Here is a 56,946-nt window from a genome sequence, read left to right as displayed (position 1 = left end):
ATCGCCGCCCTGGACGCCGTGCGCGTCGAATTTCTGGGTAAGAAAGGGCATCTGACGCTGCAAATGACCACCCTGCGTGAACTGCCAGCGGAAGACCGTCCGGCAGCAGGTGCGGTGATTAACGAAGCGAAGCAGCAGGTGCAGGATCGTCTTAACGCACGTAAAGACACCCTGGAAAGCGCTGAGCTGAATGCGCGCCTCGCGGCAGAGACCATTGATGTCTCGCTGCCTGGTCGTCGCGTTGAGAACGGTGGTTTGCACCCGGTGACCCGCACCATCGACCGTATCGAAAACTTCTTCGGCGAGTTGGGCTTTGCGGTGGTCACTGGCCCGGAAATCGAAGATGACTATCATAACTTCGACGCACTCAACATTCCTGGCCACCATCCGGCGCGTGCTGACCACGATACCTTCTGGTTCGATGCCACCCGTCTGCTGCGCACCCAGACGTCTGGCGTGCAGATCCGCACCATGAAAAACCAGCAGCCGCCGATCCGCATCATCGCGCCAGGTCGTGTGTATCGTAACGACTACGATCAAACGCACACCCCAATGTTCCATCAGATGGAAGGCCTGATTGTTGATAAAGACATCAGCTTCACCAACCTGAAAGGCACGCTGCACGATTTCCTGAACAACTTCTTTGAAGAAGACCTGCAGATTCGCTTCCGTCCTTCTTACTTCCCGTTCACCGAACCGTCTGCGGAAGTGGATGTGATGGGTAAAAATGGCAAGTGGCTGGAAGTGCTGGGCTGCGGCATGGTGCATCCAAATGTGTTGCGCAATGTGGGCATCGACCCGGAAGTCTACTCTGGCTTCGCTTTCGGCATGGGAATGGAGCGTCTGACCATGCTGCGTTACGGCGTGAACGATCTGCGCGCCTTCTTCGAAAATGATTTACGTTTCCTCAAACAATTTAAATAAGGGCAGGTTATCCAATGAAATTCAGTGAACTCTGGTTACGCGAATGGGTAAATCCAGCCCTGGACAGCGCTGCGCTGTCTGAGCAAATCACCATGGCCGGCCTGGAAGTGGACGGCGTGGATCCGGTCGCCGGTGCGTTCCATGGCGTGGTCGTGGGTGAAGTGGTGGAGTGCGGCCAGCATCCGAATGCAGACAAACTGCGCGTGACCAAAATCAACGTGGGCGGCGAGCGCCTGCTGGATATCGTCTGTGGCGCGCCAAACTGCCGCCAGGGCTTGAAAGTCGCCGTGGCGACCGTCGGCGCTGTACTGCCAGGCGACTTCAAAATCAAAGCCGCGAAACTGCGCGGTGAGCCTTCAGAAGGCATGCTGTGCTCGTTCTCTGAGCTGGGTATTTCCGACGATCACAGTGGCATTATTGAATTGCCTGCTGATGCGCCTATTGGCACTGACATCCGCAGCTACCTGCAGCTGGATGACAACACCATCGAAATCAGCGTGACGCCAAACCGTGCCGATTGCCTCGGTATTATCGGTATCGCGCGCGATGTGGCGGTAGTCAACGGTTTGCCGCTCACCGAGCCAACGATTGAGCCGGTTAAAGCGACCATTACTGATACATTCCCGATTCGCGTAGATGCCACCGATGCTTGCCCACGTTATCTGGGCCGCGTAGTAAAAGGCATCAATGTGAAAGCGGCAACGCCACTGTGGATGCGTGAAAAACTGCGTCGCTGCGGCATCCGTTCTATCGACCCGGTGGTGGATATCACCAACTACGTTCTGCTGGAACTCGGTCAGCCGATGCACGCCTTTGACCTCGATCGCATTGACGGCGGCATCGTGGTGCGCATGGCGGAAGAGGGTGAAGTCCTGACCTTACTGGATGGCACAGAAGCGAAACTCAGCAGCGACACGCTGGTGATTGCTGACCATCAGAAAGCGCTGGCGATGGGCGGCATTTTTGGTGGTGAGCACTCTGGTGTGAACGAAGAAACCCAAAATGTGCTGTTCGAGTGTGCTTTCTTTGAACCGCTGGCGATCACCGGCCGTGCTCGTCGTCAGGGCCTGCATACCGACGCGTCGCATCGTTACGAGCGTGGTGTTGATCCGGCCCTGCAATTTAAAGCCATTGAACGCGCCACCCAGCTGCTGCTGGACATTTGTGGCGGCGAAGCGGGTCCGGTTATCGATCAAACTGACGCCAGCAAGCTGCCTGAGCGCGCCACCATTACTCTGCGTCGCGAAAAGCTGGACCGCCTGATTGGCCACGTGATCGGCGATGAGCAGGTCACCGATATCCTGACGCGTCTCGGTTGCGAAGTGACCGTGGGCAATGGCGAGTGGACAGCCGTTGCACCAAGCTGGCGTTTCGATATGGCGATTGAAGAAGATCTGGTTGAAGAAGTGGCCCGCGTATACGGCTACAACAACATTCCAGACGTGCCGGTGAAAGCCAACCTGATTATGACGAAGCATCGCGAAGCGGATCTGTCGCTGAAGCGTGCGCGTAACCTGCTCGTCGATAAAGGCTATCAGGAAGCGATTACCTACAGCTTCGTTGATCCGAAAGTGCAGCAGCTGCTGCATCCGGGTGAAGAAGCGCTGATCCTGCCAAGCCCGATTTCCAGCGATATGTCAGCAATGCGCTTGTCACTGTGGACCGGTCTGCTTGGTGCGGTGGTGTATAACCAGAACCGTCAGCAAGGCCGTGTGCGCCTGTTTGAGAGCGGTTTGCGCTTTGTTCCTGATACGCAGGCCGATCTCGGTATCCGCCAGGATCTTATGCTGGCGGGCGTTCTGAGCGGTAATCGCTATGAAGAGCATTGGGATCTGGCGCGTCAGACAGTTGACTTCTATGATTTAAAAGGCGATTTAGAATCGTTACTGGATTTGACCGGTAAACTCGATGAGATTTCTTTCCGTGCAGAAGCCAATCCGGCGCTGCATACGGGACAGAGCGCGGCAATTTATTTACGCGGCGAACGAATCGGATTTATCGGAGTGGTTCATCCGGAGTTGGAACGTAAGCTGGATCTCAACGGCCGCACCTTAGTGTTTGAACTGCTTTGGAATAAGGTCGCAGACCGCGTCCTGCCTGACGCGCGCGAGATTTCACGCTTCCCGGCGAACCGTCGTGATATCGCTGTGGTAGTGGCTGAAAACGTGCCCGCAGCAGATATCATCGCGGAGTGTAAGAAAGTTGGCGTAAATCAGGTAGTTGGCGTAAACTTGTTTGACGTGTACCGTGGTAAGGGCGTGAACGAGGGCGAAAAGAGCCTCGCGATTAGCCTGATTTTGCAGGATACCAGCCGGACACTCGAAGAAGAGGAGATTGCCGCGACCGTTGCCAAATGCGTTGCGGCATTAAAAGAGCGATTCCAGGCAACCTTGAGGGATTGAACCTATGGCGCTTACAAAAGCTGAAATGTCAGAGTACCTGTTTGAAAAACTCGGGTTGAGCAAACGCGATGCCAAAGAGTTGGTTGAGCTCTTCTTTGAAGAAGTTCGCCGCGCGTTAGAAAACGGAGAACAGGTTAAACTGTCCGGATTTGGTAATTTTGATCTGCGTGACAAAAACCAACGTCCGGGCCGTAACCCGAAGACGGGGGAAGATATTCCTATCACTGCCCGCCGAGTGGTGACCTTCCGTCCGGGACAGAAGTTGAAAAGTCGCGTTGAGAACGCGACACCGAAGGACGCTGACTAATTTCAGTATGACAAAAAGGCCGCTTAGCGGCCTTTTTTATTGGCTGTAAAATAGGCGTTCTGCGCAATCTTTCCATAATGTCAGGATTTCGTAAGTATCCGGAAAATAGGATGAAAATCGGCACTGGCTGATAGTGACTGCGGCAATCCATTTGTTATAACAGCGCCATCACATAACAAGGGATATTGCTGATGAAAAAGACAGCACTTTTACTGGGCATCCTGTTAGGCATGCCGCTGCTGGCTAGCGCCAATGTTTCCGTTAACATCAACACACCGGGTGTTTCTATTCATATCGGTGATCAAGATAAACGTGGCTACTACTGGGATGGCTACGACTGGCGTGCGCCAACCTGGTGGAAACAGCACCACAATCAACGCATCGGCACCAAAGGCCCGCACGGTTACTGGAACGGTAACGGCTGGCAGCCACAGCACCCGGGCAATGCGCCGCACCACGATAACAAACCGCAGCCGCGCGACCAGCATCATGACTCGCGTGATAGCCACGACAAGCGTGATAATCACGGTCAACCGATCCCGCCTCATCAGTAAGCGTTGCTCAGCGGCACCCACTCGGTGCCGCTTTCTTTTTGCCACAATCCCACTACAATCAAATCTCTGTTTTCTCTGCCAATCTTATCTATGACTCTGTTGGACCAGCTTGCCCGTCAGGCCGATCGTCGTAGCCAGCGCTGGCTGATGCTGCTCGGTGCCATTCTGCTGCTGCTGTTTATTCTCAGCCTGTGCGCCGGAGACATCTGGATATCGCCAACCCAATGGTTTTCCTCTAACGGTGAACTCTTCGTCTGGCAGTTGCGCTTACCGCGGACGCTGGCGGTGCTGCTGGTGGGCGCTGCGCTGGCGGTGTGTGGTGTGGTGATGCAGGCGCTGTTCAACAATCCGCTGGCAGAACCCGGCCTGCTTGGCGTATCCAATGGCGCGGGCATTGGGTTAGTGTTGGGTGTCATGCTGGGCAATGGCTCATTATGGAGCCTGACGCTGGCGGCGATGGCGGGCGCATTATTGATCACGCTGATCCTGCTGCACTTTGCCCATCGTCAGCTTTCAGTCAGCCGCTTATTGCTCACGGGGGTCGCGCTCGGCATTATCTGTAGCGCAGTGATGACATGGGCCGTGTACTTTAGCACCAGCCTCGATCTACGGCAGTTAATGTACTGGATGATGGGCGGCTTTGGCGGTATTGACTGGCGCTATGGCTGGATGATGCTGGCGCTGTTGCCGGTCACTCTGCTGCTGACAGCCACCGCTCGGACGCTGAATTTACTTTCACTGGGGGAAACCTCGGCGCGTCAGCTAGGCCTGCCGTTATTGTTGTGGCGTAACCTGTTAGTGTTGGCGATGGGCTGGCTGGTTGGCGCCAGCGTGGCGATGGCCGGTGCCATCGGGTTTGTCGGATTGGTCATCCCTCATCTGTTACGCTTAAGCGGTTTTAGCGATCACCGATACCTGCTGCCCGCCTCGGCGCTGGCAGGGGCTGCGGTGCTCCTCGGGGCAGATATTATCGCCCGACTGGTGCTGACGTCGGCAGAGTTGCCGATTGGCGTGGTCACCGCCACCCTCGGCGCACCGCTGTTTATCGTGCTATTAGTGAAATCTTCGCGCTAGCAATGGCTGGCATCTTGGTCTCAACAACAGGAATCGACAATGAGCATTTATCAGACAGAACTGGTTACCCTGGACGGCGAAAAAACGACGCTGGCACAGTATCAGGACAACGTACTGCTGGTGGTCAACGTGGCGTCAAAATGTGGGCTGACGGCGCAGTATGAGCAGCTTGAGTCACTGCAGAAAGCCTGGCAGGACAAAAACTTTAGCGTGCTGGGTTTCCCCTGCAACCAGTTTCTGGAGCAGGAGCCGGGCAGCAACGAAGAGATCAAAACCTTCTGCAGCACCACTTATGGTGTGACTTTCCCGATGTTCGATAAAACCGATGTGAACGGTGCCAATCGTCATCCGCTGTATGCGCAGTTAACGGCGGCACAGCCTGAAGCCGAACGTCCTGAAGGCAGCGGTTTCCTCGAGCGTATGGTGAGCAAAGGACGTGCACCAAAAGCCGAGGGCGACATTTTGTGGAACTTCGAAAAATTCCTCATCAACAAACAGGGTAAGGTGATTGCGCGTTTCTCTCCGGATATGACGCCTGATGATCCGATCATCCTGAAACGCGTTGAGCAGGCGCTGGCAGAGTAAATGTTGTTGCAGTGTCAGGGAGTCAGCGTCGCGGGACGTCTGGCTCCGGTTGATCTCAGCGTCAATGCAGGTGAATGGATACATTTGGTGGGCCCGAATGGCGCGGGAAAAAGTACTTTACTCTGTGCGCTGTCGGGATTATTGCCGGCTCAAGGCGTGATTCAGCTTGCAGGAAAGTCGTTGAGCCGCTTAAGCGGGGCCGCGCTGGCTCAATGGCGTGCCTGGTTACCGCAGCAACAGACCGCATTAGGGACCATGCCCGTCTGGCACTATCTGCGTCTGCATTTCTCTTCGGCGTCGCCGCAGGTAGATGTCACACTCAATGATGTGCTGACGCAACTCAGCATACACGACAAATTAACCCGTCAACTGACGCAGCTCTCTGGTGGCGAATGGCAGCGTGTGCGGCTGGCGGCAGTAGTGATGCAAATCCATCCGGCGATCAATCCTCACGGCAAGCTTTTAATTCTGGATGAGCCGATGACGGCATTGGATGTCGCGCAGCAGCGAGCCGTGGATAAATTGCTGCTCCAGCTGTGCCACGCCGGTATTGCGGTGATTGCCAGCGGCCATGATCTTAACCACAGTCTGCGCCATGCCGACCGCGTAGGATTGATGCATCAGGGGGAAGTGGTGATGCAGGGGAGTGCGCGGGACGTCTTAACCGCCGCCAATCTCTCTCCGTTGTACCAAACCGAGTTTCAACAATTAGATACACCGCAAGGCCCTCTGCTGTTTATTCCCTGAATAACATTGCCTGTTAAGCAGATTTGCCGCTAAAGTGTCATCCGGGCGACGGATTTAGGGACATTCTGATGCGAATAACGGTATTTCTTCTGATGCTGCTGCTGGTTGGGTGTAGTAGCCATCACGCGCCGCCGCCGAATGGCCGCCTTTCTGATTCCATCACCGTGATTGCTCAACTCAACGATCAGTTAGGTCGCTGGCGTGGCACGCCTTATCGCTACGGCGGGTTAAGTCGAGGCGGTGTGGATTGCTCTGGTTTTGTTTATCTGACCTTCCGCGATAAATTCGATATGCAACTGCCGCGTTCTACCGTTGACCAGACGGATATTGGCACTCGCATTGATAAACGAGATTTACTGCCCGGTGATCTGGTCTTCTTCAAAACGGGCAGCGGAGAGAATGGCCTGCATGTGGGTATTTATGATACCGATAACACCTTTATCCACGCTTCGACCAGCCAGGGCGTGATTCGCTCTTCACTGGATAATGTCTATTGGCGCAAGGTATTTTGGCAGGCACGTCGTATCTGAATGATTACCATACCAGTGCTGAATGACCTATTCTCTTCATGGTTTTTCAGCCGGTTTATTATTGAATTCCCCTCAAATTTAACTCTCATTTAAAATGGCACTTTACCTGTGCTCGCATAAATACTAAAAATAAGACTGAATTTATTTAATGAGTATGGACAACCACCTCGGCTATTTGGCTTAAGTTTTATTTATGGCTTAAAACGGTTTAATCAGGCACAAAATTGCGTCTCTTCTAACGTTTGGTCCTATTGCCTGACCGTTTTCATTGATATACGATGCGCCAATTGCCACTGCTTCTGGCTGCTAAAATGAAAGTCCATTTATCTGCCGACTATCAGTCGGAAACCTGGTTCTATCCAGTTTATACACTGGCGGGCCAGCTGACTGCGGTCGAGCTGGTGACGCAATTCGTCCACGACAGCGCACCTATTACGCTGCCGCAGGATTTGCTGTTGCCGCAATTAGACGATGCGCAGCAATTACGGTTAATGCAGAGCCAGCTTTCTTTACTGGAAAAGTACCGTGACTTTTTTGAGCTACATCAAATTACCGCTTTGGTTCGTATTGATGATTCGATGGCGTTAACGCTGCTTGAAAGTGAATTTCTGTTAAGGAAATTTAAACAACTTCCTTTTATTATTCTCGATATTAGCGAAACGTTTCCGCAATTAGCGCGCGGAAAAGCGCAGCCACTTCTGGCAACATTACAGCAGGAATTCCGTTTATCACTTTCCCAATTTGGTGCGGGTAAAGCACCTGCAACCGCAGTTTACGATAATCTCTTTAGTGTACTGAAACTGGATAAAACCTTTATACAAGGCCTGGCTAAACGTGCATCTTTTACACCATTTATCCAAACGGTCATCGATAATTTCTCAGATTATGCCGATCAGCTCATAATATGTGGTGTTGACGATAACCTCATGCTGGAGAAAGTCAGCACGCTGAGCGGAGCTCAACTGCAAGGCAATTTGTTCCCGGTTGTCAAAGCGGAACGGTTAGGTGATCTTATTTATCCTGATGTGACTTCGCACACCCCTTCACAGCAGTAGTCCTTTCAACTGTCATCCGCTGACGCCCAGCGTTACACTGAACCCTATTCTTTAAACTCACTGTTGGTGCTTTTTGTGTGCACCTTCTGGAGTGGTGATGCAATTTATTAATAGCTGGCAGCAAGAGCTGCCGGGATGCTATACGGCGCTGATGCCAACGCCGTTGGAAGGCGGGCGCCTGTTCTATCATAACGCGCCGCTGGCGGCAGAAATGGAACTGGATGCCGGGCTCTTCACTGGGCAGGGGCACGGCGTCTGGAGTGGTCGTGAGCTATTGCCAGGTATGGCCCCGCTGGCGCAGGTTTACAGCGGACATCAATTTGGTGTGTGGGCCGGCCAACTGGGCGATGGGCGGGGCATTCTGCTGGGTGAACAGCAACTGACGAACGGACGTAAACTCGACTGGCATTTGAAAGGGGCGGGATTGACACCCTATTCGCGTATGGGTGATGGCCGGGCGGTGATTCGTTCCAGCGTGCGTGAGTTCCTGGCTTCGGAAGCGTTGCACCATTTGGGGATTCCCACCACTCGCGCGCTGGCTCTGGCGATTGGCGATGAGCCAGTGCTGCGTGAAACGCAGGAACGCGGGGCAATGCTGATGCGCATCGCTGAGAGTCATCTGCGTTTTGGTCACTTTGAACATTTTTACTATGGCGGCGAGCAGGATAAGGTCCGGCAACTGGCAGATTACGCCATTCATCATCACTGGCCAGAATTAAGCGATGACGCTGACCGCTATGTGCTGTGGTTTACCGATATCGTGAAACGCACTGCCAGCCTGATCGCCCACTGGCAGAGCGTAGGCTTTGCGCATGGCGTGATGAACACCGACAACATGTCGATCCTCGGACTGACGCTGGATTATGGTCCCTATGGCTTCCTTGATGATTACCAACCCGGATTCATCTGCAATCACAGCGATTATCAGGGGCGTTATTCCTTTGAGAATCAGCCGATGATTGGTTTGTGGAACCTCAATCGTCTGGCGCATGCATTGTCAGGGTTGATGAGCACGGATCAGTTAAAACAGGCGCTCAGCCATTATGAAACGGAACTTATGCGGGTCTGGGGTGAGAAGATGCGCGCTAAACTGGGCCTTCTGACCGCTGATGCCAATGACAACGCGATTCTGACGCAACTGCTGTCGCTGATGACACAAGAGCGAAGCGATTACACGTTGACCTTTCGCTTACTGAGTGAGACGCAGCAGCATCAACAGCGTTCGCCGCTGCGTGATGAATTTATCGACCGCGAGGCGTTTGACCACTGGTACGACGGCTATCGTCAACGTCTGCTGCAGGATGAGGCATCAGATGAACAACGCCAGCAGGTCATGAAGGCGGCCAACCCAGCGCTGGTGTTGCGCAATTATCTGGCACAGCAGGTGATTGAAGAAGTCGAGCAGGGTGAGAAGGCGGCGCTGGAGCGGCTCCATCTGGCTTTACAACAGCCATTTGATGATGCGGCCGTCAGCGCAGAGTTACGCCAACGGCCGCCAGAGTGGGGCAAAACGCTGGAGGTGAGTTGCTCCAGCTAAGGTGATTAAAAACGGCTGTCGACCGCGGCAGCCAGTTTCTCCAGCACTTCGGCGCTATCTTCCCAGCTCAGGCAGGGATCGGTAATGGACTGACCGTAGTTTAACGGCTCGCCGCTCACCACTTTCTGATTACCTTCCTGCAGGAAACTCTCAATCATCACACCCGCCACCGCACGTGATCCCGCACGAATTTGTGCTGCCACATCATCCGCAACATCGCGCTGGCGACGATGCTGTTTCAGGCAGTTACCATGACTGAAGTCGATGATCAGCTGTTCCGGCAAATTGAAATCACGCAGATTTGCGGCCGCGGCCGCGACATCTTCGGCGTGGTAGTTAGGTTGACGACCACCGCGCAGAATCACATGACCATGCGGATTGCCGCTGGTCTGGTAAATCGTCATCTGACCGTGTTTATCCGGAGACAGGAACATATGGCTGACGCGTGACGCGCGAATGGCATCCACCGCGATTTGTACATTGCCGTCCGTACCATTTTTAAAACCAACGGGGCACGACAGTGCCGAAGCCATTTCACGGTGGATCTGACTCTCCGTGGTGCGTGCACCAATCGCGCCCCAGCTGATCAGGTCGGCAATAAACTGGCCGATCACCATATCAAGGAACTCGGTGGCGGTCGGCATACCAGTGGCGTTGATATCCAGCAACAGTTTACGAGCAATGGCGATGCCGCGATTGACGTCGAAACTGCCATCCAGATCCGGATCTGAGATCAATCCTTTCCAGCCGACCACCGTGCGCGGTTTTTCGAAGTAAGCGCGCATCACGATTTCCAGACGATCCTGGTAACGTTCGCGTAACACGTTGAGGCGTTCGGCATAGTCCAGCGCGGCTTTAGGGTCGTGTAGCGAGCACGGGCCGATAATCACCAACAGGCGTGGATCTTCACCGGTCAAAATGCGTGCAATACGCTGGCGCGCAGCGGTGACGGTGGCCGCCACCTCCGGTGAAATGGGGTGTTCTAGCGCAAGCACAGCGGGCGTTAGCAGGCTGCCGATGCGCGCGGTACGCAGTTCATCAGTCTTGTTCATTGAGATTCTCAAAATCTGTTCTTCGCAACGGTGAAATACCGGGAAGTGATGGTGGTCACAATAAACCAATAGGCCGCGAATTCAACCCGCTAAAAAGAAAGGTGAGCGAAACAAGACGGAAGCCAGGCTTTACGGCCTGGCGTACAGATCAATACATGCTGCGGCGCAGACCCATAATGTCGAGGATTTTGGTGGCAATCTCCTCTACCGAATAGTTGGTACTGTTAAGGTAACGAATCTGATGCGTGCGGAAGAGCGCTTCCACTTCCCCCACTTCCAGGCGGCACTGGCGCATCGAGGCATAACGGGTATTCTCTGCACGCTCCTGCCGAATCGCCGCCAGACGTTCAGGATCGATGGTTAATCCAAATAGCTTATGTTGATGGGCGCGTAACGCCGGCGGCAATTTCAGGTTATCCATGTCATCGGCGATAAAGGGATAGTTTGCCGCACGGACACCAAACTGCATCGCCAGATAGAGGCTGGTGGGTGTTTTGCCACAGCGAGAGACGCCGAGCAAAATGACCTGTGCATCCTCCAGACCACGCAGTGAGATACCATCATCGTGCGCAAGCGTGTAATCAATCGCGGCAATACGCGCATCATATTTGCCGAGATTGCTCGCCGTCAGACCATGGGTTCGGTGCGCCACTGGCATTGAAGATACGCCAAGCTCACTTTGCAGCGGACCCACCAATGCCTGCACGATGTCCTGGCAAAAGCCTTCGCTTTCCAGAATGATTTCGCGCACATCCGGGGTGACGATGGAAAAGAACACAATCGGACGTACGCCGCTTTGCTGATACAGCGCGTTAATCTGCGCCTTCACCGCCTGAGCTCGCTGAACATTCTCAACAAAGGGCAGGGTCACGCTATTGATGTTCACAGGGAATTGCGACAGCACGGCATGCCCCAATACCTCCGCGGTAATGGCGGTACCGTCTGAAATGTAGAACACACTGCGCTCAGTGCTCATAGGCGAAATCCCCTCTTATTTACTTTTGCGTAACAATGTCATTGCCGATGTTTCATTTTAATTAAAAATAAAATGAAATATCCATATCCTGAGTGCTTTCTGCTGGAATTTGATTTGTGTGATGAACAATATTAGATGAAATGCTGTTTTGAAAACGGCTATTTCCCCGCAATTTTTATCACAAGGTAAAAATAAAGTCTGAATCTGTTGCGCAACAAAAAGCAATGGCTAACCCTCTGAAAAGGGGAAAAATATCGTTGCGGCCATGTTTCAGCATTAAATAAGCCCGTTGCGCAACTTTGATGCCAGCGGGAACTAGTCCGAATTTGCGTTTCTTTTTCTGCTTTAACGATTCAACACTTAGTCTTTATTTATTGATTGTGCCAGGCTGTTTTGGCGAATAGCAAAATGTTCCATGTGCTCCAATCATTTAAATGAAGGATAATCTCAATGTCCAATCAAGACCAACAGTCGCTAGTGCTCTGGTACAACCAGCTTGGCATGCATGATGTTGATCGGGTGGGGGGCAAGAATGCTTCCCTGGGAGAAATGATTACTAACTTGTCGTCACTGGGCGTCTCCGTGCCCAACGGTTATGCCACGACATCTTACGCCTTTAATCTGTTTCTCGATCAAAGCGGACTGAACCAGCGCATTTATGATTTGCTGGACAAAACGGATATTGATGATGTTGAAGAGCTGGCTAAGGCCGGTAAACAAATTCGTCAATGGGTCGTGGACACGCCATTCCTGCCTGAGCTGGAAGAAGCGATTCGTACTGCCTATGAGCAACTCTCTTCTGATGATGCCGACGCTTCCTTTGCGGTGCGCTCATCCGCCACCGCTGAGGACATGCCCGATGCCTCGTTCGCGGGGCAACAGGAGACCTTCCTTAACGTGCAGGGCTTTGATGCGGTGCTGGTGGCCGTGAAGCACGTGTACGCTTCTTTATTTAACGATCGTGCGATCTCTTACCGCGTGCACCAGGGCTACGACCATCGTGGCGTTGCCCTGTCAGCGGGTATTCAGCGCATGGTGCGATCCGATCTCGCGTCTTCTGGCGTGATGTTTACCATTGATACCGAATCCGGTTTCGACCAGGTGGTCTTTATCACCTCGGCGTTCGGTCTTGGTGAGATGGTGGTGCAAGGTGCGGTGAACCCGGATGAATTCTACGTGCACAAACCCACACTGGCAGCCAATCGCCCGGCCATCGTGCGTCGCACTATGGGTTCCAAAAAGATCCGCATGGTGTATGCCGATTCTCAGGAGCACGGTGAGCAGGTGCGCATTGAAGATGTCGATCAGGAGCAGCGTGACCGCTTTAGCCTGACCGATGACGAAGTGCAGGATCTGGCGCGCCAGGCGGTGTTGATTGAGCAGCACTACAAGCGCCCAATGGATATCGAGTGGGCGAAAGATGGTCACACCGGCAAATTGTTCATTGTGCAGGCGCGTCCGGAAACCGTGCGCTCTAACGGTCAGGTGATGGAGCGCTATAACCTGCAAGGGAAAGGCAAGGTGCTGGTCGAAGGCCGTGCCATCGGCCATCGCATTGGCGCGGGTGAAGTGAAAGTGATTCATGACATCAGCGAAATGCATCGCATCGAGAAAGGTGACGTGCTGGTCACCGACATGACCGACCCGGATTGGGAACCGATCATGAAGAAGGCCTCCGCGATTGTGACCAACCGTGGTGGCCGTACCTGCCATGCGGCGATCATCGCACGTGAGCTGGGCATTCCTGCCGTCGTTGGCTGTGGCGATGCCACCGATTACCTGAAAGATGGACATAAGGTGACCGTTTCCTGTGCTGAAGGCGACACCGGTTATGTGTATCAGGATCTGCTGGACTTTGAAGTGACCAGTTCGCAAGTGGATACTATGCCGGACCTGCCACTGAAAATCATGATGAACGTCGGTAACCCGGATCGCGCCTTTGACTTCGCCTGTTTGCCAAATGAAGGTGTTGGTCTGGCGCGTCTGGAGTTCATCATCAACCGTATGATCGGTGTGCACCCGAAAGCGCTGCTGGAGTTTGACCAGCAGACGCCAGAATTGCAGCAGCAGATTCGTCAAATGATGAAGGGCTTCGATGATCCGGTTGAGTTTTACATTGCGCGTCTGACCGAAGGCATCGCCACCCTGGGCGCGGCCTTTGCGCCGAAGCGCGTCATTGTGCGCCTCTCAGACTTCAAATCGAACGAATACGCCAATCTAGTGGGCGGCGAGCGTTACGAGCCAGAAGAAGAGAACCCGATGCTGGGCTTCCGTGGTGCGGGCCGCTACGTGGCGGACAGCTTCCGCGACTGCTTCGCGCTGGAGTGTGAAGCCGTGAAACGTGTGCGTAATGAAATGGGTCTGACTAACGTCGAGATTATGATTCCATTTGTGCGCACTGTTGACCAGGCGGCGGCCGTGGTGGAAGAACTGGGCAAGCAAGGTCTGAAGCGCGGTGAGAACGGCTTGAAGGTAATCATGATGTGTGAAATCCCATCAAACGCCTTGCTGGCTGAACAGTTCCTGCAGTATTTCGACGGCTTCTCTATCGGTTCGAACGACATGACACAGCTGGCGTTGGGTCTGGACCGCGATTCTGGCGTGGTGTCTGCACTGTTTGATGAGCGCAACGAAGCGGTGAAGGCGCTGCTGTCGATGTCGATTCAGGCCGCCAAGAAACAAGGCAAATATGTTGGAATTTGTGGCCAGGGTCCTTCAGATCATGAAGACTTCGCTGCGTGGTTGATGGAGCAGGGTATTGATAGCCTGTCATTGAACCCAGATACCGTGGTGCAAACCTGGTTAAATCTGGCGGAATTGGATGCTGCTAAGCAGTAATCAGACATCAATTAGGGCGCGTTCGGGGTAAATCTGAAGCGTCCCTGATGAAATCATTAAGGCCAGCGCTGCTGGCCTTTTTTTTATCCATAAAAAATACAAAAAAAAAGCCCATCACAGGGGATGGGCAAAGACTACACACAGCAATTCTTCACTTTACTCAGGGGAAAAAGGTTGTTTAAAAATCAGTGGTTTGATCTCAAACATAGGATTCATGTTATTCATCAGGCTTGCTGGCGTCTTTAAGAATCCTCTTATTAGTTTAAAGCTGATAATCTTTTCTGAGCTTTTTTAACGGTTGCGCCTGATGATTCAGTTCGAAAAATAATCATTCCGTTAGCGAAATCCACCTAAAGCGCCTAAATCTGCGTTTTTTCTTAAAAATCGCTTATGAAAAATAAAGGGTGGTGCAGGCAATTATGTGACAGCGATTAAGTTGCTTTCAGCGCAGTAGGTAAGGCAAATCAGAAGTGGGAGAAGAAGGCGGTGCATTTATCTGCACCGCTCGCGGATAAGGTCAGTTTTAAGGTTGCTCTTCCTCATGTTCGGCAAGAGCTTCGATGGCCGTTTGCGGATCATCATCCGGAGCGGGTGCTTCATGCATCCACACGGAAACCAAACGATAAGATACCGCTAGCACCACCGGGCCAATAAACAGCCCGATCATGCCGAAGGCGATCAATCCACCGATCACACCGGAAAGGATCAGAATCATCGGCAGATCCGCACCCATGCGAATCAGCATCGGACGCAACACGCTATCGAGCGTACCGACTACACAACTCCACACCAGTAATATCGTGCCCCAGGTGGTATCGCCACTCCAGTAGAGCCAGATGATAGCCGGTACCAGCACCACCAACGGCCCCAACTGCACCAGGCACGTCAGAATCATTAGCACGGTGAGCAAGGTGGCATAAGGGATGCCGGAAATCGCCAGGCCAATGCCGCCTAACACACCCTGTACCAGCGCCGTCACCACCACACCCAGCGCCACGGCACGAATCGCTTGCCCAGCCAGCAGCACCGCCGCATCGCCGCGACGTCCGCCCATGCGATAAGCAAAGTGGCGAATGCCGTGGCCGACCTGCTCACCGCGCCAATAGAGCAACACGCTAAATAGCAGCATGACGGCGAGGTGAATCATAAAGCGGCCAAAGTGGCCGGCCTGCGCCACAAAGAAGCCGGTGGTGCGGCCAATGTAAGGTTGCAGCTGATTTAAAATCGCCGTCCCGCCGCCATCGACCATTTTGTGATAGCTGGAGTAGGTTTTGTTGCCGATATAAGGAATCTCACGCAGCCAGACAAAGTCCGGGAAAACCAGATGGCGTTGCGTGGCCCAGGCAATCACCGGCGCGCTGTTATCGATCAGACTACTCACCAGCAGGGCAATGGGAATAATAAACAGCAGCAGTAATAGAATGGTCATGGCGATCACCGCCAGCGATCGCCGTCCCCACAGCAAATGCTGCAAACGGATCATCAATGGCCAGGTCGCAATCACCACCATGCTGGCCCAGGCAAAGCCCAGAATAAAGGGTTGTACCACCCACAGGCAGGCGATGATCATGATGAGAATGAACATCAACGAGAACAGCAGTTGCGGTAGATCCATACCGCGTTGCAGGCTTTTCATCACAACGTTTTGACCTCAATTAATCCTTCGTGGTGGACCGCGTGGGCCCTGATCAATGATGAGCTATTTCCTGAAAATTAAACAGAAAAAAGCAGGTGTCGCGGAGGTCTTTCCTGAAAAAACAGCAGCCATTAAAAAAATATGATAAAACCAGTGGTTGAAAAAAATAACCACGCAAACGTTTACAACATCTCGGTCACGCAATAATGATCCCACAGATTTCCCAGGCGCCAGGCCTCGTTCAACTGGTGCTGACATTCCTGCAGTCATTAAAAGAACAAGGCTTTACCGGCGATGTCGCCACCAGTTATGCCGATCGTCTCTCGCTTTCTACCGATAACAGCATTTATCAGCTGTTACCCGATGCCGCGCTGTTTCCGCGTTCGACGGCGGACGTGGCGTTAATCGCTCGTCTGGCGGGCGAAACGCGGTTTAACAGCCTGGTGTTTACCCCACGCGGCGGCGGAACGGGTACCAACGGTCAGTCACTCAATCAGGGCATTGTGGTCGACATGTCGCGCTACATGAATCGCATCCTTGAAATCAATCCTGAACAGGGCTGGGTGCGTGTGGAAGCGGGCGTGGTGAAAGATCAGCTCAATGCCTGGTTGAAGCCTTATGGATTCTTCTTCTCGCCGGAGCTCTCCACCAGTAATCGCGCTACCTTAGGCGGCATGATCAATACCGATGCATCCGGGCAGGGTTCGCTGGTGTATGGTAAAACCTCGGATCACGTGGAGGGATTGCGGGCGGTTCTGCTCGGCGGCGATATCCTGGATACCCGCGCGATGCCCACCGAACTGGCTGAGCAATTAGCAACAACACCGACAGCAGAAGGGCGTATCTATCATCAGGTGCTGAATCGCTGTCGTGATCAGCGTGATCTGATTCTGGATAAATTCCCTAAGCTTAACCGCTTCCTGACCGGTTATGACTTGCGTCATGTGTTCAGCGATGACATGCAAACCTTCGATCTGACGCGTTTGTTATGCGGTGCAGAAGGGACGCTGGCCTTTATTACGGAAGCGCGTCTGGACATCACGCCGATCCCGAAAGTGCGTCGTCTGGTGAACATCAAGTACGACTCCTTTGACTCTGCACTGCGTAATGCCCCTTTCATGGTGGAAGCCAAAGCGCTGTCAGTGGAAACCGTGGACTCTAAGGTGTTGAATCTGGCACGTGAGGATATTGTCTGGCATTCGGTAAAAGAGCTTATTACCGATGTGCCGGACAAGGAAATGCTCGGCCTGAATATTGTTGAATTTGCCGGTGACAACGGCGAATTGATTGAACAGCAGGTCAACAGCCTGTGCGGTCGACTGGATGAGCTGATGGCGCAGCAGCAGGGCGGTGTGATCGGCTATCAACTGTGTAATGATTTAGGCGGTATCGAGCGCATCTATAATATGCGCAAAAAAGCGGTGGGCTTGCTGGGTAACGCCAAAGGGCGCGCCAAGCCGATTCCGTTTGTGGAAGACACGGCAGTTCCGCCAGAACAACTGGCGGATTACATCGTCGATTTCCGCGCCTTGCTCGATAGCCATGGCCTGAGTTATGGCATGTTTGGCCACGTGGACGCCGGTGTGCTGCACGTCCGTCCTGCGCTCGACATGTGCGATCCGCAGCAAGAAATGCTGATGAAGCAAATCTCCGACGAGGTGGTGGCGCTGACCGCACGCTACGGCGGATTACTGTGGGGTGAACACGGTAAAGGATTCCGCGCGCAGTACAGCCCGGAATTTTTTGGCGAGACGCTGTTCAACGAACTGCGCGCAATTAAAGCCGCCTTCGATCCTGATAATCGCCTGAACCCCGGCAAGATTTGCACCCCGCTGGGCAGCAACGAGCCGATGATGCAGGTGGATGCGGTGAAACGCGGCACTTACGATCGTCAGATTCCGGTCACGGTGCGAAATGACTGGCGCGGTGCCATGGAGTGCAACGGCAACGGCTTATGCTTCAACTTTGATGCGCGCAGCCCGATGTGCCCGTCGATGAAGATTACCCGCAACCGTATCCATTCGCCGAAAGGACGCGCGACGCTAACGCGTGAATGGTTGCGTTTGCTGTCAGAGCAGGGCGTTGATCCCTCGCAGCTGGAACAGGCGCTGCCTAAACAGGGTGCCAGCCTGCGCACACTGATCCAACGCACGCGTAACTCCTGGCACGCGAAGCAGGGCGAGTATGACTTTTCTCATGAAGTGAAAGAGGCGATGTCAGGCTGTTTAGCCTGCAAAGCCTGTTCGACGCAGTGCCCGATTAAGATTGATGTACCGGGCTTCCGCTCGCGCTTCCTGCAGCTTTATCACACGCGCTATTTGCGTCCGATGAGCGATCATCTGGTGGCCACCGTTGAGAGTTATGCGCCATTGATGGCTAAAGCGCCAAAGGTGTTCAACTTCTTCCTCAAGCAGCCGTGGGTGCGCGATCTGAGTAAAACCCACATTGGTATGGTCGATCTGCCATTGCTCTCCTCTCCAAGCCTGAAACAGCAGCTCGGCGGCCATCCGGCGATGAGTTTGACGCTGGAACAGCTTGAAGCGATGGATAGTGCGCAACGTGAAAACTGTGTACTGGTGGTGCAGGATCCGTTCACCAGCTATTACGAAGCGCAGCTGGTGACCGATTTCGTCAAATTGATTGAGAAGCTGGGTTACCGCCCGGTGTTATTACCCTTCTCACCTAATGGCAAAGCACAACATGTGAAAGGCTTCCTGCAGCGCTTTGCGCGCACTGCCGGCAAAACCGCCGAGTTTCTTAATCGTGTCGCCCAATTGGGAATGCCGATGGTTGGAGTCGATCCCGCAACGGTACTGTGTTATCGCGATGAATATCAGGAAGTGCTGGGTGAGCAGCGCGGTGAATTTAAGGTACAACTGGTCCACGAATGGTTGCAGCAGGCCTTAGATGCGCGTGCGGTTCAAACTGCCAGCGGCGAGGCCTGGTATCTGTTTGCACACTGCACTGAAGTCACTGCGCTGCCCTCAACGCCGAATCAGTGGCAGGACATCTTTGCGCGTTTCGGTGCGAAGCTGGAGAACGTCAACGTCGGGTGTTGCGGTATGGCGGGGACGTACGGACATGAGAGCAAGAACCTCGAAAATTCGCTCGGCATCTACGAACTCTCATGGCATCCGCAGTTACAGAAACTGCCACGTCAGCGTTGTCTGGCGACAGGTTTCTCCTGTCGCAGCCAGGTTAAACGCGCCGAGGGCAATGGCATGCGCCATCCGCTGCAGGCATTACTGGAAATGATGTAAACAAATTGTAGGAGTCGTCACAAAGCTGGATTAGAATATCCAGCCTGCGTGACGGACGAAATCACTCTGCAGGCTGGTGGCTTTATCCCACTCGCCGCTGAGCGCCAGTTGATGACACAAGCGAGTCAACGACAGGCGCGCCAGTTGATAGGCCTGAATACGGAATAAACGGTCGCGATCGGCATTGCCCATCTCCTGCACTAAGCGGTGATGGAGCTTGCCCATGGCATGCAGATAGCTTTGGTCGTCGCCGTTAAGCTCGCAGATTTCTGCCATGTCGAGACAGGTGTCGTTAAAGCGACGCAGTTGGTCAATAGTACAATCGGTGCGGTTGAGCTTAGCCTGAGCCATGTAGAAGTCGACGGTGATATCACGCACTGAAAACTTATATTCATCGATTTTGTGTTGTAACCAGGCTGAGACGGTAAGCGTCATGTCGCTACCTTAAATGGGTTAATGATAATCATTATCATATTCAACCGCGTCAGGAATGCAATTCCCGCAATGAAATTTTATTGATTTCCTTTGCCTGTTACTAAAATCGGCAATAACAATCTCTTTACATTGAAGAAAGGCGTAACCTATCAATCATGACGATGTCGTAAAGTTGAATTTCTAAATTTTACGTCATTTTAACGGGTTACGCGGGTGTGGCGCGCACGGGAATGCCGCTCACAAGCTCGATTGAAGAGACTATGCTTAATAAAGCAACAGTAAAAAACAGCACGAGATGATTATCCCTGCAAAACAAGAGGTTGAAGTGGTATCTGATATCACTACCATAGGGGGATAGCCTGAAAAGGCCCAGACTTACGAGGTAGCACTATGTCATCAGTAAATGCAGCTTCCTTTTCACCCGACGATTTCGTCTGGAAAGGGCTTACGCTGACCGAATCGGCAGCGAAACAGATTCTTAACCTGGTTGAGGCGGATCCTGAAGTTAAGGGCCTTAGATTGGGTGTGAAGCAGTCCGGCTGTGCCGGTTTTGGGTACGTTATGGATCTGACAAAAGAGCCAGCCGATGACGACCTGACGTTTGAGCAATTCGGCGCAAAATTATTTGTGCCTCTTCAGGCTATGCCGTTTGTTGACGGTACCGAACTGGATTATGTCCGTGAAGGCCTGAACCAGATTTTTAAATTCAACAACCCTAAAGCTCAGCACGCCTGCGGGTGCGGTGAGAGCTTTGGCGTCGAGTAAGTAAAATGTCACGACACAGCGAAGCATCTGACGATGTACAAACGTGGGAAGGTAGCCTGAATTATAAAGAAGGCTTCTTTACCCAGTTGCAAACCGACGAATTGGCACACGGCATCAATGAAGATGTGGTGCGTGCTATTTCGGCCAAACGTAACGAACCTGAGTGGATGCTGGAATTCCGCCTCAAGGCTTTCCGTGCCTGGTTAGAGATGGAAGAGCCACACTGGTTGAAAGCTAACTACGCCTCACTCGATTATCAGGACTACAGCTACTATTCCGCGCCGTCTTGCGGCAACTGTGATGATAGCTGCGCGTCTGAACCGGGTGCGAAGCAAACCTCTGGCAGCGTCGCGTCAAGCGATTACCTGACCAAAGAAGTGGAAGACGCTTTCAATCAGTTGGGTGTTCCGGTACGTGAAGGACGTGAAGTCGCGGTTGATGCGATTTTTGACTCCGTATCCGTTTCCACCACCTACCGTGACAAACTGGCTGAGCAAGGCATTATCTTCTGCTCATTCGGCGAAGCGATTCACGATCATCCAGAGCTGGTGCAGAAGTATCTCGGTACTGTGGTTCCCCACAACGATAACTTCTTCGCAGCATTGAACTCTGCTGTGGCCTCAGACGGGACTTTTGTCTACATCCCTAAAGGCGTGCGTTGCCCGATGGAGCTGTCGACTTATTTCCGTATCAACGCGGCGAAAACCGGTCAGTTCGAACGTACCATTCTGATCGCCGATGAAGACAGCTATGTCAGCTATATCGAAGGCTGCTCAGCCCCGGTGCGTGACACCTACCAGCTGCACGCCGCAGTGGTTGAGGTGATCATCCACAAAAATGCCGAAGTGAAATACTCCACCGTACAGAACTGGTTCCCGGGCGGTGAAGGCGAGGGCGGTATCCTCAACTTCGTGACGAAGCGTGCGCTGTGTGAAGGCGACCACAGCAAGATGTCCTGGACGCAGTCTGAGACCGGTTCAGCCATCACCTGGAAATACCCAAGCTGCATTTTGCGCGGTGACTATTCCGTGGGTGAGTTCTACTCCGTGGCGCTGACCAGCGGCCGTCAGCAGGCGGATACCGGCACCAAGATGATCCACATTGGTAAGAACACCAAGTCGACCATCATCTCGAAAGGGATCTCTGCCGGTAAGAGTGAGAACACCTATCGTGGTCTGGTGAAAATCATGCCAACCGCGACCAACGCGCGTAACTTCACCCAGTGTGACTCGATGCTGATTGGTGCCGAATGCGGTGCGCACACCTTCCCATATGTGGAAACGCGCAACAACACGGCACAGCTGGAACATGAAGCCACGACCTCGCGTATTGGTGAAGACCAGATGTTCTACTGCCTGCAGCGCGGCATTAGCGAAGAAGATGCGATCTCAATGATCGTCAACGGCTTCTGCAAAGACGTTTTCTCCGAGCTGCCACTGGAATTCGCCGTGGAAGCGCAAAAACTGTTGGCTATCAGCCTTGAGCACAGTGTGGGCTGATGCCACACGCGTTGCCGGAAGCAATGTGAAGGAAAGAGTATGTTAAGCATTAAAGATTTACAGGTTAGCGTTGAAGACAAAGAGATTTTGCGCGGTCTGAACCTTGAAGTGAAACCAGGCGAAGTCCACGCCATCATGGGCCCTAACGGCTCAGGTAAAAGTACCCTGTCTGCAACGCTGGCAGGTCGTGAAGATTACGAAGTGACCGGTGGTTCTGTCAGCTTCCATGGCAAAGACCTGCTTGAGCTGGAGCCAGAAGAGCGCGCGGGCGAAGGCATCTTCATGGCGTTCCAGTATCCGGTTGAAATCCCGGGCGTCAGCAACCAATTCTTCCTGCAGACCTCTGTGAATGCGGTGCGCAAATACCGTGAGCAGGAAGAGCTGGACCGTTTTGATTTCCAGGACTTCATCGAAGACAAAATTAAACTGCTGAAGATGCCTGAAGATCTGCTGACCCGTTCAGTGAACGTCGGCTTCTCCGGTGGTGAGAAGAAGCGTAACGACATTCTGCAGATGGCTGCTCTTGAGCCAGAACTGTGCATCCTGGATGAAACCGACTCCGGTCTGGATATCGATGCGCTGAAAATCGTCGCTGAAGGCGTTAACAGCCTGCGTGACGGTAAGCGTTCATTCATTATCGTGACCCACTACCAGCGCATCCTGGATTACATCAAGCCAGATCACGTGCACGTGCTGTATCAGGGCAAAATCGTTAAGTCTGGCGATTTCTCGCTGGTTAAACAGCTGGAGGAGCAAGGCTATGGCTGGCTTACCGACGAAGAGTGATAACGCCCTGCAACAGTGGCATCACCTGTTTGAATCGCGCGGTGAGGTGCGTTCTCTGCAGGCACAGCAGCACTGGCAGCAATTAATGCGTGTCGGCTTGCCGACCCGTAAGCATGAAAACTGGAAATACACCGCGCTGGATGGCCTGTTCGCCAACCAGTTCGTGTTGCCAGAAGCGCAGACCGTGACGGCGGAACAGGTTGCTGAGCTGGCGCTACCGGTGGATGCGGTGCGTCTGGTGTTTGTTGATGGCCGCTTCCAGCCTGAGCTGAGCGCGCGCGACACCGATCTGTTTGACGTGCAGCACAGCCGTGCGGCTGAACGCCGCCCGTTGCCGGCTGCGGTGCAGCCAGAAGTGTTCCTGCATCTCACCGAAAGCCTGGCGGAGGAAGTGACTTCCATTCGTCTGGCGCGCGGCAAATCGGCGGCACGTCCGCTGTATTTACTGCACATCACCAGCGGCAAAGCCGATGCGCTGAACACCGTTCATCACCGCCATCATCTTGAGCTGGAGCAGAGCGCCGAAGCTGAAGTGATTGAACATTACGTGACGCTGAACGGTGCGGCCCACTTTACCGGTGCACGCTTTACCTTTGCTGTCGCCGACAATGCCCAGCTGAAACACATCAAGCTGGCGTTTGAAGAGAGCAGTAGTTATCACTTTGCACACAATGACATCGTGATTGGTCGTGATGCACAGGTCAGCAGCACCAGCTTCCTGCTGGGTGCTGGCTTGTCTCGTCACAACACCAGCGTGCAGCTCAACGGTGAAAACACCCAGCTGTCACTGAACAGTCTGGTGCTGCCGATCAACGCAGAAGTGGCGGATACCCGCAGCTATCTGGAACACAACAAAGGCTACTGCCTGAGTCGTCAGCTGCACAAAACCATCTCGCGCGATAAAGGCCGTTCGATTTTCAACGGTCACATTAAAGTGGCGAAGCATGCACTGAAAACCGACGGACAGATGACCAACAACAACCTGTTGCTCGGTCGCCTGGCGGAAGTGGATACCAAGCCGCAGCTGGAAATCTATGCGGATGACGTGAAGTGTAGCCATGGTGCGACCATCGGCCGTATCGACGATGAGCAGATGTTCTATCTGCGCTCGCGTGGTATCCCTGAAGATGCCGCACAGCAGATGATTATCCATGCGTTCGCGGCTGAATTGACCGAACTGCTGGAAGAAGAACCGCTGCGCCAGCTGGTGCTGGAACGCATTAGTGCGCGTTTCCCTGGAGTTGAGTTATGACTTTCGATCTCGAACGAATCAGAGCGGAATTTCCGATTCTGAAACGTGAGGTCAACGGACATCCGCTGGCCTACCTTGATAGCGCGGCCAGCGCTCAGCGCCCGCTCGCGGTCATCAATGCGGAAAGTTATTTTTACCAGCACGGCTATGCAGCCGTGCACCGTGGCATTCACTCGCTGAGTGCGCAAGCCACCACCGATATGGAAAACGTGCGCACCCAAGCCTCGCGTTTTCTCAATGCGGCATCGCCAGAAGAGATTATCTTCGTTAAAGGCACCACTGAAGGCATCAATCTGGTGGCCAACAGCTGGGGCGGCAGTCAGCTGCAATCGGGCGATAACATCATCATCACGGAGATGGAGCACCACGCTAATATCGTGCCGTGGCAGATGGTGGCGCAGCGCACCGGGGCTGAAATTCGCGTTCTGCCGCTTAACGAGCAGGGCGAACTGGCTGTTGAGCAGCTGAGCGGGTTGATTGATAGCCGCACGCGCCTGCTGGCAGTGACGCACGTTTCTAACGTGCTCGGTACAGTCAATCCGGTGAAAGCCATCGTGGCGCAGGCGAAAGCCGCGGGTGTTGTCACGCTGGTGGACGGTGCGCAGGCGGTGATGCATCACAAAGTGGATGTGCAGGATATCGATTGCGATTTCTACGTCTTCTCTGGCCATAAAATTTATGGCCCGACCGGTATCGGCGTGTTGTATGCGCGTAAAGCGCTACAGGAGATCATGCCTCCCTGGGAAGGCGGCGGTTCAATGATCGATCAGGTGATGCTGCCAACCGGCACCACCTGGAACACTGCCCCGTGGCGTTTTGAAGCCGGCACACCGAATACCGGTGGCATCATCGGCTTAGGCGCGGCGCTGAACTGGATCAGTGAGCTGGGATTGGATGTCATCAACGAACGTGAGACCTCTCTGATGCGTTACGCATTAGATAAGCTCGCGTCGGTACCCGACCTGATTATCTACGGTCCGGCACAACGCAGTGGCGTGGTGGCATTCAACCTTGGTAAGCATCATGCCTTTGACGTCGGGAGTTTCCTCGATCAATACGGCATTGCCATCCGCACCGGACATCATTGCGCTATACCTCTGATGCGCCACTATGCGGTGCCCGCAATGTGTCGTGCCTCATTTGCGCTGTATAACAGTGAAGAAGAAGCCGATCGCCTGGCAGCAGGTTTGACGCGTATTCATCGTCTGCTGGGCGGTTGAGCAGATTTCAGGAGTTATCCATGGCGAATTTGCCAGAAAAAGAGAAGCTGGTGCGCAACTTTAACCGTTGCGCAAACTGGGAAGAGAAGTATCTCTACATTATTGAACTCGGTGCGAAATTACCAGAATCCTCTGAAAGCTTACAGCAGCCAGAGTATGTGATTTCGGGTTGTCAGAGTCAGGTGTGGATCCGCATGACCCCACAAGCTGATGGCACCATCGCCTTTGAAGGCGACAGTGATGCCGCCATTGTTAAAGGTTTGATTGCGGTAGTATTTAGCCTCTATCAGGGCTTGCAAGCGCAGGAGATTCTCGCGCTGGATGTCGGTCATTGGTTCGCAGAATTAGAGTTGACTCAACACCTCACTCCTACACGTTCTCAAGGATTGGAAGCGATGATTCGCGCGATCCGTCATAACGCTCAAAGCCTCAGCTAAGTTACACTCTCCAGACCCCGGCATGACCGGGGTCTGTTCCATCCGACAAAGAGAAAATTGCATGAAACCAGCGTTACGTTTAGCCGGTGCATTGCTGTTGTCCTGCTTCGGACTTTCTGCACCTGCATTTGCAACGGAATATCCCCTGCCAGCCGATAACAGCCGTTTAATTGGCGAGAATACCCTGACCACTGTCCCTGACGACAAACGGCCCTTAGAGAGCATCGCAGCGCATTATAAGATTGGGATGCTCGGCATGCTGGAGGCCAATCCTGGCGTCGATCCCTGGCTGCCCAAAGCGGGGACGCAACTGACGGTTCCATTACAAATGCTGCTGCCTGATGCACCCCGTGAAGGTATCGTCATCAACCTTGCTGAACTGCGTCTGTATTACTATCCAAAAGGGGAGAATCGCGTGGTGGTGTATCCAATCGGTATTGGCCAGTTGGGCGCTGCAACACCGAGCATGGTCACCAGCATCAGCCAGAAAATCCCCAATCCCACCTGGACGCCTACCGTTAATATCCGCAAACGCTACGCGAAAGAGGGCATTACCTTACCGGGTGTCGTTCCGGCCGGGCCAGACAACCCGATGGGCTTGTTTGCGATGCGTCTGGCGCGCGGTACCGGCCAGTATTTGATTCACGGCACCAACGCCGATTTCGGTATTGGGATGCGTGTGAGCTCGGGCTGTATTCGTTTGCGTCCGGATGATATCGAAGCGCTGTTCAACAGCGTGCCAAAGGGAACGAGGGTGCAGATCGTTAACGAGCCGATCAAGTATGCGGTGGAACCGGATGGCAAGCGTTACGTTGAGGTGCATCAGCCGTTGTCGCGCAATGAGAAGGACGATCCGCAAACCATGCCAATTGCGTTGACTGCGAAATCTAAGGCGTTTATCAATAGTCAGAAGAGTGATACCGCACTGATCAAAGAGGCGATGGCGCGTCGTTCAGGGATGCCAGTACTGGTGAGCAGCGGCGAACCCGTCACGCAGGACACGGTGTTGCCGGATGTGCTGCAAACACAGCAGAGTGGCGCTGGGGCAGGACAAGCGACCATTAGCCAGGCAATGGGTGAGAGTGGCGCTAAACCCTGATTCAGGAAGGACCAAAATCAGGACAAAAAAAATGGTGCCACATGGGCACCATTTTTCAAACCAGAACTCTTACTTACGGTAAGAGTGAGCCTGGTTGTCCAGACGCTGGTTAGCGCGAGCTGCGTCATCTTTAGCAGCCTGAACGTCAGAACGGATTGCGTTCACGTCGTTGCTCAGCTGGTCAACTTTAGCGTTCAGAGTCTGAACGTCTGAAGACAGCTGGTCGATTTTAGCGTTGCTTGAGCAACCAGCCAGCAGAGTTGAACCCAGAATTACCGCGCCCAGTACCAGTTTAGTACGATTCATTATTAATACCCTCTAGAATTGAGTTAATCTCCATGTAGCGTTACAAGTATTACACAAAGCTTTTTGAGTTGAGAATAAATTTTTGATGAGAACATGCTTAAATTTGATCGTTCGCTCAAAGAAGCAGCGTTTCGCAGAAGATGATGAAAATATTTAGCTAAAACAGAGAGATTTAATCGGACTAACCTTAATTGTGCGGGATATTGAATAGTTATTATCGATTGGAAAAATCTGGATTTTGTATTAGCGCAAGAATAAAAAAAGCGCCCCGAAAAGGCGCTTTTAAATAAAACTTCAGGCAAAAATCAGAGTACGTGGACTGAAGCGGTGTTGGTCGTGCCACTTGGAACCAGTGCACCTGATACCATCACCACAACGTCGCCTTTCTGTGCATAGCCACTTTCCAGCGCCATTTCCTTGCCAATACGGTAGAAATCATCCGTTGAGGCAATTTCAGTCACCAAACGCGTCTCCACACCTTTGCTCAGAATCAGCTGACGTGCGGTGGTCGCATTGGTGGTCAGCGCCAGAATGGTGGCATCCGGGAAGTATTTACGGATCGCTTTGGCAGACTTACCGCCTTCGGTCGCCACCACAATCACAGGGGCTTCCAGCTTTTCTGCTGTTTCCACTGCGCCGCGACAAACCGCTTCAGTAATGCGCAGTTTGCGTGAATCCTGCAGCTCACCGATGCGTGATTTCATTACGCGGTCGGTACGCTCACAGATGGTCGCCATGATGGTCACAGATTCCAGCGGATAACGACCCTTAGCACTTTCACCAGACAGCATTACTGCATCAGTACCATCAAGGATGGCGTTCGCCACGTCGCCTGCTTCCGCGCGGGTAGGGCGTGGGTTCTTGATCATCGAATCCAGCATCTGCGTCGCGGTGATGACCACTTTGCGTGCTTTATTACATTTCTTGATCATCATCTTCTGCGCGAAGATCACTTCTTCAACCGGGATCTCAACACCCAGGTCACCACGGGCAACCATGATGCCGTCAGAGGCTTCCAGAATCTCGTCGAAGTTGTTCAGGCCTTCCTGGTTTTCGATTTTAGAGATGATCTGGATGTGCTCGCCGCCGTGGGCTTTCAGGTGCTCGCGAATCTCCAGTACATCCGAACGTTTACGGATAAAGGAAGCCGCGACGAAATCAACGCCTTGCTCGCAACCGAAGATCAGGTCACGTTTGTCTTTTTCAGCCAGCGCTGGCAGCTGGATAGAAACACCAGGCAGGTTAACGCCTTTGTTTTCACCGAGGTCACCGTTGTTCAGCACATTACAGACGACCGTGTTTTCTGTGACTTCGGTAACCTGCATACCAATCAGGCCATCATCGACCAACACGGTGTTGCCGATTTTCAGGTCTTCGGTGAAGCCTGCATAGGTCACAGCAACACGTTCGCTGTGACCAATCACTGACTGATCGGTGGTGAAAGTGAAAGTCTGGCCGGCTTTCAATGAAACATCGTTGCCGCCTTCCAGTTTCATGGTGCGAATTTCAGGACCTTTGGTGTCCAGCAGAATCGCGGCCTGACGACCGGTTTTTTCCATGACGGCACGCATGTTAGTGATGCGCTGACCATGTTCGGCATAATCCCCGTGTGAGAAGTTCAGGCGCATGACGTTCATGCCCGCTTCCAGCAGTTGAGTCAGCATCTCTTCAGATTCGGTTTTCGGACCGATAGTACAAACAATCTTGGTCTTTTTCATGTCAGGTTTTCTGTAAGTTGTGATGGATGATAGAGGTCGGGATTCGCGGCGTTTGGCAGCGAAGTGAAAATGTGTATGGTGTTGGTTTGGATCGTACAGGAGTAAGAATAGGTGACAGAGGCTAAGCGTGCAGAGAAGTTATGCAGTACGCGAGGGAACTGGCAGAGCAGTGTTGCGCAAATCATTTGAGTTGTTGGCATAGGCACGTTAGCGCTGAAACCTTTCAGGTGGACAACGCGGCATAGTATAGACGCTAAGTATGCGAAAACCAATATAAAAGCTGAGAGAGAAAACGATGCAGATCAAGAAAAGGGGTGTTGCGCAAAGAGAGAGAAAACAAAGAGTGGTGCGCTCTAATGGACTCGAACCATCGACCCCCACCATGTCAAGGTGGTGCTCTAACCAACTGAGCTAAGAGCGCATCTTAGAAATTTGGTGCGTCCGAGTGGACTCGAACCACCGACCCCCACCATGTCAAGGTGGTGCTCTAACCAACTGAGCTACGGACGCACTTGGTGCGCTCTAATGGACTCGAACCATCGACCCCCACCATGTCAAGGTGGTGCTCTAACCAACTGAGCTAAGAGCGCAACATGCTGTCAGGGCGACAGCGGGGACGAATATTAACGGCAGGCCGCGATGCTGGCAAGGGAAAAAATGATTTTCCATGACGACTGACCAGCATCTGTGCGACCCGCTGTTTTTTTAGGCATTGCGGGGGCAAATAACGGCCTGTTCAGCGACTTAGCGGGCCGCGCGCGCCAAAATTATCTGCGCCGGCAAACGTTGCAACCGAAGAATACGCCAAATCATCATCACGGCAGCAGACGTCAGGCCGACAATAAATCCGCACCAGAATCCCGCCGGACCGAGTTGCGGTACCACCCAGTCGGTCAGCGCCAGAATATAACCCACCGGTAAACCCAGTACCCAATAGGCAATCAGGGTGATAAAGAAGATGGAGCGCGTATCTTTGTAGCCGCGCAGAATCCCGCTACCAATGACCTGAATGGAATCTGAGAACTGATAGATGGCAGCGAGCAGCATCAGTTGGGCGGCCAGCGTAATCACTTCTGGATTGGCGGTATACAGTGCGGCGATATGTTCACGGAAGGTGATGGTGAAGATCGCTGTGATAGCGGCCATGCTGATACCGACACCTTGTCCCGTCCATGCCGCCACGCGCGCCTGTTCCGTTGAGCCCTGCCCAAGACGATAGCCCACGCGGATGGTGGTCGCGACACCGAGTGACAGTGGCAGAACGAACATCAGCGAACTGAAGTTGAGTGCAATTTGATGACCCGCGACTTTGACGATCCCCAGCGGAGAGACCAGCAGTGCCACCACCGCAAACAAAGTGACCTCAAAGAACAGTGCCAGCGCCACCGGTAACCCGAGGGTAAACAGCCGAGACAAGATGACGCGTGAGGGCGGTGACCAGCGGCTGTTCATGCGAATATCGCGCATGCTCGCCATGCGTTTCAGCCAGAAACGCATCACCATAAACATCACCCAGTAAACCGAAGCGGTGGCGACACCACAGCCTACGCCCCCGAGTGCGGGCATACCGAAATGACCGTAAATAAAGACGTAGTTCAGGGGAATGTTAACCAGCAAACCTAAAAAGCCCAGCAGCATGGCTGGCTTGGTTTTTGATAAACCATCGCACTGATTACGCGCCACCTGGAAGAACAGGTAGCCGGGTGCACCCCACAGTAATGCATGGAGATAGCCTTCGGCTTTAGCCGCTAGTTGCGGATCGATATCGTGCATGGCATGAATCAAATAGCCGGCATTCCACAACACCACCATGATCAGCAATGCGACGGCCAGTGCCAGCCAGTAACCCTGACGCACTTGTTCCGCGATGCGTTCGCGGCGTCCTGAACCGTTGAATTGCGCAACGGTGGGCGTCAACGCCAGCAGAAGACCATGACCGAACAGAATGGCGGGAAGCCAGATAGAGGTGCCGACAGCAACGGCGGCCATATCCGTGGCGCTCACCGCACCGGCCATAATGGTATCCACAAAACCCATCGCCGTCTGAGCCACCTGAGCAAGGATGACCGGGATCGCGAGGGCCAGCAATTGACGCGCTTCTGTTAAATACTTCTGCACGTAACACCTGCTTAAATTAAGAAGAGAAGAGGGGAGATATCCCCAAAGAATGCGCGGCTAGTGTAGCGGTAGCGCTGCGTTCCACCAAACTTTGATCGCATTTTGTTAAGTTAATTGTGTAAAGTTTGAACTCCGGCAAATTAAACCGCGCTGCTCAAGCTGTGATAAACTGGCGCAAACTTCGCAGAGGCTGAGAGTATGTTTACTGGAATTGTGCAGGGCACGGCCGAAATTATCGCCGTAGAAGAAAAAGAGTTGTTTCGTACCCATATCGTACGTCTGCCGGAAGAACTTTTACCGGGATTAGCGTTGGGCGCCTCGGTGGCGCACAACGGCTGCTGCCTGACGGTGACGGCGATTGAGGGCGATCGCGTGAGCTTCGACCTTATCAAAGAAACCCTGCGCATTACCAACCTGGGTGAATTAGCGGTGGGCGATGTGGTGAATATTGAGCGCGCGGCGAAGTTCAGTGACGAAATTGGCGGACATTTAATGTCTGGCCATATTATGACCACAGCAGAAATCTGCAAAATCATCCAGTCTGAAAATAACCGTGAAGTGTGGTTTAAATTACAGGATGCTTCTCAGATCAAATATATCCTGCATAAAGGTTTCGTCGGTATCGATGGCATCAGCCTGACCGTGGGTGACGTCACTAAAAGCAAATTCTGTGTGCACCTGATTCCGGAAACGCTGGAGCGCACCACGCTGGGTGCGAAAAAACTGGGGCACAAAGTGAACATTGAGATCGATCCCCATACTCAGGCGATTGTCGAGACGGTGGAACGCGTTTTGGCCCAACGTGAAGCCGCGGCTATGGCGCTGGCGCAAGCCGCAGACGCTGAGTAATCCAATAAAAAAAGGCGCTGCGGCGCCTTTTTAAATTCTTATCCTTGATTACCGTGCAACGCGTAAACCACCTTCTTTACCGCGACTGAATACCACCTGCCACAATTGGATGTCACGCGCGCGGAAAGCGCCGGCGCAAGCATTGAGATAATAACTAAACATCCGTTTGAAGCGATCGCCGTATTTTTCTTCCAGTTGCGGCCAGGTCTTCTGGAATCGTTCATGCCATGCCATCAGGGTGGTGTCATAATCCGCACCAAAATTATGCCAGTCTTCCATAATAAAATGCTTCTCGCTGGCATCAGCAATTTGACGCACAGACGGTAAACACCCGTTGGGGAAGATATATTTATCAATCCATGGATCCACATTCATATCGGTGGTGATGGCACCAATGGTGTGCAGTAAAAATATGCCGTCTGGTTTGAGATTGCGATCGGCAACGTCAAAATAAGTGGCATAGTTTTTCGGCCCCACGTGTTCGAACATGCCGACGGATACAATGCGATCGAACTGCAAATTCAAATCACGGTAATCCTGCAGCAAAATAGTCACGTCCAGCCCTTCACAGCGCTGCTGGGCTAACTTCTGCTGCTCAGCCGAAATGGTGACGCCATGCACTTTGACGCCATAATTGCGCGCGGCAAATTCAGCCAGTCCGCCCCAGCCGCAGCCGATATCCAGCAACGTCATGCCGGGTTCAAGCTGCAATTTGCGGCAGATCATATCCAGCTTGGCATACTGAGCCTGTTCCAGTGTTTCAGCGTCTTTCCAGTAACCGCAGGAGTACTGCATAAAGGGGTCGAGCATCAGTGAAAAAAGATCGTTACCGAGATCGTAATGTTCTTTCCCGACAATCCAGGCGCGTTTCTTAGACTGTAAATTGGTTAAACGCGCGGCCGCAATACGCAAGGTATCTTTAAAATGACGTGGGAGTTGTTTATCCAGATGTTGTTGCAGAACGCGATGGAAAAAGACATCCAATTGTTCGCAATCCCACCAGCCATCCATATAACTTTCACCCAGACCTAGCGATCCTTCCTGCAAAACACGTTTAAAAAAATCCGGATGCTTGACCTGAATATCCCAGGGGCGTGTGCCATTGACTGCAACATCAGCGCGTTCCAGTAATTCGTTGACGATGCGAAACCAGTGGTTTTCTTCAAGGCTCACTTCTTCTATACACGATGAACTCATAGCTTCTCCATCACCCTTCCGATTTGAACCTGTGGAAATAATAGTCAATTTCCTAAGGCCTGTGAGAGAACTCACGGAAAATCCGTGCGCCAGATATCCGACGTTTTACAGAGGTATGAATCTGAATAGAAATGTCTGGCACCAATCAGGAGAGGAAGATCGTGCAGACGCCATCCCAGCGACAGGGTCGCTTAAAATTAATGCAATTATGTTATTGATTTGTTGCAGAAATGCTGACCCACTGATTATATGCTCACGTGGGTCAATATTCAACGGATTATCGTTAGTTTGCTAACGATAATCGTTGCATCAGTGATTATCTTCGCAGGGACGGGAGGTGTGAGCAATATCACTTTGTGCGTTTAAGCTGCGTTGCCAGATGAAGCCAGCCCAGGCCAGCACCACAGTGGCGACCATCACCAGTGTGGTGTTGTAGAGCGCCTGTTGTAATCCGGCAGAGACCAACAGGCTGGCGATAAAGCACAAACCCAGTTGCAGCAGATTTTGCAAACCTGCGGCTTTGCCCGTGGCGTGCGGAAAAGGCGCTAATGCGCTGGAAACCACAATCGGGTAAATGGCGCCATTGGCCAGTGCCATGCCACAGAAAGGCAGCAACAGAGCAATCAACGAAGGCGCAGGCAGCATCGCGACGACAAACAGACTTAATATGCTCAGGCTGTAAAGCACCAACAGCCACGGCAGCAGTTGCGATCCTTGATATCGGCTCAGCATCGCGCGGCAACCAAAGCCACCAATCAAAAATGCGATGGTTTGCGGAATATAGCTCAGACCAATATCGGCGGGAGTTAAACCCGCAGACGCCAGGATAAACGGCGAACCGGTTAGCCAGGCAAAGAAACTGGCAGAACAGGCAGAGTAGATCAGCACGTTGCCGCTGTAGACACGCGTGGAGAGCAGATTCAGCCAGCCGGGTTGCGGAGCATTATCTGCTTTGGCTTTTTTAGGCGCAGCAAGCTGCAGCGTGCCGATGACCAGCAGCACGGCAATGATCGTCAGCACGACAAAGATACTGCGCCAGTGGAAATGGCCCATCAGCCATGCACCTAACAAAGGTGCCAGCGCAGGAGAAAGGGCAACCAGTGGCATTATGGTAGCAAAAACTTTATTGGCCTGGGCTTTGGGGTAGCGATCGACCACCAGTGCCTGCCAGCTGACCGCGGCGGCGCACACGCCAACCGCCTGCACAAAGCGCAGTGCCAGCATCATATTGACGTCCGTCACCCATAACATCCCCAGGCAACCCAGGGCGAAAATCGTCAAACCTGCCAATAAAATGGGTTTACGTCCAAAGCGATCTGACAACGGTCCCCAGAATACCTGGGCGCAGGCAAAACCACCGAGAAACAGACTGAGGCTGGCGCTGATGGTGCCCGGCGCGGTGGCGAAGTCACGCTGCATATCGCCAAAAGCAGGCAGATACATATCCGTAGCGAGGAAGCCGAGCATGCTGAGCACGGCAAGATAGGGCATAAATCCTTTTGACGACAACATAGTAATTCTCATTGGCAGATTGAACGTCGGGGAGTGTAAAAGAGTGCGTCATTCTTTGTGAAACGCTAATATTTGCGCAGTGCTGTTAAAATTTTTGAAGGCAAAAGTATGTGGTCTGAGTATGCGCTGGAAGTAGTGGACGCCGTCGCGCGCAATGGCAGTTTCAGCGCAGCGGCGCAGGAATTACATCGCGTGCCCTCTGCCGTCAGTTACACGGTGCGCCAGCTGGAAACCTGGCTGGCCGTGCCGTTGTTTGAGCGTCAGCACCGTGAGGTGGTGTTAACCCCGGCGGGCGAGCATTTTGTGAGGGAGGGGCGATCTGTTATCAAAAAAATGCTGGCAACCCGCAGGCAGTGCCAGCAACTGGCGAATGGCTGGCGCGGACAGCTCAGTATTGCCGTGGATTGCATTGTAAAACCCCAGCGTACCCGTCAACTGGTAAAAGACTTTTACCGGCATTTCCCGGATATAGAATTGATCATCAGCTACGAGGTATTTAACGGTGTATGGGATGCCTTAGCGGACGGACGGGTCGATGTGGCGATTGGCGCCACCCAGGCGATCCCTGTGGGTGGACGTTTTGCCTTTCAGGATATGGGGGCCCTAAACTGGCGTTGTGTGGTCAGTCCTGATCATCCTCTGGCCGCGAGTGCCGATCTCAACGAAGAAGCGCTGCGTGCCTGGCCATCGCTGGTACTGGAAGATACCTCTCGCGCATTACCACGACGCATGACCTGGACATTGGATAATCAGCGGCGTTTAGTGGTGCCAGAGTGGGAAACAGGGATGGATTGTTTGCAGGCGGGATTGTGCGTGGGCATGGTGCCGGGCCACCTCGCGCGACCTTTACTCGACAGTGGCGCGCTGGTGGAGCTATCACTGCCGCAGCCGTTTCCGGAAAGTCCCTGCTGCGTCAGTTGGTCAGAACAGCGTGCGTCACCCGCGCTGGAGTGGTTACTCGCCTATCTTGGCGATGCTGAAACGCTGAACCACGAGTGGCTCAGCGAAAATCAGCTTTAACGGCGGTAATCACGGAATGGACCGTCCGCCACGGAGCGACGCTCAATCAGTGTAGGCTGGACCTCAATGGTTTGCGGCTCTTCGCGTTTGCTGGTGATGCGATCCAGCAGCATTTCCAGCGCTTTTTTGCCCAACTCCGCTTTCGGCTGGTGAACTGTAGTGAGCGCAGGGGTGAAGTAGCGCGCGTTGCGCACGTTATCATAGCCAATCACGGATATGTCCTGCGGCACGCGCAGTCCCATCTCATCGGCGGCACAGATCGCGCCCATCGCCATGATATCGCCCCCGCAGAACACGGCGGTCGGACGCTGTTTCTGATTAAGGATCTGCTGCATCGCCTGATAACCCGATTCTGGCTCGAAGTCGCCCTGAACAACCCATTCAGGCCGCACGGTCACACCGCCTTCGCTCATCGCCTGCAGGAAGCCCGCATGGCGCCCGCCGCCGGTGTTGCGCTCCATTTGACCCGGAATCGCACCGATATCTCGGTGACCGCGCTCGATAAGGTAGCGTCCAGCCAGGTAACCCCCCTGGAAGGCGTTATCCTGTACGGTATCGGTGAAGTCGCCGCGAGAGGCGCCCCAGTCCATCACGACCATCGGAATGTTGCGGTTGTCTTCCAGCATCTGCAGCAAATCGTCAGGATACTCGGAGCACATGACTAACAGACCATCCACACGCTTTTGCGCCATCATCGACAGGTAAGCGCGCTGCTTTTGCAAATCGTTATGTGCGTTGCCCAGAATCAAGGTATAGCCGCGTTCGAAACAGTGGTTCTCAACCGCTTCGATAATTTCGGCAAAGTAGGGCGCTTCGCTGGAAGTGGCTAACAGTCCCAGCGTTTTGGTGTGATTCACCTTCAGACTACGCGCAACGGCGCTCGGCGAATAGTGCAGCTCTTTAATCGCTTCCCATACGGCGTTACGCGTTTCCTCTGCAACAAAACGCGTTTTGTTGATGACATGCGAAACGGTGGTGGTAGATACACCCGCGCGTTTCGCTACATCTTTAATTGTTGCCATGAAAAAAGTACTCCCCGGCTTATCGCAACTTACTGATAAGTATATTGTTAAACGTTTGCGTCTGCGAAGGGTTTTATGCCCTAAAAGGGGGGGCAAATCTGCCGTTTCAGGCAGGGAAAATCACTTCAGCAGGCTGTAAATACAGCATGCGCAAAATCAGTTGCGCAACGAAAGGCGGCGATTCTAGCAAGCCAGCGCGGATAAGACGAGATTTTTGCCCACCGCTGTGCGAAAATTGTTTTAACCCTAATAAATGTGTGACTAAGGAGTAGTGATGAGTACAGATTTAAAGCTGGCGCTAATGACCACGGTTGGCGCACTGTTGATGATTATTGCGTTTAGCTTTACCGCCATTCTTCATTAATTCAAAGCGCATCAATAAAAAAAGCCGGCACTGATTAAGCGTCCGGCTTTTTTTGTGGCGAGAGCCACAGGATGTTGCGCAACAATTAGCGAATAGTTTTTGGAGTCATCATACGGCGCGCACCGACATAGTGTTTCTGCCAGTAGTCTTCGCCCAATGCGCTAATCTGAATGTCTTTACCGGTGCGGGGTGACTGAATGAATTTACCGTTGCCGAGGTAAACGCCCACATGATCGGCAGTCCCGCGATTATTGATGCGGAAGAATACCAAATCTCCTTTCTCCAGCATCTCACGCTTAATGGGCGCGGCATCGTGCAGGTGATACATCTCATTCGCCGTGCGTGGGAATTTGTATTTGACGAGATCTTTATAGGCATACCAGACTAAACCACTGCAATCGAAACCGGTATGGGGTGAGGTGCCACCCCACTGGTAAGGCTTGCCCAGTTGTCCCATCAACTTCGTCATCGCGGTTTCGCGTGCCTTTTGGTAGCGCAGGCGGTGGGATTTGCTCATCTTGATGCCAGTGAGTCCCTGAACTTCATCGTCCACATCTGGGGACTTTTTCGCGAGGCGTTGATGGCCATACTTTTTAAGTGGCGACTTCAGCAGGGATTTTTTGCGGCTGGATTTGTTTAAGGCGGTTTCGGTTTTACTCTGCTTTTTCAGCTTGAGCTTCTGCACGGTGGTCAGGCGAGACTTTTTAGCCGTTGTTTTAACCGGGCGTCGCTTGCGGCGCTCATCTTCACGCGCACTTTTTTTCTCAGCATTATGCAAACTGGCATTAATCGGGGCATGCTGCGAAGCAGAAGCCACGTTAAAGAACAGTTGGGCAAAAGCCAGTATGAAAAGCGTAATCAGTAAACGCATAGTCCGGTTACAGGTTAAGCAGTCTGGCAAAAAGCAGGCTGCGGCAGAGTAAGAGAAATCTGATCAACGATCAGCGCCGAAGCAATTCTAATCCACTTTTTTTCCAAAAGGTAAGGCCTTTTTCTATTAATCTGTTACCAGGCAGATAATGTCGCTAAATTGAGCGATTTCAGCTGTTTAACGCAGCGAAATTATTGCTAATTATTAATTTGTTCATGCTTATTAATGATAGGAAAATGTTATCTGTACACTCAGCACTTAACAAACATGGCGATCAGCCGGTCGGTAACGCAAAATCCCGTTTTCAGTGCGGGGCTGAAGTCGCTACAATAAACAAACACGAAGTGAAGGATTAAGGAAGGCAATAATGAGTACTGTTGAAAAAATTCAGCGCCAGATCGCAGAAAACCCGATTCTGTTATACATGAAAGGTTCCCCGAAACTGCCAAGCTGCGGTTTCTCTGCACAGGCTGTGCAGGCGCTTTCTGCCTGTGGTGAGCGCTTCGCGTATGTGGATATTCTGCAAAACCCGGATATCCGTGCAGAATTGCCAAAATACGCCAACTGGCCGACTTTCCCGCAATTGTGGGTGGATGGCGAGCTGGTCGGCGGTTGCGACATTATCGTTGAGATGTTCCAGCGTGGCGAATTGCAGCCGCTGGTGAAAGAAACCGCTGAGAAGTATAAAGAAGCGGAATAATTGAGAAGGCCGACACATGTCGGCCTTTTCTTTGCGTACTCATCCGGCAATCAGCCAATCAGCCAATCAGCCAATCAGGCAGAGGCATCGTCTTCAGCCTGTTCTTCACTGAAAGCCAGTGGCCAACCCCCCAAACGTTTCCAGCGATTCACCAACTCACAGAACAGCGTGGCCGTTTGCTCGGTGTCGTACAGCGCGGAGTGCGCCTGCGTGCTATCAAACTCCATCCCCGCCGCTTTGCAGGCTTTTGCCAATACCGTCTGCCCCAACACCAAACCGCTCAGTGCCGCGGTATCAAAGGTCGCAAACGGATGGAAGGGATTACGCTTCAGGCTGGCGCGCTCGGCGGCGGCCATCACAAAGTTCAAATCGAAAGTTGCATTGTGCGCCACGATAATTGCGCGATTACAGCCATGATCTTTGGTGCCTTTGCGCACCATCTTGAAGATAGCATGCAGCGCTTCGTATTCGCTCACCGCGCCGCGTAAAGGGTTGGAGGGATCGATACCGGTAAACGCCAGCGCCGCAGGATTCAGGATCGCGCCTTCGAACGGCTCAACGTGAAAGTGCAGGGTTTCATCACGGTGTAACCAACCGTCCTCATCCATCTTGAGCGTGGTGGCCGCAATTTCCAGCAGTGCATCGGTTTGCGCGTTAAAGCCGGCGGTTTCGACGTCAATAACCACAGGATAAAAACCACGGAAGCGTTGATGAAGAGCGTTTAAGGCGTTCGATTCAGACATCAGGATCTCATAGCAAGAAATGGGGCAGCGCGCATTATGGCAAAAATTACAGGAGGGTGCAGCAGGAGAGGGAAGTCAGCCTGCAAATTAGCAGACTGACTAACGGCATCAGTGACCGAGGCCGTGACCAGCATGTTTGTTTTCGATCAGCTCGATTTTGTAGCCATCGGGATCTTCAACAAAGGCAATAATGGTGGTGCCGCCTTTTACCGGACCGGCTTCACGCGTCACGTTGCCACCGACACTGCGGATGCGCTCGCAGGTCTCAGCGACGTTATCGACGCCCAGCGCGATATGACCATAAGCATTACCGAGGTCGTACTTGTCCACGCCCCAGTTGTAGGTCAGTTCGATCACCGCGCCTTCACTCTCTTCGGTGTAACCCACGAAAGCCAGGGTGTATTTGTATTCGGTGTTTTCGCTCTGACGCAGTACGCGCATGCCCAGCACACGGGTATAAAAATCGATAGAACGTTGCAGATCGCCAACGCGTAACATGGTGTGAAGTAAACGCATAACATCCTCTTTTGAAAAGTCATCAGGGAATGACAAAGACTAGCAAGTATAGCCAGTTAATGCCCTGAAGAAACAGCACTGCCGCACATCCGGTGCGGCAGCTTGATTCTTACAGGCTTGGGTAATCCGTATAGCCTTCAGCGCCGCCGCCGTAGAAGCTTTCCGGACGCTGTGGATTCAGCGGTGCGTCTTGCTGCAGACGCTCAACCAGATCCGGGTTAGCAATAAAGTCGCGACCAAAGGCCACGGCATCAATCAAGCCACGTGCAATCAGGTCGTCAGCTTTCTCAACGCTGTAAGCACCCGCACCGATGATTACGCCTGGGAACAGCGCACGCACTTTTGCACGGAAAGCATCGCTGTAAGGCTGGCCACCGGCCCAGTCTGGTTCAGACAGGTGCAGATACGCGAGACCACGCTGGCCCAGCTCGGAGATGTACCACAGCGCGGCAGCTTCTTCATCGGCTCCATTTTCCAGATTCTGAAAGGCTCCGATTGGCGAGATACGAATGCCGATACGATCGGCAGACCAGTTAGCAATCGCCGCATCCACCACTTCCAGCGCGAATCGACCGCGTTTCTCAATCGAGCCACCGTATTCATCGGTACGCTGGTTAGAACCCGGCGCCAGGAACTGGTGCATCAGGTAGCCGTGGGCAGAATGCAGCTCCAGCAGGTCGAAATCGGCTTCACGCGCGTTTGCCGCCGCCTGACCGAAATCTTTTACGATCTGCTGAATTTCCGCCACGCTCAATTCACGCGGCAGGGAGGTATCTTCACGGTAAACGGTGCCATCTTCAGCACGCAATGAGGTACGCGTGCCCGCAGCCAGAGCTGAAGGTGCAACAGGCGCTTTGCCTTCCGGCTGAACGCTGTTATGCGAAATACGGCCGGTGTGCCACAGTTGCACCGCGCTGTGACCTTTCGCCGCATGAATGCTTTCGTTGATCACTTTCCACGCGGCAATTTGCTGCTGAGTATGCAAACCCGGTGCACCAGCATAACCTTTCGCCTGGAAAGAGATCTGCGTTGCTTCAGTAATGATCAGACCGGCGCTGGCGCGCTGCTGATAATATTCCGCCATCAGCGGGGTTGGGATGTCGCCCGGCTCAATGCTGCGCAGACGCGTCAGCGGTGCCATAAATACACGGTTAGGTACGGTAATCGCGCCCACTTTGAGTGGGGAGAACAGCTGTTTACTCGCCATGATGACTCCTATAAGTAGACCGGTCGTCTAGAAACTGCGGTTTTTAAAAATCAGTGGCCATTCAGCCACTGTTCAATGGTTTCAAGTGCCAAGGTAATCGGGCCTGACTCTCGCGAAATTTTGCTTTGCAAACTGGCGCCTAACCACAACAGGTAACAGCGCTGTGCCAGTTGCTCGGGCGTTTGTCCATACGGCAGCGGCTGTTCAGCGGCGACTTCGCTCAAACAGCGGGCATAAGTCGCGATCATAGCGCTGGCACCATGCTGCAAGGCATCACGCATCGGTTCTGATAAATCGCAGACTTCCGCCGATAACTTCACACCCAAACAGCCCACGATATGGCCTTGCTCGATAAATAGCGTGGCGCCATAGCGGAAGTGGGCCAGCAAACGTTCCCGTGCTGACAAGCCCGGCTGATTTAACTGTTGATCGACCTGCTGCAGGTAGTTAACGAAATAGCGTTCCAGCAACGCCACGCCAAAAGCTTCTTTGGAGCGGAAGTAGTGGTAAAACGATCCTTTGGGCACTTCCGCCAGCGCCAGCATTTCGCTCAGGCCCATGCCGGTAAAACCGCGTTGCAGACAAACCTGCTCGCCAGTAGCGAGCAGATGTTCACGGGTTTCGTTGCGTTGCACAGTCTTGTTCATGGGCCACACAGTATTAGACCAGTCGGTCTAATGCAAACCTTATCCGGCATTTTGGCACGATCTGATCATGTCCAGTTGCGGTTGGTACTCTTGCGTTTGGATGTTGAACATGCCCAAAACCGTATGGAAAAGATTGTCTTGCGACACTTTCTCACTCGCGGCCTGCTGGCGTAAACAGGTCTCGTTAATGTGGAACGCCGACGCATAGCCTGGTGACATCCACATCAACAGTGGGATATGTGTCTGCTGTGAGGGCGCAAACATATAAGGCGCACCGTGCAGATACATACCGTGTTCACCCAGTGATTCACCGTGATCTGAGAGATAGACCAGCGCTACGTTGAAGCGATCGCTCAAAGCTTTGAGTTTATCAATGGTGCGGCTCACCATATCGTCGGTGTACAACAGAGAGTTATCATAGGTATTCACCAACGCCTGATGATCGCAATCCTGAATCTGGTTGCTATCGCAGGTTGGCGTGAAGCGACGGAATTCCGCCGGATAGCGCTGATAATAGGCCGGACCGTGGCTGCCCATTTGATGTAACACGATAATCCCGTCATTGTGCAGACTGTCCACATAGTTATCAAAACGATGCAGCAGAACATCATCGAGGCAGAAACCATCGTGGCAATATTGCGATAAATTCCACTGTGTCATATCGGTGTGCGGCACGCGATCGCAGGCCCCTTTACAGCCGCCATCGTTTTCGCGCCACAACACACTGACCCCGGCGTGGGCGAGGATATCTAACACGCCTTCCTGATGATGCGCCAGGTTGGCGTCGTAATGTTCTCGCGGCATGTTGGAGAACATGCAGGGCACTGAAATGGCGGTCTCCGTGCCACAAGAACTGGCGTCGGGATAGTAGATAACCTGCTGTTTTTTCAGCTCAGGATTGGTTTCACGCGCATAGCCGCCAAGAGAGAAGTTCTCAGCACGTCCGGTTTCGCCGACCACTAATACCACCAGCGTTTTCTTCGGTTCCGCGGTGATCAGCGGGCCTTTTTTGGCATCCTGGCCAATTTTGACCAGCGCCTGGCTGCCTTGCAGATAACGCTGATCAACGTAATGACCGGTGCCGCTGACAATATTGGCCGGGGTGATCATCTTCACCAGCCCTTTATTGTTGCGAATCAGCGAAGCGTAATCTTTGTAGAACAGCACCGCCATCAGCAGAATCAGCAAAATCGCACCCAGCGCCCCGGCCAGGCGTTGCAGCAGGCTCCACCACCAGCGTTGGCCCGTTTTAATGCGCACCATGCAGATGGCGGCGACGGGCACCAACCCCATCAAGATCATCCACACCACATAACCACTGCTGATCAGTGCTCCAGCTTCCTGAGCATCCGACTCAAACACGTTTTCGATCATGTTGGTGTCGATCACCGTACCGAAGCTGTGCATAAAGTAGTTAGCGGCGGCGCTGGCCAGCACCAACAGAATAAGCAGCGGCTTGCGAACATAGGGCCATGCCAGCAACGAGAAAATCAGATAGAACGCAGAGGCCAGCACCACCGGAATGCTGGCAGCAAACAGGTAATCGTGAAGGCGATCGTAAGGGATAATTTCCCACGCGCGCAGTAGAAACAGGGCGTTGAGCACGAGGGTAAAAAACAGGGCGGCAATCAGATTAAAACTGCTGGCATGGCACTGTAACTTGTTCGGGAATTTCATGAAAACTCAGTAGCAGGATGGAATGTGACAATCGTATGAATTCAATATGAGGAAAACCTTAACGCTTATTAAACAGTACCCAACCAAGGGTTTTTGCGCTGAGAACAATGGTAAATATCCATTTCCGTGGTGATGGCTGGATGAAATCTGGGCGAACTACGTATACGCTTTGCACAATGTCACTAAGCTGTTATCAATATAAAGCTTATTGTTAAACCGGAGTGGATGTGGCCGAGCAATTAGAGTTCTTTCCTGTTCCCAGCCCGTGTCGCGGCATCTGTCAGAGTGATGCGCGCGGCTATTGTCGCGGCTGTCTGCGTAGCCGTGAGGAACGCTTTAACTGGATGAAGTTTACCGATGCGCAAAAACGTGATGTGTTGCGGTTATGTCGCCAACGCTGGCTGCGCCTGCATCGACAACAAAAAGTCGATGAGAATCATGATCCGGAACAACCCTCACTGTTTTAAGAAAACGATGATTTGCCTTTCCGTTATACTCCCAGCTTCGCTTTCCGCTTTCGCGTTCAAGGGAGTTTACCGATGTTACAACCGCAAACTATCGCCCCGCAGGGACCTCAATTCTCACCGCTGATCGTTGGCTACTGGCGCCTGCTGGAGTGGGGCATGACGCCGCAGCAGTTAGTGGCTTTTATCGAGCATCATCTGTCATTGGGCATCACCACGGTCGATCACGCCGATATTTATGGTAACTACGGTTGTGAAGCCGCTTTTGGCGAGGCGCTGCGTCTGGCACCGGGGCTGCGTGAAAAACTGCAGATTGTCACCAAATGCGGCATTGCAACACGCGCCAAACCGGAACATAAAATTGGCCATTACATTACCGAGGCCAGCCACATCCTGCACAGTGCGGAAAATTCCCTGCGCTACTTCAACACCGATTATCTCGATCTGCTGCTGATTCATCGCCCGGATCCGTTAATGGATGCAGATGAAATGGCCGAAGCCTTTATGGCACTGCATCAGAGCGGCAAAGTGCGTCACTTCGGCGTGTCGAACTTTACCGCTTCCCAGTTCACGCTGCTGCAATCTCGCCTGCCGTTTAGCCTGGTGACCAACCAACTGGAAATCTCACCGCTGGAACAGTCAACGCTGCTCGATGGCACGCTCGACCAGTGTCAGCAGGTGCGCATCCGCCCGATGGCATGGTCCTGTTTAGGCGGTGGACGTCTGTTTAACGATGCGCATTATCAGCCGCTGCGTGATGAGCTTGAGCAGGTCAAACAGGAAATCGGCGCGAGCAGCATTGAACAGGTGGTGTATGCATGGGTGATGAAATTGCCAAGCCGCCCACTGCCAATCATCGGATCCGGTAAAGCCACGCGCGTCAGCGAAGCGGCAGGCGCTTGCCAACTGTCGCTCGATCGTCAGCAGTGGTTCCGCATTCGCAAAGCGGCACTCGGTTTTGATGTGCCCTGAAGCGTAAAACTACGTCAAATTACGGCAGCCTGGCCTATTCCGGTCCAGGCTTACAGGGCATTTCAACCGTAAGGAGACGTTATGAAAAAAATTCTCATCGCCACACTGGCGCTGGTCTGTGCTGCTGGCGCTCAGGCCGCCTCTGAAGAGGTGACATTGCATGAGGTCACCGCACAGGGTATCGGCGCCGCCATTGGCAAAGTCACTATCAGTGAAACGCCATATGGTTTGCAGTTCGCCCCCGCGCTAACCGGCCTTAAACCGGGTATTCACGGCTTCCACGTGCATGCCAAAGGCAGTTGTGAGCCTGGTCAATCGGATGGCAAAACTGTTGCGGCCGGCGCAGCGGGTGGACATCTGGATCCACAAAACACCGGCAAACATCTCGGGCCTTACGCCGAAGGTCATCTGGGCGATCTGCCTGCTCTGTATGTCACTGATGATGGCAAGGCCGATTACCCGGTGGTGGCGCCGCGTATAAAATCGCTGAGCGAAGTGAAAGGGAAGGCGTTAATGGTTCATGTGGGTGGCGATAATCATGCAGATCATCCGCAGCCGTTAGGGGGAGGCGGTGCCCGATTTGCCTGCGGTGTGATTTAAACTCTCAGGCGGCAGGCAATCTGCCGTCTGCATCTTTTCACTGCCGGAAAAATTCTGACCCACTTTCCCGCTACACTCCGCACGCTATCCGTCCTATGATGTTGATTCAGGAATAAAACCTCTCAGGGGCAGGAATGAAAACGCGTGGGATTTTGCTGTTATGTGTATTACTCGCGGGATGTGATCAACCTAACGAAACGCAGTTGAGGTTAGACACCAGCCGCCAGTTACAGCGCACCATTGATACCAACCCGCTGCGTGCAAGTTGTGAAGATATCGCTCGCGGACGGGAGTGGCTTACCCCGCACACGCTCGAACAGTTACAGGCACAGGGCTGTCAGAATGTGCTGCGCAGCGCCACCGAAACCAATTTCCTGCACACCGAGTTTTTTCACCGCACGTTAACCACGGTTTGCGGCTCAATCCGGGGGAAAAGTTTCACCGGCACGTTTCTCGATCGTCGCTTTATCTATTCGTATGAGGAGCGATACCTGGTGATTGAGCCGATGACCGAGCAAGACAAAACCCGTTTTGAAGGGCACAAAACCTTGCAGCAGTTGCAGGACGATTTTAACCGCCAGACCACACAATATTGCCAGTAATCAATCCGGCACCGCCTGACTTAACTGTGCTAACGAACAGCGCAGGCGCCATAAAATGCCCGCCAGCGTATTGGCTTCGCTATCAGGCTGCTGCTGCAGTTGCGCAATCATCCCTTCCAGCTCATCCAGCGTGGCCTGCAACGAAGTATGACGCACGCCGCGCAGGCTCATAATCCGTTGCAGATCCTGCAAACTGCTATCGCGCATTTGCGCCAGAGTGGCTGAGGCTGGCCGCCATTCGCGTAATTGCCAGACAATATGGGAACAGTTGAGCAGCACCACGCCCCAGCGCAGCAGCCAGACACGCGCCTGTTCATCACGGCTACTACTCAGCTGGCTGATGTGATGGTAGATCTGCGATTCAAAGTGGCTCTCGCTGAGACGTGGATGGCGTCGCAGCTGGTCAAGAAATGCATGGCGTAACGCGCGAATATGCCTGCGGCTACGGCGCGCATCGGAGCTGGGGCGCAGTACCTGAAAAGCCATCCATGCCAGCAGCACGCCACACACTTTGGCCAGATTGTCATTGAGAAAGCTTTGGTAATCCCAGTCTGGCGGGTTGGTGACGGCAATAAATGAACCCATAAACACAATAAATTGTCCCCACATCCCCGCGCGCTTTTTCTGCTGCAGCTTAAACAGTTGCAAGGTGATCAGCAGCGGAAACAGCACCAGCAGAAATTGCCACAGGGCGCTGATTTGTACCATCAAACCGTATTGCAGCAGAAAACTAAACACCGATAGCCATAGCAGGGTTTTCAGCAACAGTGACACGCTGCCGCTGGGGGAGGGAGCGGAAGAGTAGAGCACGCAGGCAATCGCCGTCAGCGTTAACGCTGCTGCGCCTGCATCCCATTGTGTGCCAATCCAGAAAGCGCAGCCCAGCATGATCACGCTGAAGGTGCGCAACGCACTCCAGCCGGCTTCAGCGCTGTCGCTTTCACGTGCCAGAGAGGGCACTTTTGGCGGTTGAAAGCGCGTATCGGCGTCTGCGCGCTCAATCAAACGTATCCAGCGATTAACGTTGAGGTAAACCCAGCAGAAATAACGTAAACGTTGAACAAACGCGCGCTGACGATAATCGCCGGTGGCGTCCGGTGTTACGCTACGCAGTATGCGCGCCAGACGATATTTATCACACTGCGGCAATGCGAGTTCGTGTAACAACTGTTGAATGGCGGTGTAGAGTTCCGGTGGTGCATCCGGCCAGTTCAGCAGCATGCGGCGCAGGCTGGAGAGAACGCTGGTCAGGCGCAACTGCTGGTGCAAAACATAGTTAAGCACGTTGTTCTGACGGCGATAGCGGTAATGGCTCCAGAAGGCCTGAATACGCAGCAAGTTCATAGTGAGAATCTGGCTGATGACATTCTCATGCGCGGTGCGCACGTTATCAGTACTGCTTTGTTGCAGCAGTAAAACCGCATGGTCGAGCAGACGGGCGTGCATCTGCCGCAGTGAAGTCATCAAGGTGTTGCCATCTGATGTACTGGGCAAAACCATCATCATCAGTCCGGCACATAAAATGCCTGAAATCACCTCGCAAACGCGCGCCTGAGTGATATCCCACAATTGGGTCACATCGGTAATATTGACGCTGCTAAAGGCAATGATCGCTGCGGTGTAACCGGCCAGAGAGAATGCGTAGGCGACATTGTTTTGATAGTGGTTGGCGATCCAGGTACAAAACGCCAGCCAGCCGGCCATAAAAAAGGCAAATAGCCAGGGTTCGTTGAGCGTATGCCCGGCAATCAGCAGCGCGGCGGTGGCACCGAGCAGGCTGCCGACAATACGCCCCAGACTTTTACTGATCGCACCGCCCACGGTGGGAAAACTCACCACGGCGGCGGAGGTTATCGCCCAATAGGGTTCATCCAGTTGCAGCGCATAGGCGATGGTGAGCGCCAGACACATCGCAATCGCATTACGCAAGGCATAGCGCCATTCGCCGCCGGTTGCTTTAATCCACGGCAGATTTTGCCAGGCCAGCCACTGCAGATTCATGACGGCCTCAATGTGCGATGGAAATCGTACAGGTGGTGCCCGCCACGAGCGGAACATCATCCGGAATCGCATCCAAACGAATGCGTACCGGCACACGCTGTGCCAAGCGCACCCAAGGCACGTTGGGTTTGATGTCTGGCACTAAACCGCCATCGGTAGAAACGCTCTGATCGTAAATAGCGCGCCCGATACTCTCCACTTTTCCCTGTAAGCGAGTGCCATTACTGTAGAGTACGATTTGCGCGTCGGCGCCGGGCTGAATGTGACGCAGTTTGGTCTCTTCGAAATAGCCCATCACATAATAGGAGTGGCTATCCACCAGGGCGAACAACGGTGTTCCGGCGGTGGCGTAGTTGCCGGGACGCAGCGTCAGGTTGCTGATCCAACCGTCGGTGGGCGCGGTAAGGGTGGTTTGTTGCAGATTCCAGCGCGCCTGATCCAGACTCGCCTGTGCCGCTTTAGCCGTTGCTGCGGCGGCGTTCGCTGTCAGTCGTGCGGCATCCATATCTTCTGCTGAGATCACATTACGTGGCAGGCTGGCACGGCGATTGGCTTCGTGTTGGGCTTTGGCCAAATCGGATTGCGCCTTCGCCAGTTGGGCATCCGCATTATCCAGCGCAATTTGCCAGGGCACGGGATCGATCTTTAAAAGGATGTCACCTTTATGCACAAACTGGTTGTCATGCACCTTGAGATCAATGATGCGGCCAGACACTTCCGGTGTGATATCAACCAGCTCAGCGCGCACTTTGCCATCACGTGTCCACGGTGACTGCATGTAGTAGTTCCACATCCACCAGCCGGCAATCAGGGCCAGGGCAAACACCACCAGTGTTGAAAAGTATTTAAAAGGGTTGAATTTCATGGTGATTTATCCGAGGCTCAGTATCCACAGTGCGCCAGTGACGCACAGAACAAACAGGGAAAGATCCATTAAGGTGGGATGCCAGATGTCGCCGGAGTACATCCAGCCGCGCAGCAACGGGTGAATCAGTAACCAGAAAAAGAAACCCAGCAGCACAGCTTTAAACAGCGGCGGAAAGAACAGCGAGGCACCAAATACCAGGTCGGTAAGCGGAGCGGTGGCGGAAAGTGCGGTAATGGACACGTGTCTTCATCCTTCATTGTCCCAGGTTCTCTCTCAAACTAGCGTAGAAGAGAGCGTGCCGTCTGGCCTGGGATTTGTAATTTGTCCTGTAAACTCGCAGAATAGTGTAAAATCTGGCTTGATAGCTAGCAAGCTAATTATAAGGAGATGAAATGGATACGCCCCTCGGTACAGACCTGTCTCGGCTGGTACGCATCTGGCGTGCCTTGATTGACCAGCGTTTGAAGCCGCTTGAGTTGACACAAACGCATTGGGTGACGTTACACAATATTCATCAACTTCCGCCAGAGCAGTCGCAGATCCAGCTGGCCAAAGCCATTGGTATTGAACAACCTTCGCTGGTGCGTACGCTGGATCAGTTGGAAGAGAAGGGACTCATCACGCGTGCCACCTGTGCTAACGACCGTCGTGCCAAACGCATTAAGTTGACGAAGCAGGCCGAGCCGATTATCGAGCAGGTTGAAAATGTGATTGATGCGACCCGCGATGACATCCTTTCGGGCATCAGCCTCGAAGAGATTAATCAAATGGTCACGCTGATTGCTCGACTGGAAAAAAACATTCTCGAGTTCCAAAACCGCGAGAAATAAAAAAACCGACGCGCTGGCGTCGGTTTTTTTTATCTGTTCGCTTAGCGTGGTGAAACGGTGACCTGGCTACCGTTTGACGCCATCACGACGCGCTGGCCCACAGAGTAACGGGTTGCGGCCTGCTTCTGCACCACCATGATGGTGTTGCCATCGTCTTTGCGGATCTCCAGTTCAACACCGTCAGACTTGTTGACCGCACCCTGCACGCCCTGGCCCGCTACGCCGCCAAGTACCGCACCGCCTGCTGTGGCCAGGCTGCGACCGGTGCCACCACCAATGGTGTTACCGAGGAAACCACCCAGCACCGCACCACCAATCGCGCCAATCACGTTATTTTCATCGCCACCCTGGATTTTAACCGGGCGAACCGACACCAGAGTACCGTATGAGACACTTTGTACTTGTTTGGCTTCATTGGCGCTATACACATCACCGGAAAGGGTGTCATTGCTGACACAACCTGCCAGCGTCAGGCCGGTCAGTGCCACGGCTACAAAACGCTTAATCATCAGAAAGCTCCTTAATGCAAAAAAACGCCATGTTCTCGTCCTCTACAGCAAGAGTATAAGACAGAAAGCTGGCAATTGACTCTATGTCCAAATAATACGCGGCTGAGGCGAAGGATAGACCATTGCCCCTCAACAAAAATTCAATTTCGTGCTGAAAATATTTTATCGCTGAAATGCCGTGTGCGGTGCGGTTGAAAAGCGGAATTTTATCATAGAATTAGCCGCTGATATTTGCCAGGCTAAACAGAATCGAATTGAAGACTCGCGCGTGAGTAAGGAACCGCTATGAAATCAGGACGCTATATTGGTGTGATGTCCGGCACCAGCCTCGACGGTGTCGATGTGGTACTGGCGGTGATTGATAATCATATGGTGGCGCAGCAGGCCAGCTATTGTCACCCGATGCCGCAGGAGATTCGGCAACAGGTGCTGGCAATCTGTCAGGGGCAATCGCTGACGCTGTCGCAACTCGGCCAACTGGATACACGGCTGGGCAAGCTATTTGCCGAAGCGGTGTTAACGCTAATGCAGCAGCAATCGCTGGAAGCCAGCGACATCATGGCAATAGGTTGCCACGGTCAGACCGTGTGGCATGAGCCGCAGAGCGACGCCCCGAATACGCTACAGATTGGGGACAGCAATCAAATCGCCGCCGCCACGGGAATTACCGTGGTGGCCGATTTTCGTCGTCGCGACATGGCCTTAGGCGGACAAGGCGCGCCACTGGTTCCCGCGTTCCATCAGGCGCTGCTGATGGACAGTGTTGAACGGCGCATGGTGCTCAACATTGGCGGTATTGCCAATCTGTCATTATTGATCCCCGGTCAGCCTGTGCGTGGCTTTGATACCGGGCCTGGCAATATGTTGATTGATGCCTGGATTTGGCGTCATAAGGGCGTGCCCTATGATAAGGATGCTAGCTGGGCGCGAAGTGGTCAGGTGGTGCCTGCACTGCTGGAGGAAATGCTCAACGACCCCTGGTTTGCGCTGCCACCACCGAAAAGTACCGGTCGTGAATACTTCAATCTCGGCTGGGTTGAACGTCAATTACAGCGTTTCCCGGCGCTGGCACCGCAGGATGTGCAGGCCACACTCAGCGAACTCACCGCATTGACCATTGCTCAACAAGTTCAGCTCAATGATGGCTGCGATCGCCTGCTGGTGTGTGGTGGCGGCAGTCGCAACCCATTGCTGATGGCGCGGCTGGCGGCCCATTTGCCGGGTACAGAAGTGGGGACGACGGATGACGCCGGGATCAGTGGTGATGATATGGAAGCGTTGGCCTTCGCCTGGCTGGCGTTTCGCACCTTGTCCGGTTTGCCAGGCAATTTGCCGGCCGTCACTGGTGCACGGGAAATGAGTGTATTGGGCGCCATTTATCCGGCGAATGCCCGATTGACACATTAAGGAGTGAAAGATGAAAAAAATCGTTATTCTGTTGAGCTGTGTCGTCGCGATGAGTGGCTGCGGCATGATGCACAAAGAGCAGCCTACACCACAGACATTGCGCTATCAGTGCGGCACGTTACCGTTAACGGTGACACTGGACAATCCAAAGCAGCAGGTGAGCTTTATTCTGGATGGTAAACCGCTCACCTTAACCCAAACCGTATCAGCTTCCGGCGCGCGCTACAGCGACGGCACTTATGTCTTCTGGTCGAAAGGCAATGGCGCTTTTGTTGAGCGTAATGACAAAATCGTGATTAATGACTGTGAATTGCAAAATGCGGATACGTCCGCCCAGTAACGAAGAGAATCAGCATGAGCGACAGTGACAGCTTGCAAAACATTGCCCATTTACGTCGTGAGTACACTCGCGGCGGGCTTAGACGTAACGATCTGCCAGACAATCCGCTGGCGTTGTTTGAACACTGGCTCAAGCAGGCGTGCGATGCCCAATTGCCCGATCCTACAGCAATGACCGTCGCCACCGTTGACAGCAGCGGCCAGCCTTATCAGCGTATTGTGTTGCTGAAGCATTACGATGAACAAGGCATGGTGTTTTACACCAATCTGGGCAGCCGCAAAGCGCTGCAGTTGGCGGACAATCCGCGCATCTCGCTGCATTTCCCATGGCACTTTCTTGAACGCCAGGTGATGGTATTAGGAGAAGTGGAAAAACTGTCGCCACTGGAAGTGCTGAAATACTTTAGCAGCCGCCCACGGGATAGCCAGATCGGTGCCTGGGTGTCAAAGCAATCAAGCCGTATTTCGGCGCGTGGTGTGCTGGAAGGCAAGTTCCTTGAACTTAAGCAAAAATTTCAGCAAGGCGAAGTGCCTTTACCCAGTTTCTGGGGCGGATATCGCGTCAAATTCCATACCGTGGAGTTCTGGCAGGGCGGCGAACATCGCCTGCACGACCGCTTCCTCTACCAACGTGAAGGCAACGGCTGGACGATTGACCGTTTAGCGCCGTAAAACTGCGTTTTACCCCCTTTCAACGCTGGCGCAGTTGGCGTCAGCGCTTTATGCTATAGCCCTCATTTTTTTCGTATCCGCATCTCAGCGGAAAGCTGTGTACCAGCCTAGGTGCAGTCTGATCAATTTGGAGTCAGTGATGACCAGCAGTAACCTGATACAACAATTGCAAGAAAGGGGCTTAGTCGCCCAGGTAACGGACGAGGAAGCGTTAGCAGAGCGACTGGCGCAAGGGCCAATTGCACTCTATTGCGGCTTCGATCCGACCGCTGATAGCTTGCATTTGGGCCATCTGGTGCCGCTGCTCTGCCTGAAACGTTTTCAGGACGCCGGACACAAGCCGGTCGCGCTGGTGGGTGGTGCCACCGGTCTGATTGGCGATCCCAGCTTTAAAGCAGCAGAACGTAAACTTAACACCGCGGATACCGTGGGCGAATGGGTTGAGAAGATCCGCAACCAGGTGGCGCCATTCCTCAGCTTCGACTGCGGCGATAATAGTGCTATCGCAGCGAACAACTACGACTGGTTTGGCGGCATGAACGTGCTGACTTTCCTGCGTGACATCGGTAAGCACTTCTCGGTGAACCAGATGATCAACCGCGAAGCGGTGAAACAACGTCTGAACCGTGAAGATCAGGGGATTTCTTACACCGAGTTCTCCTACAACTTGCTGCAGGGTTACGACTTTGCGGAACTGAACAAGCGTCACGATGTGGTGCTGCAGATTGGCGGTTCTGACCAGTGGGGCAACATCACGTCAGGTATCGATCTGACGCGCCGTCTGCATCAGCAGCAGGCGTGGGGCTTGACCGTTCCGCTGATCACCAAATCCGATGGCACCAAATTCGGTAAAACCGAAGGTGGCGCAGTGTGGCTCGATGCGAAGAAAACCAGCCCATACAAATTCTACCAGTTCTGGATCAACACCGCCGATGCTGACGTGTATCGCTTCCTGAAGTTCTTCACCTTTATGAGCATTGAAGAGATCAATGCGCTGGAAGAAGAAGACAAGAACAGCGGTAAAGCGCCACGCGCCCAATACGTGCTGGCAGAGCAGGTAACACGTCTGGTGCACGGCGAAGCGGGTCTGACGGCGGCAAAACGTATTACCGACAGCCTGTTCTCCGGCAGCCTGACCGAGATGACCGAAGCGGACTTCGAACAGCTGGCGCAAGACGGTATGCCGGTGATCAATCTGAATGCAGAAGATGACCTGCAACAGGCGCTGGTGGCGGCTGAGCTGGTGCCGTCTCGTGGCCAGGCGCGTACCATGATCGGTTCCAACGCCGTGTCGCTAAACGGTGAAAAACAATCTGACGCCGAGTATCGTTTCAGCGACAGCGACAAACTGTTTGGTCGCTTCACGCTGTTGCGTCGCGGTAAAAAACACTACTGCCTGATTAACTGGCAGTAAGGTTCGAGGGCCGGTTTCCGGCCCTTTTTTATGGCAAGGCAGTACAGGGCAATAATGAAAAATATCCTCGCAATCCAGTCTCATGTGGTTTACGGCCACGCCGGTAACAGCGCCGCCGAATTCCCCATGCGCCGTATGGGCGCAAACGTTTGGCCGTTAAACACCGTACAGTTCTCTAACCACACGCAATACGGTCACTGGACCGGCACTGTGATGCCCGCTACGCATCTCACCGACATCGTTAAAGGCATTGCGGCGATTGACCGTCTGAAGACCTGTGATGCGGTGCTGAGCGGCTATTTAGGGTCTGCAGAGCAGGGCGAGCAGATTCTGGAAATCGTGCGTCAGGTGAAAGCCGCCAACCCCAACGCCTGGTTCTTCTGCGATCCGGTGATGGGCCATCCCGCGAAGGGCTGCATCGTGGCACCTGGCGTCGCGGAGTTCCATTGCAAGATGGCGATGCCAGCCAGCGATATCATCGCGCCGAACCTGCTGGAGCTGGAAATGCTCAGCGGCCACGAAGTGGCGAATGTTGAGCAGGCGGTAGTGGCGGCACGCACGTTAGTGGCGCAGGGACCGAAAGTGGTGCTGGTGAAACATCTGGCGCGTGCCGGACGTCGCAGCGATCGCTTCGAGATGCTGCTGGTCACCGCTGACGAGTGCTGGCATATCAGCCGTCCGCTGGTGGATTTCGGGGTTCGTCAGCCGGTGGGCGTGGGCGATCTCACCAGTGGTTTGCTGCTGGTCGATCTGCTGCACGGCAAATCGTTACAGGATGCACTGGAACACGTGACCGCCGCAGTGTATGAAGTGATGCTGAAAACTCACGAGATGGGCGAGTACGAGTTGCAACTGGTAGCAGCGCAGGATGCAATTGCACAACCGACTCAGCACTTTGCTGCTGAGAAGCTGTAACGGCTGCGAAATCTGCAGGCGACCACCCGGTGGCCTGCAGACAAGAGGCAAAACAGGCGCACAGGGTGCGCCTGAATCGGCTTAAACCAAACCTTCCGCCTTCAATGCTGCCTGCACCGCAGGGCGCTCCGCCACGCGATCAAACCAGGATTCAAGCGCCGTTAACCCGCTCAAATCCAGCTTGATGGCTTTTGCCCAACGCGTGACCACAAACAGGTAGACATCGGCCACGGTGAAACGTAGTCCCATCAGCCACTGCTTATCCTGCAGCGCTTCATTTACCGCCTGATATTTTTTCTCTAGCTGCGCCCGCACAATCGCTTTGTACTCTTCCGGCGTGTCCGGACGGAACAGCGGCGAGAAGGTTTTATGCAGTTCACTGCTGACAAAGCTCAACCATTCAAGGGTGTGGTAGCGCGTCAGGCTGCCGGTCGGTGCCAGTAAATTGCGATCCGGCTTCAGATCCGCCAGATACTGCACAATGGCAACGCCTTCGGTTAACAAGCTGCCGTCATCAAACTGCAGCGCCGGAACTTGTCCCTTTGGGTTAATCTGCCAGTAATCTTCTCCCTGCTCGGTGACCTTTTTCTGCAGATCGACATTGACCTGGGTAAAGTCCAGCCCGCATTCACGCGCAACAATATGCGGTGACAACGAACAGGCACCGGGCTTGCAATAGAGTTTCATCATGGCTTCTCCTGGAAGTGTGGTTGTGATCGAATTAGCATAAATCTGCGAAAATTTTTTACCAGTGACCGCGATCAGGAATTACGGTCCGCTCTAAACTTTTCCTGCGTAAAACAAGGTAGCGCAGGCAATTGTTCCAGCGCATAGTCCCAGAACTGACGCACCTTAGGCGTCATGTTTTTAACCCGCTGTGTGACCAGTTGTACCGGCAAGGGGGCAGGCTCCCACTCGGGTAATAAACGGATCAGTTTGCCTTCACGAATATCATCCAGCACTTGGTACGACAGCAAACGTCCAATCCCCTGGCCGCCACGCAGCGTTTCCAGCTGGCTTTCAATATCGTTTACGCGCAGACGAGGCAAAATGCGCACGCGTAAATCCTGGGCAAAGCGCCATTCGCGTGTGTGACGCAAACTGGTGATCACCGTATGTTGCTGCAGCTCTGCCGGATGGGCGGGAGCACCTGCAAGCCGAAGATATTCCGGGCTCGCCACCAACGTCGAACGCACGTTGCCCACTTTGCGTGCCACCATTGAAGAATCCTGTAATTCGCCAATGCGCAGCGCGATATCCAACCCGTTCTCAATTAAATCCTGATAGCTGTCACTCAGCACCACTTCGATTTGCATCTCGGGATGTTGCTGCAAGAATGCATTCACCAGCGGCATGACATGGCGGCGGCCGAAAGGCACGGGTGCGGTGATGCGCAGCAGCCCCTGCAGGCCACTGTGATGCGCGCTATCGAGCGCGTGCTGATAATCACCTAATATTTGCTGAGCCCGTTCGAACAGCTGCCAGCCCGCTTCTGTGGGCGCCAGTTGACGAGTGGTGCGTTCAATCAGGGTCGTGCCCAACCGGGACTCGAGGGCATTCAATGTGCGAGTAATGACTGGAGGAGATCGCTGTAAAAAACGTGCAGCACTGGCCAGGCTGCCTTGCTGAATCACCGCGACAAATACCTGAAGTTCTTCAAATCTATCCATGATGAGTCCAGCACGTTTAACAGGAAGCCGTCATCATGCGGGGAAGTGGATAAAAAGCGAAGCTTTGGCAGCAGGAAACGTTAAAGCGGTGGAAAGAAATGAGTAACAGGAAATAAAAAAGCCGGGCGTTTGCCCTAATGCCGATCAGTTAAGGATCAGTTGAACGATCCAGTGGCTGTGTAAGAATCCGGAAACGCTTCGTTTCCGGATTTTTTTATGCAGCTCAGTCAGGCCCTTGATATCGTC

At 53.3% G+C, this 56,946-nt stretch carries 55 protein-coding genes, 3 tRNA genes and 1 other RNA gene (1 of these 59 only partly in view); 33 read left to right on the top strand and 26 right to left on the bottom strand.

Annotated elements, in window-relative coordinates; genetic code table 11:
* The 10 genes from pheS to WFP70_RS08380 form a co-directional block, all read left to right on the top strand.
* A protein-coding gene (gene pheS, locus WFP70_RS08425) for a phenylalanine--tRNA ligase subunit alpha (RefSeq protein ID WP_034821723.1) crosses the window boundary here: on the top strand, window positions 1-924 show its 3' portion. 60 nt of this gene lie to the left of the window's left edge; 924 of the gene's 984 nt are visible here — the last part of the coding sequence; its start codon lies beyond the left edge, outside the window; it ends in the stop codon at window positions 922-924.
* A gap of 14 nt (window positions 925-938) precedes the next feature.
* Window positions 939-3,326 carry a phenylalanine--tRNA ligase subunit beta gene (gene pheT, locus WFP70_RS08420; protein WP_337023266.1) on the top strand — a complete coding sequence of 796 codons (2,388 nt, stop codon included), beginning with the start codon at window positions 939-941 and terminating at the stop codon, window positions 3,324-3,326.
* 4 nt (window positions 3,327-3,330) lie between these two features.
* Complete coding sequence (gene ihfA / locus WFP70_RS08415) at window positions 3,331-3,633, top strand: integration host factor subunit alpha (RefSeq protein ID WP_007892687.1); 303 nt, start codon at window positions 3,331-3,333, stop codon at window positions 3,631-3,633.
* 191 nt (window positions 3,634-3,824) lie between these two features.
* A complete protein-coding gene (locus WFP70_RS08410) occupies window positions 3,825-4,187 on the top strand; it encodes a DUF2502 domain-containing protein (RefSeq protein ID WP_182057725.1) in 363 nt (120 codons plus the stop codon).
* A gap of 90 nt (window positions 4,188-4,277) precedes the next feature.
* Window positions 4,278-5,261 carry a vitamin B12 ABC transporter permease BtuC gene (gene btuC, locus WFP70_RS08405; protein ID WP_337023267.1) on the top strand — a complete coding sequence of 328 codons (984 nt, stop codon included), beginning with the start codon at window positions 4,278-4,280 and terminating at the stop codon, window positions 5,259-5,261.
* Window positions 5,262-5,300: 39 nt separating this feature from the next.
* A complete protein-coding gene (locus WFP70_RS08400) occupies window positions 5,301-5,846 on the top strand; it encodes a glutathione peroxidase (RefSeq protein WP_034821708.1) in 546 nt (181 codons plus the stop codon).
* Window positions 5,847-6,593: a vitamin B12 ABC transporter ATP-binding protein BtuD gene (gene btuD / locus WFP70_RS08395; RefSeq protein ID WP_337023268.1), complete on the top strand. Its 747-nt coding sequence runs from the start codon at window positions 5,847-5,849 to the stop codon at window positions 6,591-6,593.
* 68 nt (window positions 6,594-6,661) lie between these two features.
* A complete protein-coding gene (locus WFP70_RS08390) occupies window positions 6,662-7,123 on the top strand; it encodes an NlpC/P60 family protein (protein ID WP_097119267.1) in 462 nt (153 codons plus the stop codon).
* Between the two features lie 311 nt (window positions 7,124-7,434).
* Window positions 7,435-8,178, top strand: a complete 744-nt coding sequence (locus WFP70_RS08385; protein WP_097119291.1) for an EAL domain-containing protein — start codon at window positions 7,435-7,437, stop codon at window positions 8,176-8,178.
* Window positions 8,179-8,275: 97 nt separating this feature from the next.
* On the top strand, window positions 8,276-9,715 hold the full coding sequence (locus WFP70_RS08380) for a protein adenylyltransferase SelO (protein WP_097119268.1): 1,440 nt from the start codon (window positions 8,276-8,278) through the stop codon (window positions 9,713-9,715).
* Window positions 9,716-9,720: 5 nt separating this feature from the next.
* Here WFP70_RS08380 and WFP70_RS08375 read toward each other — a convergent pair whose 3' ends face one another.
* Window positions 9,721-10,767: a 3-deoxy-7-phosphoheptulonate synthase gene (locus tag WFP70_RS08375; RefSeq protein WP_337023269.1), complete on the bottom strand. Its 1,047-nt coding sequence runs from the start codon at window positions 10,765-10,767 to the stop codon at window positions 9,721-9,723.
* 148 nt (window positions 10,768-10,915) lie between these two features.
* Window positions 10,916-11,743 (bottom strand): posphoenolpyruvate synthetase regulatory kinase/phosphorylase PpsR, encoded by an 828-nt coding sequence (gene ppsR, locus WFP70_RS08370; protein WP_058959746.1) that lies wholly within the window; start codon window positions 11,741-11,743, stop codon window positions 10,916-10,918.
* 450 nt (window positions 11,744-12,193) lie between these two features.
* Here ppsR and ppsA point away from each other — a divergent pair, with 450 nt between their 5' ends.
* Complete coding sequence (gene ppsA, locus WFP70_RS08365) at window positions 12,194-14,581, top strand: phosphoenolpyruvate synthase (RefSeq protein ID WP_058959747.1); 2,388 nt, start codon at window positions 12,194-12,196, stop codon at window positions 14,579-14,581.
* Between the two features lie 99 nt (window positions 14,582-14,680).
* On the opposite strand, the gene rprA is transcribed toward ppsA, so the two are convergent.
* Together rprA and ydiK are read right to left on the bottom strand one after the other, a co-directional pair.
* An RNA gene (gene rprA / locus WFP70_RS08360) (antisense sRNA RprA) lies at window positions 14,681-14,788 on the bottom strand.
* A 316-nt stretch (window positions 14,789-15,104) separates the two neighbouring features.
* A complete protein-coding gene (ydiK, locus tag WFP70_RS08355) occupies window positions 15,105-16,217 on the bottom strand; it encodes an AI-2E family transporter YdiK (RefSeq protein WP_211727840.1) in 1,113 nt (370 codons plus the stop codon).
* 206 nt (window positions 16,218-16,423) lie between these two features.
* Here ydiK and ydiJ point away from each other — a divergent pair, with 206 nt between their 5' ends.
* Window positions 16,424-19,477: a D-2-hydroxyglutarate dehydrogenase YdiJ gene (gene ydiJ, locus WFP70_RS08350; protein ID WP_337023270.1), complete on the top strand. Its 3,054-nt coding sequence runs from the start codon at window positions 16,424-16,426 to the stop codon at window positions 19,475-19,477.
* Window positions 19,478-19,507: 30 nt separating this feature from the next.
* Here the strand turns inward: ydiJ and WFP70_RS08345 are convergent, their stop codons facing one another.
* Window positions 19,508-19,912, bottom strand: a complete 405-nt coding sequence (locus WFP70_RS08345; RefSeq protein WP_045813973.1) for a hypothetical protein — start codon at window positions 19,910-19,912, stop codon at window positions 19,508-19,510.
* A 390-nt stretch (window positions 19,913-20,302) separates the two neighbouring features.
* Here WFP70_RS08345 and sufA point away from each other — a divergent pair, with 390 nt between their 5' ends.
* The 7 genes from sufA (at window position 20,303) to WFP70_RS08310 (ending at window position 26,970) form a co-directional block, all read left to right on the top strand.
* Window positions 20,303-20,677, top strand: coding sequence for a Fe-S cluster assembly scaffold SufA (gene sufA / locus WFP70_RS08340; RefSeq protein ID WP_038647312.1), 375 nt, complete (start codon window positions 20,303-20,305; stop codon window positions 20,675-20,677).
* A gap of 5 nt (window positions 20,678-20,682) precedes the next feature.
* A complete protein-coding gene (gene sufB, locus WFP70_RS08335; protein WP_038647310.1) occupies window positions 20,683-22,176 on the top strand; it encodes a Fe-S cluster assembly protein SufB in 1,494 nt (497 codons plus the stop codon).
* Between the two features lie 39 nt (window positions 22,177-22,215).
* A complete protein-coding gene (gene sufC / locus WFP70_RS08330; RefSeq protein ID WP_034821684.1) occupies window positions 22,216-22,962 on the top strand; it encodes a Fe-S cluster assembly ATPase SufC in 747 nt (248 codons plus the stop codon).
* Window positions 22,937-24,214 (top strand): Fe-S cluster assembly protein SufD, encoded by a 1,278-nt coding sequence (gene sufD / locus WFP70_RS08325; RefSeq protein WP_038647308.1) that lies wholly within the window; start codon window positions 22,937-22,939, stop codon window positions 24,212-24,214. The genes sufC and sufD overlap by 26 nt, the downstream gene beginning before the upstream one ends.
* Window positions 24,211-25,434 (top strand): cysteine desulfurase SufS, encoded by a 1,224-nt coding sequence (sufS, locus tag WFP70_RS08320; protein ID WP_337023271.1) that lies wholly within the window; start codon window positions 24,211-24,213, stop codon window positions 25,432-25,434. The genes sufD and sufS overlap by 4 nt, the downstream gene beginning before the upstream one ends.
* A 20-nt stretch (window positions 25,435-25,454) precedes the next feature.
* Window positions 25,455-25,871: a cysteine desulfuration protein SufE gene (gene sufE, locus WFP70_RS08315; protein ID WP_038647304.1), complete on the top strand. Its 417-nt coding sequence runs from the start codon at window positions 25,455-25,457 to the stop codon at window positions 25,869-25,871.
* Between the two features lie 61 nt (window positions 25,872-25,932).
* A complete protein-coding gene (locus WFP70_RS08310; RefSeq protein ID WP_058959750.1) occupies window positions 25,933-26,970 on the top strand; it encodes a L,D-transpeptidase family protein in 1,038 nt (345 codons plus the stop codon).
* Between the two features lie 69 nt (window positions 26,971-27,039).
* On the opposite strand, the gene WFP70_RS08305 is transcribed toward WFP70_RS08310, so the two are convergent.
* From WFP70_RS08305 to WFP70_RS08280, 6 genes are all read right to left on the bottom strand, one after another.
* A complete protein-coding gene (locus WFP70_RS08305) occupies window positions 27,040-27,276 on the bottom strand; it encodes a major outer membrane lipoprotein (protein ID WP_007374746.1) in 237 nt (78 codons plus the stop codon).
* 305 nt (window positions 27,277-27,581) lie between these two features.
* A complete protein-coding gene (gene pykF / locus WFP70_RS08300) occupies window positions 27,582-28,994 on the bottom strand; it encodes a pyruvate kinase PykF (RefSeq protein ID WP_337023272.1) in 1,413 nt (470 codons plus the stop codon).
* Between the two features lie 344 nt (window positions 28,995-29,338).
* A tRNA-Val gene (locus tag WFP70_RS08295) sits at window positions 29,339-29,415 on the bottom strand.
* 12 nt (window positions 29,416-29,427) lie between these two features.
* Window positions 29,428-29,504: transfer RNA gene (locus WFP70_RS08290), tRNA-Val, on the bottom strand.
* 3 nt (window positions 29,505-29,507) lie between these two features.
* Window positions 29,508-29,584: transfer RNA gene (locus WFP70_RS08285), tRNA-Val, on the bottom strand.
* Window positions 29,585-29,738: 154 nt separating this feature from the next.
* Entirely contained in the window at window positions 29,739-31,112 is a 1,374-nt protein-coding gene (locus WFP70_RS08280; protein ID WP_058959751.1) for an MATE family efflux transporter, read from the bottom strand.
* Between the two features lie 198 nt (window positions 31,113-31,310).
* Here WFP70_RS08280 and WFP70_RS08275 point away from each other — a divergent pair, with 198 nt between their 5' ends.
* Window positions 31,311-31,961: a riboflavin synthase subunit alpha gene (locus WFP70_RS08275; protein WP_337023273.1), complete on the top strand. Its 651-nt coding sequence runs from the start codon at window positions 31,311-31,313 to the stop codon at window positions 31,959-31,961.
* A 48-nt stretch (window positions 31,962-32,009) separates the two neighbouring features.
* Here WFP70_RS08275 and cfa read toward each other — a convergent pair whose 3' ends face one another.
* Both cfa and punC read right to left on the bottom strand, forming a co-directional pair.
* Entirely contained in the window at window positions 32,010-33,158 is a 1,149-nt protein-coding gene (cfa, locus tag WFP70_RS08270) for a cyclopropane fatty acyl phospholipid synthase (protein WP_034821653.1), read from the bottom strand.
* 309 nt (window positions 33,159-33,467) lie between these two features.
* Window positions 33,468-34,670 (bottom strand): purine nucleoside transporter PunC, encoded by a 1,203-nt coding sequence (gene punC / locus WFP70_RS08265; RefSeq protein ID WP_097119275.1) that lies wholly within the window; start codon window positions 34,668-34,670, stop codon window positions 33,468-33,470.
* A gap of 108 nt (window positions 34,671-34,778) precedes the next feature.
* On the opposite strand from punC, the gene punR reads away from it, so the two are divergent.
* Complete coding sequence (gene punR, locus WFP70_RS08260) at window positions 34,779-35,690, top strand: DNA-binding transcriptional activator PunR (protein WP_337023274.1); 912 nt, start codon at window positions 34,779-34,781, stop codon at window positions 35,688-35,690.
* On the opposite strand, the gene purR is transcribed toward punR, so the two are convergent.
* On the bottom strand, window positions 35,687-36,712 hold the full coding sequence (gene purR, locus WFP70_RS08255) for an HTH-type transcriptional repressor PurR (protein ID WP_034821643.1): 1,026 nt from the start codon (window positions 36,710-36,712) through the stop codon (window positions 35,687-35,689). The genes punR and purR overlap by 4 nt on opposite strands.
* A 274-nt stretch (window positions 36,713-36,986) precedes the next feature.
* Here purR and cydH point away from each other — a divergent pair, with 274 nt between their 5' ends.
* On the top strand, window positions 36,987-37,076 hold the full coding sequence (cydH, locus tag WFP70_RS08250; RefSeq protein ID WP_097119278.1) for a cytochrome bd-I oxidase subunit CydH: 90 nt from the start codon (window positions 36,987-36,989) through the stop codon (window positions 37,074-37,076).
* Between the two features lie 85 nt (window positions 37,077-37,161).
* On the opposite strand, the gene WFP70_RS08245 is transcribed toward cydH, so the two are convergent.
* A complete protein-coding gene (locus WFP70_RS08245) occupies window positions 37,162-37,947 on the bottom strand; it encodes a C40 family peptidase (protein WP_045834204.1) in 786 nt (261 codons plus the stop codon).
* Between the two features lie 364 nt (window positions 37,948-38,311).
* Between WFP70_RS08245 and WFP70_RS08240 the strand changes: the two genes are divergently transcribed.
* A complete protein-coding gene (locus tag WFP70_RS08240; protein ID WP_176505800.1) occupies window positions 38,312-38,647 on the top strand; it encodes a Grx4 family monothiol glutaredoxin in 336 nt (111 codons plus the stop codon).
* Window positions 38,648-38,721: 74 nt separating this feature from the next.
* On the opposite strand, the gene rnt is transcribed toward WFP70_RS08240, so the two are convergent.
* From rnt to eptA, 5 genes are all read right to left on the bottom strand, one after another.
* Window positions 38,722-39,390 carry a ribonuclease T gene (gene rnt, locus WFP70_RS08235; RefSeq protein WP_160834601.1) on the bottom strand — a complete coding sequence of 223 codons (669 nt, stop codon included), beginning with the start codon at window positions 39,388-39,390 and terminating at the stop codon, window positions 38,722-38,724.
* A gap of 108 nt (window positions 39,391-39,498) precedes the next feature.
* A complete protein-coding gene (gene gloA, locus WFP70_RS08230; RefSeq protein ID WP_034821634.1) occupies window positions 39,499-39,906 on the bottom strand; it encodes a lactoylglutathione lyase in 408 nt (135 codons plus the stop codon).
* A 109-nt stretch (window positions 39,907-40,015) separates the two neighbouring features.
* Window positions 40,016-41,113, bottom strand: a complete 1,098-nt coding sequence (locus tag WFP70_RS08225; RefSeq protein WP_058959756.1) for an alkene reductase — start codon at window positions 41,111-41,113, stop codon at window positions 40,016-40,018.
* 50 nt (window positions 41,114-41,163) lie between these two features.
* On the bottom strand, window positions 41,164-41,760 hold the full coding sequence (locus WFP70_RS08220; protein ID WP_160834602.1) for a TetR/AcrR family transcriptional regulator: 597 nt from the start codon (window positions 41,758-41,760) through the stop codon (window positions 41,164-41,166).
* A gap of 39 nt (window positions 41,761-41,799) precedes the next feature.
* Window positions 41,800-43,437 carry a phosphoethanolamine transferase EptA gene (gene eptA / locus WFP70_RS08215; protein WP_034821617.1) on the bottom strand — a complete coding sequence of 546 codons (1,638 nt, stop codon included), beginning with the start codon at window positions 43,435-43,437 and terminating at the stop codon, window positions 41,800-41,802.
* A 227-nt stretch (window positions 43,438-43,664) separates the two neighbouring features.
* Here eptA and WFP70_RS08210 point away from each other — a divergent pair, with 227 nt between their 5' ends.
* The 4 genes from WFP70_RS08210 (at window position 43,665) to WFP70_RS08195 (ending at window position 46,075) form a co-directional block, all read left to right on the top strand.
* On the top strand, window positions 43,665-43,904 hold the full coding sequence (locus WFP70_RS08210; protein ID WP_034821614.1) for a DUF1289 domain-containing protein: 240 nt from the start codon (window positions 43,665-43,667) through the stop codon (window positions 43,902-43,904).
* A gap of 72 nt (window positions 43,905-43,976) precedes the next feature.
* A complete protein-coding gene (locus tag WFP70_RS08205) occupies window positions 43,977-44,873 on the top strand; it encodes an aldo/keto reductase (RefSeq protein WP_337023275.1) in 897 nt (298 codons plus the stop codon).
* An 81-nt stretch (window positions 44,874-44,954) separates the two neighbouring features.
* Entirely contained in the window at window positions 44,955-45,473 is a 519-nt protein-coding gene (sodC, locus tag WFP70_RS08200; protein WP_160869822.1) for a superoxide dismutase family protein, read from the top strand.
* A gap of 134 nt (window positions 45,474-45,607) precedes the next feature.
* Window positions 45,608-46,075, top strand: a complete 468-nt coding sequence (locus WFP70_RS08195) for a hypothetical protein (protein ID WP_034821596.1) — start codon at window positions 45,608-45,610, stop codon at window positions 46,073-46,075.
* On the opposite strand, the gene WFP70_RS08190 is transcribed toward WFP70_RS08195, so the two are convergent.
* The 3 genes from WFP70_RS08190 to WFP70_RS08180 are packed head-to-tail and all read right to left on the bottom strand — an operon-like array spanning window position 46,076 to window position 49,184.
* On the bottom strand, window positions 46,076-48,076 hold the full coding sequence (locus tag WFP70_RS08190; protein ID WP_337023276.1) for an FUSC family protein: 2,001 nt from the start codon (window positions 48,074-48,076) through the stop codon (window positions 46,076-46,078).
* A gap of 7 nt (window positions 48,077-48,083) precedes the next feature.
* The gene (locus tag WFP70_RS08185) at window positions 48,084-48,941 is read right to left on the bottom strand and encodes an efflux RND transporter periplasmic adaptor subunit (RefSeq protein ID WP_058959762.1); all 858 of its coding nucleotides are present in this window, start codon (window positions 48,939-48,941) and stop codon (window positions 48,084-48,086) included.
* Window positions 48,942-48,947: 6 nt separating this feature from the next.
* Window positions 48,948-49,184: a DUF1656 domain-containing protein gene (locus WFP70_RS08180; protein ID WP_038647264.1), complete on the bottom strand. Its 237-nt coding sequence runs from the start codon at window positions 49,182-49,184 to the stop codon at window positions 48,948-48,950.
* 152 nt (window positions 49,185-49,336) lie between these two features.
* Between WFP70_RS08180 and slyA the strand changes: the two genes are divergently transcribed.
* Window positions 49,337-49,774 (top strand): transcriptional regulator SlyA, encoded by a 438-nt coding sequence (gene slyA, locus WFP70_RS08175; RefSeq protein ID WP_034821588.1) that lies wholly within the window; start codon window positions 49,337-49,339, stop codon window positions 49,772-49,774.
* 41 nt (window positions 49,775-49,815) lie between these two features.
* On the opposite strand, the gene slyB is transcribed toward slyA, so the two are convergent.
* Window positions 49,816-50,283 (bottom strand): outer membrane lipoprotein SlyB, encoded by a 468-nt coding sequence (gene slyB / locus WFP70_RS08170; RefSeq protein ID WP_034821586.1) that lies wholly within the window; start codon window positions 50,281-50,283, stop codon window positions 49,816-49,818.
* Between the two features lie 285 nt (window positions 50,284-50,568).
* On the opposite strand from slyB, the gene anmK reads away from it, so the two are divergent.
* The 5 genes from anmK to pdxY all read left to right on the top strand — a co-directional run bounded on the left by anmK (window position 50,569) and on the right by pdxY (window position 55,030).
* A complete protein-coding gene (anmK, locus tag WFP70_RS08165; RefSeq protein WP_166931592.1) occupies window positions 50,569-51,690 on the top strand; it encodes an anhydro-N-acetylmuramic acid kinase in 1,122 nt (373 codons plus the stop codon).
* 10 nt (window positions 51,691-51,700) lie between these two features.
* Window positions 51,701-52,030, top strand: a complete 330-nt coding sequence (locus tag WFP70_RS08160; protein WP_160869826.1) for an MliC family protein — start codon at window positions 51,701-51,703, stop codon at window positions 52,028-52,030.
* Between the two features lie 14 nt (window positions 52,031-52,044).
* Window positions 52,045-52,701, top strand: coding sequence for a pyridoxamine 5'-phosphate oxidase (gene pdxH, locus WFP70_RS08155; RefSeq protein ID WP_045834198.1), 657 nt, complete (start codon window positions 52,045-52,047; stop codon window positions 52,699-52,701).
* A gap of 139 nt (window positions 52,702-52,840) precedes the next feature.
* Window positions 52,841-54,115, top strand: coding sequence for a tyrosine--tRNA ligase (gene tyrS, locus WFP70_RS08150; RefSeq protein WP_045813988.1), 1,275 nt, complete (start codon window positions 52,841-52,843; stop codon window positions 54,113-54,115).
* 54 nt (window positions 54,116-54,169) lie between these two features.
* Complete coding sequence (gene pdxY / locus WFP70_RS08145; protein WP_337023277.1) at window positions 54,170-55,030, top strand: pyridoxal kinase PdxY; 861 nt, start codon at window positions 54,170-54,172, stop codon at window positions 55,028-55,030.
* A gap of 81 nt (window positions 55,031-55,111) precedes the next feature.
* Here pdxY and gstA read toward each other — a convergent pair whose 3' ends face one another.
* On the bottom strand, window positions 55,112-55,717 hold the full coding sequence (gene gstA / locus WFP70_RS08140; protein ID WP_196250085.1) for a glutathione transferase GstA: 606 nt from the start codon (window positions 55,715-55,717) through the stop codon (window positions 55,112-55,114).
* A 74-nt stretch (window positions 55,718-55,791) separates the two neighbouring features.
* A complete protein-coding gene (locus WFP70_RS08135) occupies window positions 55,792-56,700 on the bottom strand; it encodes a LysR family transcriptional regulator (protein ID WP_337023278.1) in 909 nt (302 codons plus the stop codon).
* Between the last annotated feature and the right edge of the window lie 246 nt (window positions 56,701-56,946).

Source organism: Pantoea sp. USMM079, assembly GCF_037153115.1.
GTDB classification, from domain to species: domain Bacteria; phylum Pseudomonadota; class Gammaproteobacteria; order Enterobacterales; family Enterobacteriaceae; genus Pantoea; species Pantoea communis.
Note: the sequence above shows the minus strand (reverse complement) of the source record. Positions and strands in the feature narration are given on the sequence as shown.

Excerpts from the sequence above, each read along its gene's own strand:
- pheT (WP_337023266.1), top strand. The coding sequence starts at position 939 with ATGAAATTCAGTGAACTCTGGTTACGCGAATGGGTAAATCCAGCCCTG.
- ihfA (WP_007892687.1), top strand. The coding sequence starts at position 3,331 with ATGGCGCTTACAAAAGCTGAAATGTCAGAGTACCTGTTTGAAAAACTC.
- WFP70_RS08410 (WP_182057725.1), top strand. The coding sequence starts at position 3,825 with ATGAAAAAGACAGCACTTTTACTGGGCATCCTGTTAGGCATGCCGCTG.
- btuC (WP_337023267.1), top strand. The coding sequence starts at position 4,278 with ATGACTCTGTTGGACCAGCTTGCCCGTCAGGCCGATCGTCGTAGCCAG.
- WFP70_RS08400 (WP_034821708.1), top strand. The coding sequence starts at position 5,301 with ATGAGCATTTATCAGACAGAACTGGTTACCCTGGACGGCGAAAAAACG.
- btuD (WP_337023268.1), top strand. The coding sequence starts at position 5,847 with ATGTTGTTGCAGTGTCAGGGAGTCAGCGTCGCGGGACGTCTGGCTCCG.
- WFP70_RS08390 (WP_097119267.1), top strand. The coding sequence starts at position 6,662 with ATGCGAATAACGGTATTTCTTCTGATGCTGCTGCTGGTTGGGTGTAGT.
- WFP70_RS08385 (WP_097119291.1), top strand. The coding sequence starts at position 7,435 with ATGAAAGTCCATTTATCTGCCGACTATCAGTCGGAAACCTGGTTCTAT.
- WFP70_RS08380 (WP_097119268.1), top strand. The coding sequence starts at position 8,276 with ATGCAATTTATTAATAGCTGGCAGCAAGAGCTGCCGGGATGCTATACG.
- WFP70_RS08375 (WP_337023269.1), bottom strand. The coding sequence starts at position 10,767 with ATGAACAAGACTGATGAACTGCGTACCGCGCGCATCGGCAGCCTGCTA.
- ppsR (WP_058959746.1), bottom strand. The coding sequence starts at position 11,743 with ATGAGCACTGAGCGCAGTGTGTTCTACATTTCAGACGGTACCGCCATT.
- ppsA (WP_058959747.1), top strand. The coding sequence starts at position 12,194 with ATGTCCAATCAAGACCAACAGTCGCTAGTGCTCTGGTACAACCAGCTT.
- ydiK (WP_211727840.1), bottom strand. The coding sequence starts at position 16,217 with ATGAAAAGCCTGCAACGCGGTATGGATCTACCGCAACTGCTGTTCTCG.
- ydiJ (WP_337023270.1), top strand. The coding sequence starts at position 16,424 with ATGATCCCACAGATTTCCCAGGCGCCAGGCCTCGTTCAACTGGTGCTG.
- WFP70_RS08345 (WP_045813973.1), bottom strand. The coding sequence starts at position 19,912 with ATGACGCTTACCGTCTCAGCCTGGTTACAACACAAAATCGATGAATAT.
- sufA (WP_038647312.1), top strand. The coding sequence starts at position 20,303 with ATGTCATCAGTAAATGCAGCTTCCTTTTCACCCGACGATTTCGTCTGG.
- sufB (WP_038647310.1), top strand. The coding sequence starts at position 20,683 with ATGTCACGACACAGCGAAGCATCTGACGATGTACAAACGTGGGAAGGT.
- sufC (WP_034821684.1), top strand. The coding sequence starts at position 22,216 with ATGTTAAGCATTAAAGATTTACAGGTTAGCGTTGAAGACAAAGAGATT.
- sufD (WP_038647308.1), top strand. The coding sequence starts at position 22,937 with ATGGCTGGCTTACCGACGAAGAGTGATAACGCCCTGCAACAGTGGCAT.
- sufS (WP_337023271.1), top strand. The coding sequence starts at position 24,211 with ATGACTTTCGATCTCGAACGAATCAGAGCGGAATTTCCGATTCTGAAA.
- sufE (WP_038647304.1), top strand. The coding sequence starts at position 25,455 with ATGGCGAATTTGCCAGAAAAAGAGAAGCTGGTGCGCAACTTTAACCGT.
- WFP70_RS08310 (WP_058959750.1), top strand. The coding sequence starts at position 25,933 with ATGAAACCAGCGTTACGTTTAGCCGGTGCATTGCTGTTGTCCTGCTTC.
- WFP70_RS08305 (WP_007374746.1), bottom strand. The coding sequence starts at position 27,276 with ATGAATCGTACTAAACTGGTACTGGGCGCGGTAATTCTGGGTTCAACT.
- pykF (WP_337023272.1), bottom strand. The coding sequence starts at position 28,994 with ATGAAAAAGACCAAGATTGTTTGTACTATCGGTCCGAAAACCGAATCT.
- WFP70_RS08275 (WP_337023273.1), top strand. The coding sequence starts at position 31,311 with ATGTTTACTGGAATTGTGCAGGGCACGGCCGAAATTATCGCCGTAGAA.
- cfa (WP_034821653.1), bottom strand. The coding sequence starts at position 33,158 with ATGAGTTCATCGTGTATAGAAGAAGTGAGCCTTGAAGAAAACCACTGG.
- punC (WP_097119275.1), bottom strand. The coding sequence starts at position 34,670 with ATGTTGTCGTCAAAAGGATTTATGCCCTATCTTGCCGTGCTCAGCATG.
- punR (WP_337023274.1), top strand. The coding sequence starts at position 34,779 with ATGTGGTCTGAGTATGCGCTGGAAGTAGTGGACGCCGTCGCGCGCAAT.
- purR (WP_034821643.1), bottom strand. The coding sequence starts at position 36,712 with ATGGCAACAATTAAAGATGTAGCGAAACGCGCGGGTGTATCTACCACC.
- cydH (WP_097119278.1), top strand. The coding sequence starts at position 36,987 with ATGAGTACAGATTTAAAGCTGGCGCTAATGACCACGGTTGGCGCACTG.
- WFP70_RS08245 (WP_045834204.1), bottom strand. The coding sequence starts at position 37,947 with ATGCGTTTACTGATTACGCTTTTCATACTGGCTTTTGCCCAACTGTTC.
- rnt (WP_160834601.1), bottom strand. The coding sequence starts at position 39,390 with ATGTCTGAATCGAACGCCTTAAACGCTCTTCATCAACGCTTCCGTGGT.
- gloA (WP_034821634.1), bottom strand. The coding sequence starts at position 39,906 with ATGCGTTTACTTCACACCATGTTACGCGTTGGCGATCTGCAACGTTCT.
- WFP70_RS08225 (WP_058959756.1), bottom strand. The coding sequence starts at position 41,113 with ATGGCGAGTAAACAGCTGTTCTCCCCACTCAAAGTGGGCGCGATTACC.
- WFP70_RS08220 (WP_160834602.1), bottom strand. The coding sequence starts at position 41,760 with ATGAACAAGACTGTGCAACGCAACGAAACCCGTGAACATCTGCTCGCT.
- eptA (WP_034821617.1), bottom strand. The coding sequence starts at position 43,437 with ATGAAATTCCCGAACAAGTTACAGTGCCATGCCAGCAGTTTTAATCTG.
- WFP70_RS08205 (WP_337023275.1), top strand. The coding sequence starts at position 43,977 with ATGTTACAACCGCAAACTATCGCCCCGCAGGGACCTCAATTCTCACCG.
- sodC (WP_160869822.1), top strand. The coding sequence starts at position 44,955 with ATGAAAAAAATTCTCATCGCCACACTGGCGCTGGTCTGTGCTGCTGGC.
- WFP70_RS08195 (WP_034821596.1), top strand. The coding sequence starts at position 45,608 with ATGAAAACGCGTGGGATTTTGCTGTTATGTGTATTACTCGCGGGATGT.
- WFP70_RS08190 (WP_337023276.1), bottom strand. The coding sequence starts at position 48,076 with ATGAATCTGCAGTGGCTGGCCTGGCAAAATCTGCCGTGGATTAAAGCA.
- WFP70_RS08185 (WP_058959762.1), bottom strand. The coding sequence starts at position 48,941 with ATGAAATTCAACCCTTTTAAATACTTTTCAACACTGGTGGTGTTTGCC.
- slyA (WP_034821588.1), top strand. The coding sequence starts at position 49,337 with ATGGATACGCCCCTCGGTACAGACCTGTCTCGGCTGGTACGCATCTGG.
- slyB (WP_034821586.1), bottom strand. The coding sequence starts at position 50,283 with ATGATTAAGCGTTTTGTAGCCGTGGCACTGACCGGCCTGACGCTGGCA.
- anmK (WP_166931592.1), top strand. The coding sequence starts at position 50,569 with ATGAAATCAGGACGCTATATTGGTGTGATGTCCGGCACCAGCCTCGAC.
- WFP70_RS08160 (WP_160869826.1), top strand. The coding sequence starts at position 51,701 with ATGAAAAAAATCGTTATTCTGTTGAGCTGTGTCGTCGCGATGAGTGGC.
- pdxH (WP_045834198.1), top strand. The coding sequence starts at position 52,045 with ATGAGCGACAGTGACAGCTTGCAAAACATTGCCCATTTACGTCGTGAG.
- tyrS (WP_045813988.1), top strand. The coding sequence starts at position 52,841 with ATGACCAGCAGTAACCTGATACAACAATTGCAAGAAAGGGGCTTAGTC.
- pdxY (WP_337023277.1), top strand. The coding sequence starts at position 54,170 with ATGAAAAATATCCTCGCAATCCAGTCTCATGTGGTTTACGGCCACGCC.
- gstA (WP_196250085.1), bottom strand. The coding sequence starts at position 55,717 with ATGAAACTCTATTGCAAGCCCGGTGCCTGTTCGTTGTCACCGCATATT.
- WFP70_RS08135 (WP_337023278.1), bottom strand. The coding sequence starts at position 56,700 with ATGGATAGATTTGAAGAACTTCAGGTATTTGTCGCGGTGATTCAGCAA.